The sequence below is a fragment of the Telluria sp. ZT3P39 genome, assembly GCF_059685935.1.
In genome coordinates this window covers 457,117-505,030 of the sequence record NZ_JCASIH010000001.1, presented here as the reverse complement: position 1 = coordinate 505,030, position 47,914 = coordinate 457,117, and the positions used below count along the sequence as shown (strand labels likewise).

The 47,914-nt window shown below is 64.8% G+C and carries 42 protein-coding genes (1 of these 42 cut by a window edge); 25 read left to right on the top strand and 17 right to left on the bottom strand.

Annotation, left to right across the window (positions count from 1 at the left end):
- Nucleotides 1-248 precede the first annotated feature (248 nt).
- From AC56LR_RS02135 to AC56LR_RS02125, 3 genes are read right to left on the bottom strand one after another with little or no spacing between them, the layout of a single operon-like run.
- The gene (locus AC56LR_RS02135; RefSeq protein WP_497126878.1) at nucleotides 249-836 is read right to left on the bottom strand and encodes a DUF2946 family protein; all 588 of its coding nucleotides are present in this window, start codon (nucleotides 834-836) and stop codon (nucleotides 249-251) included.
- 1 nt (nucleotide 837) lies between these two features.
- A complete protein-coding gene (locus AC56LR_RS02130; protein WP_497126876.1) occupies nucleotides 838-1,821 on the bottom strand; it encodes a YheT family hydrolase in 984 nt (327 codons plus the stop codon).
- A gap of 43 nt (nucleotides 1,822-1,864) precedes the next feature.
- Complete coding sequence (locus tag AC56LR_RS02125) at nucleotides 1,865-2,059, bottom strand: zinc-finger domain-containing protein (RefSeq protein ID WP_171087614.1); 195 nt, start codon at nucleotides 2,057-2,059, stop codon at nucleotides 1,865-1,867.
- A gap of 221 nt (nucleotides 2,060-2,280) precedes the next feature.
- Between AC56LR_RS02125 and AC56LR_RS02120 the strand changes: the two genes are divergently transcribed.
- The 11 genes from AC56LR_RS02120 to AC56LR_RS02070 all read left to right on the top strand — a co-directional run bounded on the left by AC56LR_RS02120 (nucleotide 2,281) and on the right by AC56LR_RS02070 (nucleotide 13,342).
- Nucleotides 2,281-3,015: an AzlC family ABC transporter permease gene (locus tag AC56LR_RS02120; protein ID WP_497126873.1), complete on the top strand. Its 735-nt coding sequence runs from the start codon at nucleotides 2,281-2,283 to the stop codon at nucleotides 3,013-3,015.
- On the top strand, nucleotides 3,008-3,352 hold the full coding sequence (locus AC56LR_RS02115) for an AzlD domain-containing protein (protein WP_497126871.1): 345 nt from the start codon (nucleotides 3,008-3,010) through the stop codon (nucleotides 3,350-3,352). The genes AC56LR_RS02120 and AC56LR_RS02115 overlap by 8 nt, the downstream gene beginning before the upstream one ends.
- A 42-nt stretch (nucleotides 3,353-3,394) precedes the next feature.
- Entirely contained in the window at nucleotides 3,395-4,600 is a 1,206-nt protein-coding gene (locus tag AC56LR_RS02110; protein WP_497126869.1) for a phosphoglycerate kinase, read from the top strand.
- A gap of 74 nt (nucleotides 4,601-4,674) precedes the next feature.
- Nucleotides 4,675-6,135, top strand: a complete 1,461-nt coding sequence (gene pyk / locus AC56LR_RS02105) for a pyruvate kinase (protein ID WP_497126905.1) — start codon at nucleotides 4,675-4,677, stop codon at nucleotides 6,133-6,135.
- 19 nt (nucleotides 6,136-6,154) lie between these two features.
- Nucleotides 6,155-7,219 (top strand): class II fructose-bisphosphate aldolase, encoded by a 1,065-nt coding sequence (gene fba / locus AC56LR_RS02100; protein WP_497126867.1) that lies wholly within the window; start codon nucleotides 6,155-6,157, stop codon nucleotides 7,217-7,219.
- Between the two features lie 148 nt (nucleotides 7,220-7,367).
- Nucleotides 7,368-8,264: a phosphoribosylaminoimidazolesuccinocarboxamide synthase gene (locus AC56LR_RS02095; RefSeq protein ID WP_497126865.1), complete on the top strand. Its 897-nt coding sequence runs from the start codon at nucleotides 7,368-7,370 to the stop codon at nucleotides 8,262-8,264.
- Between the two features lies 1 nt (nucleotide 8,265).
- Nucleotides 8,266-8,763, top strand: a complete 498-nt coding sequence (purE, locus tag AC56LR_RS02090) for a 5-(carboxyamino)imidazole ribonucleotide mutase (protein WP_497126863.1) — start codon at nucleotides 8,266-8,268, stop codon at nucleotides 8,761-8,763.
- 7 nt (nucleotides 8,764-8,770) lie between these two features.
- Nucleotides 8,771-9,955 (top strand): 5-(carboxyamino)imidazole ribonucleotide synthase, encoded by a 1,185-nt coding sequence (locus AC56LR_RS02085; protein ID WP_497126861.1) that lies wholly within the window; start codon nucleotides 8,771-8,773, stop codon nucleotides 9,953-9,955.
- Between the two features lie 2 nt (nucleotides 9,956-9,957).
- The gene (locus AC56LR_RS02080; protein ID WP_497126903.1) at nucleotides 9,958-10,983 is read left to right on the top strand and encodes an L-threonylcarbamoyladenylate synthase; all 1,026 of its coding nucleotides are present in this window, start codon (nucleotides 9,958-9,960) and stop codon (nucleotides 10,981-10,983) included.
- A 246-nt stretch (nucleotides 10,984-11,229) separates the two neighbouring features.
- Complete coding sequence (locus AC56LR_RS02075; RefSeq protein ID WP_497126859.1) at nucleotides 11,230-12,597, top strand: SGNH/GDSL hydrolase family protein; 1,368 nt, start codon at nucleotides 11,230-11,232, stop codon at nucleotides 12,595-12,597.
- A 61-nt stretch (nucleotides 12,598-12,658) separates the two neighbouring features.
- On the top strand, nucleotides 12,659-13,342 hold the full coding sequence (locus AC56LR_RS02070) for an OmpW/AlkL family protein (RefSeq protein ID WP_497126857.1): 684 nt from the start codon (nucleotides 12,659-12,661) through the stop codon (nucleotides 13,340-13,342).
- Nucleotides 13,343-13,464: 122 nt separating this feature from the next.
- Here the strand turns inward: AC56LR_RS02070 and AC56LR_RS02065 are convergent, their stop codons facing one another.
- From AC56LR_RS02065 to AC56LR_RS02055, 3 genes are all read right to left on the bottom strand, one after another.
- On the bottom strand, nucleotides 13,465-14,136 hold the full coding sequence (locus AC56LR_RS02065) for a hypothetical protein (protein WP_497126855.1): 672 nt from the start codon (nucleotides 14,134-14,136) through the stop codon (nucleotides 13,465-13,467).
- A 45-nt stretch (nucleotides 14,137-14,181) separates the two neighbouring features.
- Complete coding sequence (locus tag AC56LR_RS02060) at nucleotides 14,182-14,580, bottom strand: hypothetical protein (RefSeq protein ID WP_497126853.1); 399 nt, start codon at nucleotides 14,578-14,580, stop codon at nucleotides 14,182-14,184.
- A 134-nt stretch (nucleotides 14,581-14,714) separates the two neighbouring features.
- Entirely contained in the window at nucleotides 14,715-15,389 is a 675-nt protein-coding gene (locus tag AC56LR_RS02055; RefSeq protein WP_497126851.1) for a class I SAM-dependent methyltransferase, read from the bottom strand.
- A 99-nt stretch (nucleotides 15,390-15,488) separates the two neighbouring features.
- Here AC56LR_RS02055 and AC56LR_RS02050 point away from each other — a divergent pair, with 99 nt between their 5' ends.
- Nucleotides 15,489-16,376, top strand: a complete 888-nt coding sequence (locus tag AC56LR_RS02050) for a cupin-like domain-containing protein (protein ID WP_497126849.1) — start codon at nucleotides 15,489-15,491, stop codon at nucleotides 16,374-16,376.
- Here the strand turns inward: AC56LR_RS02050 and AC56LR_RS02045 are convergent.
- From AC56LR_RS02045 to AC56LR_RS02035, 3 genes are all read right to left on the bottom strand, one after another.
- The gene (locus tag AC56LR_RS02045) at nucleotides 16,373-18,472 is read right to left on the bottom strand and encodes a putative bifunctional diguanylate cyclase/phosphodiesterase (protein WP_497126847.1); all 2,100 of its coding nucleotides are present in this window, start codon (nucleotides 18,470-18,472) and stop codon (nucleotides 16,373-16,375) included. The two genes, AC56LR_RS02050 and AC56LR_RS02045, sit on opposite strands and share 4 nt — an antisense overlap.
- 189 nt (nucleotides 18,473-18,661) lie before the next feature.
- On the bottom strand, nucleotides 18,662-19,855 hold the full coding sequence (locus AC56LR_RS02040) for an acyl-CoA dehydrogenase (RefSeq protein ID WP_497126845.1): 1,194 nt from the start codon (nucleotides 19,853-19,855) through the stop codon (nucleotides 18,662-18,664).
- A gap of 155 nt (nucleotides 19,856-20,010) precedes the next feature.
- Entirely contained in the window at nucleotides 20,011-20,520 is a 510-nt protein-coding gene (locus AC56LR_RS02035; protein WP_497126843.1) for a flavin reductase family protein, read from the bottom strand.
- 130 nt (nucleotides 20,521-20,650) lie between these two features.
- Between AC56LR_RS02035 and msrA the strand changes: the two genes are divergently transcribed.
- The gene (msrA, locus tag AC56LR_RS02030) at nucleotides 20,651-21,190 is read left to right on the top strand and encodes a peptide-methionine (S)-S-oxide reductase MsrA (protein ID WP_497126841.1); all 540 of its coding nucleotides are present in this window, start codon (nucleotides 20,651-20,653) and stop codon (nucleotides 21,188-21,190) included.
- Between the two features lie 100 nt (nucleotides 21,191-21,290).
- Here msrA and AC56LR_RS02025 read toward each other — a convergent pair whose 3' ends face one another.
- On the bottom strand, nucleotides 21,291-22,541 hold the full coding sequence (locus AC56LR_RS02025) for a class I SAM-dependent methyltransferase (protein WP_497126839.1): 1,251 nt from the start codon (nucleotides 22,539-22,541) through the stop codon (nucleotides 21,291-21,293).
- Nucleotides 22,542-22,592: 51 nt separating this feature from the next.
- Complete coding sequence (gene pdxH / locus AC56LR_RS02020) at nucleotides 22,593-23,789, bottom strand: pyridoxamine 5'-phosphate oxidase (protein ID WP_497126837.1); 1,197 nt, start codon at nucleotides 23,787-23,789, stop codon at nucleotides 22,593-22,595.
- A gap of 88 nt (nucleotides 23,790-23,877) precedes the next feature.
- Here pdxH and tcdA point away from each other — a divergent pair, with 88 nt between their 5' ends.
- From tcdA to AC56LR_RS02000, 4 genes are all read left to right on the top strand, one after another.
- Nucleotides 23,878-24,756, top strand: a complete 879-nt coding sequence (tcdA, locus tag AC56LR_RS02015) for a tRNA cyclic N6-threonylcarbamoyladenosine(37) synthase TcdA (protein WP_497126835.1) — start codon at nucleotides 23,878-23,880, stop codon at nucleotides 24,754-24,756.
- Nucleotides 24,757-24,791: 35 nt separating this feature from the next.
- Nucleotides 24,792-25,316, top strand: a complete 525-nt coding sequence (locus AC56LR_RS02010; RefSeq protein WP_497126833.1) for an FKBP-type peptidyl-prolyl cis-trans isomerase — start codon at nucleotides 24,792-24,794, stop codon at nucleotides 25,314-25,316.
- 70 nt (nucleotides 25,317-25,386) lie between these two features.
- On the top strand, nucleotides 25,387-26,319 hold the full coding sequence (cysK, locus tag AC56LR_RS02005) for a cysteine synthase A (RefSeq protein WP_497126831.1): 933 nt from the start codon (nucleotides 25,387-25,389) through the stop codon (nucleotides 26,317-26,319).
- Between the two features lie 126 nt (nucleotides 26,320-26,445).
- The gene (locus AC56LR_RS02000; protein WP_497126829.1) at nucleotides 26,446-26,961 is read left to right on the top strand and encodes a pilus assembly FimT family protein; all 516 of its coding nucleotides are present in this window, start codon (nucleotides 26,446-26,448) and stop codon (nucleotides 26,959-26,961) included.
- Nucleotides 26,962-27,207: 246 nt separating this feature from the next.
- On the opposite strand, the gene AC56LR_RS01995 is transcribed toward AC56LR_RS02000, so the two are convergent.
- Together AC56LR_RS01995 and AC56LR_RS01990 are read right to left on the bottom strand one after the other, a co-directional pair.
- Nucleotides 27,208-28,191, bottom strand: coding sequence for a cation diffusion facilitator family transporter (locus tag AC56LR_RS01995; protein ID WP_497126827.1), 984 nt, complete (start codon nucleotides 28,189-28,191; stop codon nucleotides 27,208-27,210).
- A complete protein-coding gene (locus AC56LR_RS01990; protein ID WP_497126825.1) occupies nucleotides 28,188-28,514 on the bottom strand; it encodes an ArsR/SmtB family transcription factor in 327 nt (108 codons plus the stop codon). Before AC56LR_RS01990 ends, AC56LR_RS01995 begins: the two co-directional genes overlap by 4 nt.
- A 260-nt stretch (nucleotides 28,515-28,774) precedes the next feature.
- On the opposite strand from AC56LR_RS01990, the gene AC56LR_RS01985 reads away from it, so the two are divergent.
- Nucleotides 28,775-30,970, top strand: coding sequence for an AAA family ATPase (locus AC56LR_RS01985; RefSeq protein ID WP_497126823.1), 2,196 nt, complete (start codon nucleotides 28,775-28,777; stop codon nucleotides 30,968-30,970).
- Nucleotides 30,971-31,246: 276 nt separating this feature from the next.
- Here AC56LR_RS01985 and AC56LR_RS01980 read toward each other — a convergent pair whose 3' ends face one another.
- Genes AC56LR_RS01980 through AC56LR_RS01970 form a run of 3 tightly spaced genes read right to left on the bottom strand, consistent with a single transcriptional unit; the run spans nucleotide 31,247 to nucleotide 35,469 of the window.
- Nucleotides 31,247-34,045 carry a M16 family metallopeptidase gene (locus AC56LR_RS01980; RefSeq protein WP_497126821.1) on the bottom strand — a complete coding sequence of 933 codons (2,799 nt, stop codon included), beginning with the start codon at nucleotides 34,043-34,045 and terminating at the stop codon, nucleotides 31,247-31,249.
- A 33-nt stretch (nucleotides 34,046-34,078) separates the two neighbouring features.
- The gene (locus AC56LR_RS01975; protein WP_497126819.1) at nucleotides 34,079-34,975 is read right to left on the bottom strand and encodes a metallophosphoesterase family protein; all 897 of its coding nucleotides are present in this window, start codon (nucleotides 34,973-34,975) and stop codon (nucleotides 34,079-34,081) included.
- Nucleotides 34,976-34,986: 11 nt separating this feature from the next.
- Nucleotides 34,987-35,469 carry a CinA family protein gene (locus AC56LR_RS01970; RefSeq protein WP_497126817.1) on the bottom strand — a complete coding sequence of 161 codons (483 nt, stop codon included), beginning with the start codon at nucleotides 35,467-35,469 and terminating at the stop codon, nucleotides 34,987-34,989.
- 353 nt (nucleotides 35,470-35,822) lie between these two features.
- On the opposite strand from AC56LR_RS01970, the gene AC56LR_RS01965 reads away from it, so the two are divergent.
- Together AC56LR_RS01965 and AC56LR_RS01960 are read left to right on the top strand one after the other, a co-directional pair.
- Nucleotides 35,823-37,853, top strand: a complete 2,031-nt coding sequence (locus AC56LR_RS01965) for a sensor histidine kinase, YfiR-like protein-associated (RefSeq protein ID WP_497126815.1) — start codon at nucleotides 35,823-35,825, stop codon at nucleotides 37,851-37,853.
- Nucleotides 37,850-40,486, top strand: coding sequence for an EAL domain-containing protein (locus AC56LR_RS01960; protein WP_497126813.1), 2,637 nt, complete (start codon nucleotides 37,850-37,852; stop codon nucleotides 40,484-40,486). The genes AC56LR_RS01965 and AC56LR_RS01960 overlap by 4 nt, the downstream gene beginning before the upstream one ends.
- Nucleotides 40,487-40,515: 29 nt before the next feature.
- Here the strand turns inward: AC56LR_RS01960 and thiL are convergent, their stop codons facing one another.
- Complete coding sequence (gene thiL / locus AC56LR_RS01955) at nucleotides 40,516-41,478, bottom strand: thiamine-phosphate kinase (protein ID WP_497126811.1); 963 nt, start codon at nucleotides 41,476-41,478, stop codon at nucleotides 40,516-40,518.
- A 222-nt stretch (nucleotides 41,479-41,700) separates the two neighbouring features.
- Here thiL and AC56LR_RS01950 point away from each other — a divergent pair, with 222 nt between their 5' ends.
- The 5 genes from AC56LR_RS01950 to AC56LR_RS01930 form a co-directional block, all read left to right on the top strand.
- Nucleotides 41,701-44,013 carry an NADP-dependent malic enzyme gene (locus tag AC56LR_RS01950; RefSeq protein WP_497126809.1) on the top strand — a complete coding sequence of 771 codons (2,313 nt, stop codon included), beginning with the start codon at nucleotides 41,701-41,703 and terminating at the stop codon, nucleotides 44,011-44,013.
- Between the two features lie 306 nt (nucleotides 44,014-44,319).
- A complete protein-coding gene (gmd, locus tag AC56LR_RS01945) occupies nucleotides 44,320-45,363 on the top strand; it encodes a GDP-mannose 4,6-dehydratase (RefSeq protein WP_497126807.1) in 1,044 nt (347 codons plus the stop codon).
- Between the two features lies 1 nt (nucleotide 45,364).
- Nucleotides 45,365-46,306, top strand: a complete 942-nt coding sequence (locus AC56LR_RS01940) for a GDP-mannose 4,6-dehydratase (protein WP_497126805.1) — start codon at nucleotides 45,365-45,367, stop codon at nucleotides 46,304-46,306.
- A 35-nt stretch (nucleotides 46,307-46,341) separates the two neighbouring features.
- Nucleotides 46,342-47,442: a glycosyltransferase family 4 protein gene (locus AC56LR_RS01935; protein ID WP_497126803.1), complete on the top strand. Its 1,101-nt coding sequence runs from the start codon at nucleotides 46,342-46,344 to the stop codon at nucleotides 47,440-47,442.
- Between the two features lie 9 nt (nucleotides 47,443-47,451).
- Nucleotides 47,452-47,914, top strand: partial view of a glycosyltransferase family 4 protein gene (locus AC56LR_RS01930; protein WP_497126801.1) — the start only. Its footprint extends 707 nt past the window's final position; the window shows 463 of its 1,170 coding nt (coding positions 1-463); its start codon is at nucleotides 47,452-47,454; its stop codon lies off the right edge, out of view.

Sequence of the window (47,914 nt, the reverse complement as noted above, 5' to 3'; positions counted from 1 at the left end):
AGGGGTCAAGGCGGCGAAAAAAATGTCCGCTCAAAAGCGAGTTTGAAGTCCTGCGACACAAAAAACAGCGGACATTTCAACTTTGCCAGAATCGGACATTTTAACTTTGCCTTTACAGGGTGGGCAGGTTTCCTGCCCGCGCGTTCAACCAGCGGAGGAATTGTCGTGCGGCCGTTCATGCCCGGATTGAACGCGCGGGCGGCGTTCAATGCTCGGGCCAAGCCCAATCCCGGGTGTAGCCGCCCACCCTACGCCCCAGGCAGCTGCACGAAGCCGAAGCGGCGCGCGACAGCGTCCGCCGCCAGCCGCTCGACGCGCACACGCCCCTCGCCCAGCGCCAGTATCAGCGGCTCCGCATCATCCTCGAGCCAGGCCATGATCGCTTCGATCGACGCCGGCCGGCCATCGAGCTCCATCCGTCCCAGCACCTGTTCCACGTCGCGGTCGTCCAGCTGGGCGACGACCTCGCCCGCCTGCAGGATCAGCGCGCCGGCATCGGTCATGAACACGCCGTCCACTCCCGCCAGCGCCTGCCCGGTGTGCAATACAAACCCCTGCGCCGGATCGGTGCGCGCGATGAAAGGTGTCGCCTCGAGGTTCACGTACACGCGCTGCGGACCGTTCTGGAAATACCAGCGGCCCTTGTCGTCGTGCGCGTAATTGCGGTTGATGAAGCCGATGAGCGCGACGTGCGCCAGCTTGTCGCCTGGCCCGTTGGTGCGCTGCGCGGTCTCGTCGCGCATGCGCCAGTTGCCGCGCGCGTCCAGTGCCAGCCACCCGTAGCAGTGGGGCACGTTGGGCCACTTGGCCATTGCCTGTTTTACGATGTCGTCCATGTCACGAAGCTTCGCATAGTTCGTGCGCGCCGGTCGCGCAGTTCGGGGCTGCGGCGTCGAAGAAATGCAGGATCTTTTGCGGCAGCCAGTCGATGCGGCCCGGGAAGGGGCCGACCGAAAAGCCCACGTGGCCGCCTTCGTCCGGGTACTCGAGCGTCACCGCGTTCGATGCGGTGAGGGGCAGGTGCTCGCCCGGCAGGAAGGGGTCGTTGCGGGCGTTGAGCACCAGGGTCGGCACCGTGATCTCGTGCAGCACGTGGCGGGCGCTGGCGCGGTGCCAGTAGTCGTCGGTGTCGCGGTAGCCGTGCAGCGGCGCGGTGACGACGTTGTCGAAAGCGTAGAGGTCGCGCGCACCGAGCAGGGCGTCGCGGTCGAACAGGCCGGGAAAGCGTTCCAGCTTGGCCAGGCATTTGGGCTTGAGCGTCTGCAGGAACATGCGGGTGTACAGCATGTTGAAGCCGGAGCCCAGCGCCTTGCCGCCCTGCGCCAGGTCGAGCGGGGCGGAGACCGCGCAGCTCGCTGAGACGATGCCGGCGGCCTGGCCGGATTCGCCCAGCCAGCGCAGCAGCGCATTGCCGCCCAGGGACACGCCGGCGGCGAACAGCGGGCCGGGTGCACGCGCATGGAGTTTGCGCACGATCCAGTCGACTTCGTCGGCGTCGCCCGAGTGGTAGAAGCGCGGTTGCAGGTTCGGCTCGCCCGAGCAGCCGCGGAAGTGGGGCACGGCGCCCGACCAGCCACGCGCGTGCAGGGCCGCCATCAGGCTGCGCGCGTAATGGCTGTTCGAGGAACCTTCGAGCCCGTGGAACAGCACCACCAGCGGCTTGCCCGGCTGGCCGTCGACGAAATCGACATCGACGAAATCGCCGTCGGCGCTCGTCCAGCGCTCGCGCCGGTAGGCGACGGGCGGTCTGGCGATGCAGGTCGCCGGGTAGATGGTCTGGAGGTGGCCACCGGGGAGCCACGCGGGCGCACGGTAATGCATGGACGAGGCGGCGCGGGAATCAAGCGCGCCGATGGACAGCAGATTAGTGATGCTTGAGCACGGTGCCGGCCGCCAGGCGGTACTGGGTGCCGCAGTAGGGGCACTTGGCGTCGCCATGGTGGTCGAAATCGAGGAAGACGCGCGGGTGCGACGACCACAGCGGCATGGCCGGGTTCGGGCAATGTGCCGGCAAGTCCTTGGCCTCGAGCTCCACCACGGGCATCGTCTTTTGGTTCATCTGGTTTCTCCGTTGAGCGAATGTGGACAAAGACAGGATTCTACCGGATTCACCCTGCATACCGAAATGATCGGTAGAATAACAAACTGACTACAATCGAGCCCGGGCGCAGCTTGGCCACCCGGCGCCGCATCCTTGCACATCTTTTACATGCGTTTCATGCACCGTCGTTTCAAGACCGTCGCCGCAACTGCCCGTCATGGCCGTTGCGGGAAGACCACATGAGCCAGGCCCATCCTGTATCGAAGGAAGCGCACGACCCCGCCGCCTGGCGCGAAGGCTTCAAGACCGGCCTGCCGACCCTGTTCGGCATCGGCGCCTGGGGCCTGGTGGTCGGCATTGCGATGGTCAAGAGTGGTTTGAGCCCGGTGCAGGCAACCGGCATGACCCTGCTGGTGTTCGCCGGTTCCGCCCAACTCGCTTCGCTGCCCCTGATCGCGGCGGCCGCGCCGATCTGGGTCATCTTCGCCACCGCGCTGGTCGTCAACCTGCGCTTCGTCATTTTTTCCGCCCTGCTCGGGCCGCATTTCGCCCACCTGCCCTGGAAGCAGCGCTTCCTGCTCGGCTACGTTTCCGGCGACATGACCGTGGCGATGTTCCTGCAGCGCTATCCGACCGCCGAACGCGTGGCCGGCAAGCTGTCCTATCTGAAAGGGCTGATGTATCCGAACTGGTTCGCCTGGCAGATCGGTTCATTGACCGGCATCTTCCTGGGCCGCGCGATTCCGTCCGAATGGGGCCTGGGCTTCGCCGGCACGCTGGCGATCCTCTGCATCATGGTCCCCTTGATCATCAACAGCGCCGCGCTGTGCGGCGTGGTCGTGGCGGTGGCCATTTCGGTGCTGGCCTACGGCCTGCCCTATAAACTGGGCCTGCTGCTGGCGGTCGTGGTGGGCATGGTCACGGCGATGGTGGTCGAAGAAACCTTCGCCAAGCGAAAGGCGAAACATGTCTGACTGGGAAATCTGGGCCATCATCGGCGTGCTCTGCCTGGCCACCGCCGCCACCCGCAGCTCGTTCTGGCTGATCGGCCACCGCGTGACGATCCCGCCGCGGGTGCAGGAAATGCTGCGCTATGCGCCGGCCTGCGCGCTGGCCGCAATCGTCGGACCCGACATGCTGGTCGATACGGAGGGCGCCGCGCAACTGACGCTGGCCAACCCGAAACTGCTCGCCGGGCTCGCGGCACTGGCGTTTTACCTGTGGCGCCGCAGCATGATCCTGACCATCCTGTTTGGCATGGCGGTCTTCACACTGTTGCGTCTTCTACACGTTTTTGGCGCCTCGGCCTAATGTACAATGACGTTCTTTCATTATTCCACTGTTGACTAGCCAATGGACGACGTTCTCAGCTTCACCCGCCTGCAAGACCTGATCGATCGCGATGCGCTGAAAAACAAGCGCGTCTTCATCCGCGCCGACCTGAACGTGCCGCAGGATGACGCTGGCAATATCACCGAAGACACCCGCGTGCGCGCTTCCGTGCCGGCCATCCAGGCTGCACTCAAGGCTGGCGCCGCCGTCATGGTGACTTCGCACCTGGGCCGCCCGCTTGAAGGCGAATTCAAGCCGGAAGACAGCCTGGCGCCGGTCGCCGCGCGCCTGTCCGAGCTGCTCGGCCAGCCGGTGGAACTCAGGCAGAACTGGGTCGATGGCGTCGATGTCGCGCCGGGCCAGGTCGTGCTGCTCGAAAACTGCCGCGTCAACAAGGGTGAAAAGAAGAACGACGACGCGCTGGCCCAGAAAATGGCCAAGCTGTGCGACGTCTATGTGAACGACGCCTTCGGCACCGCGCACCGCGCGGAAGCCACCACCCACGGCATCGCGAAATTTGCGCCGGTCGTCGCTGCCGGCCCGCTGCTGGCCGCCGAACTCGACGCCCTGGGCAAGGCCCTGGGCCAGCCGAAGCGTCCGCTGCTGGCCATCGTGGCCGGCTCGAAAGTGTCAAGTAAGCTTTCCATTTTGCAGAGCCTGGCGGGCAAGGTAGACAACCTGATCGTCGGCGGCGGCATCGCCAATACCTTCATGAAGGCCGTCGGCCTGAACATCGGCAAGTCGCTGGTCGAGAACGACCTGGTCGCCGAGGCGAAACAGATCATCGACATGATGAGCGCGCGTGGCGCCTCGGTGCCGATTCCCGTGGACGTGGTCTGCGCGAAAGAGTTCTCGCCAACGGCTGCGGCCACCGTCAAGGATGTGGCCGACGTCGCGGACGACGACATGATCCTGGATATCGGCCCGAAGACGGCCGCCATGCTGGCCGAACAGGTGGCCAAGGCCGGCACCATCGTCTGGAACGGACCGGTAGGCGTGTTCGAGTTCGACCAGTTCGCCGAAGGCACCAGGACCCTGGCGCTGGCCATCGCCAAGTCGCAAGGCTTCTCGATTGCCGGCGGCGGCGACACCCTGGCGGCGATTGCCAAGTACGAGATCGGCGACCAGATCGGCTATATCTCGACCGGCGGCGGCGCCTTCCTGGAGTTCCTCGAAGGCAAAACCCTGCCGGCAGTCGACATCCTGCTCCAGCGAAATACGAAATAAGTCCGAGCGCAGCTTTGAAAGCTGCGCTTCTCTTTTCAGAATCAAGGATCCAACACATGCAACCTGCGCGCCCCCTGTACAACGCCACCAAGATCGTCGCCACCATCGGTCCGGCGTCGACCGACTTCGACATCCTGGTCAAAATGATCCGCGCCGGCGTCGACGTCGTGCGCCTGAATTTTTCGCACGGTAAGGCCCAGGACCATATCGACCGCGCCGCGCTGGTGCGCCGCGCCGCTGCCGAATGCGGCACCGAAGTGGCGATCATGGCCGACATGCAGGGTCCGAAGATCCGCGTCGGCAAGTTTGAAGAAGGCAAGATCTTCCTGAACAATGGCGACCGTTTCATCCTGGACGCCAAGTGGGGCGAGGACGGCGAGCTGGGCAACCAGGAGCGCGTGGGCCTGGACTACAAGGCGCTGCCGCGCGACGTCAAGCCGGGCGACAAGCTGCTGCTCAACGACGGCCTGATCGTGCTGATCGTCGACCGCGTCGTGGGCCACGAGATCTGCACCACGGTGAAAGTGGGCGGCGAGCTGTCGAACAACAAGGGCATCAACCGCCAGGGCGGCGGCCTGACCGCGCCGGCGCTGACCGCCAAGGACATGGAAGACATCAAGACCGCGATGAGCTTCCAGGCCGACTACCTGGCGATCTCGTTCCCGAAGAACGCCACCGACATGGAAATGGCGCGCCAGCTGGCCAATATCGCCGGCGAGCCCTACCACCACAAGCCGATGATGATCGCCAAGATCGAGCGCGCCGAAGCGATTCCGGTCCTGCAGGAAATCCTGGATGCGTCCGACGGCATCATGGTCGCCCGCGGCGACCTGGCGGTGGAAGTGGGCAACGCGGCCGTGCCGGCGCTGCAAAAGCGCATGATCCGCATGGCACGCGCGTCGAACAAGCTGGCCATTACCGCGACCCAGATGATGGAGTCGATGATCGTCAACGCCGTGCCGACCCGCGCCGAAGTGTCGGACGTGGCCAACGCCGTGCTGGACGGCACCGACGCCGTCATGACCTCGGCCGAGACCGCATCGGGCAAGTACCCGGTTGAAACGGTCGAGATGATGGCCGCGATCTGCCTGGAAGCGGAACAATCCGAATACAACAAGCTCGACGCCGATTTCCTGAACGTCCAGTTCACCCGCATCGACCAGTCGATCGCCTACGGCACGCTGTTCACCGCCCATCACCTGAAGGTGAAAGCCATCGTGGCCCTGACCGAGTCGGGCTCGACTGCGCTGTGGATGAGCCGTCACTCGATCGACACCCCGATCTTCGCCCTGACCCCGTCACAGACGACGCAACGCAAGGCGTCGCTGTACCGGAACGTGCGAGCATTCCACCTGCTGCAGGAAGGCGGCAGCCACGCCGTGCTGCGCAAGGCCGAAGAAGTGCTGATGCGCGAAGGCATGGTGTGCAAGGGCGACCTGATCGTGGTCACCTGGGGCTCGCCGATGGGACAGGCCGGTGGCACCAATGCGCTCAAGATCGTGCGCGTGGGCGAGCTGGACGAAAAAGTTTCTTAATTGTTTGGAGTAATCAACCATGGCACTCGTCTCGATGCGTCAACTGCTGGACCACGCCGCCGAACACGGCTACGGCCTGCCGGCATTTAACGTCAACAACCTGGAACAGGTGCAGGCCATCATGGCTGCCGCCGACGCCGTCAACGCGCCGGTGATCATGCAGGCCTCGGCCGGCGCCCGCAAATATGCAGGCGAAGCCTTCCTGCGCCACCTGATCGACGCCGCCGTCGAAGCCTATCCGCACATCCCGGTCGTCATGCACCAGGACCACGGCCAGTCGCCGGCGGTCTGCATGGCCGCGATCCGCTCGGGCTTCACCTCGGTGATGATGGACGGCTCGCTCGAAGCCGACGGCAAGTCGGTCGCTTCCTACGAGTACAACGTGGAAGTCTCGCGCGAAGTGGTCAAGTTCGCGCACTCGATCGGCGTGACCGTCGAAGCCGAACTGGGCGTGCTCGGTTCGCTGGAAACCATGATGGGCGACAAGGAAGACGGCCACGGCGCCGACGGCGCCATGACCCGCGAACAGCTGCTGACCGACGTGGCCCAGGCTGCCGACTTCGTGGCCAAGACCCAGTGCGACGCGCTGGCGATCGCCATCGGCACCTCGCACGGCGCGTATAAATTCACCCGCAAGCCGACCGGCGACATCCTGGCGATCGACCGCATCAAGGAAATCCACCTGCGCATCCCGAACACCCACCTGGTGATGCACGGTTCGTCGTCGGTGCCGCAAGAGCTGCTGGCGATCATCCGCGAATTCGGCGGCGACATGAAAGAGACCTATGGCGTGCCGGTCGAAGAGATCCAGGAAGGCATCAAGCATGGCGTGCGCAAGATCAACATCGACACCGACATCCGCCTGGCCATGACCGCTGCGATCCGCAAGTACATGTTCCAGAACCCAGGCAAGTTCGATCCGCGCGACTACCTCAAGCCAGCGCGCGAAGCCGCGACCGAGATCTGCAAGGCGCGCTACCTGTCGTTCGGCTGCGAAGGCATGGCTGCGAAGATCAAGCCTATGCCGCTGGACAAGATGGCCGAGCGCTACAAGGCGGGCGAGCTGTCGCAGATCGTGCAGTAAGCTTTACTTTGCATGCATGACCGTCCCGGCGCTTGCCGGGACGGCGCATGTGAATTGACGTAAAATCACGCATTGGCCCAGGCCACACCCGGCTTGCCCCACTCGACCGGCGACAACTTCCCGGTTCCGTTCCCCTGATATCCCATCTATGAACAGCCTCTACCAATCCTCTATCCAGTCCCTGCCATTGCTCGGTCACGGCAAGGTACGCGACAACTATGCCGTCGGCGACGACAAGATCCTGATCGTCACGACCGACCGCCTGTCGGCCTTCGACGTGGTCATGAACGAGCCGATTCCCGGCAAGGGCATGGTGCTGAACCAGATGAGCGACTTCTGGTTCGGGAAGCTCGGCCACATCGTGCCGAACCACTTGACCGGCGTGGCGCCCGAGAGCGTGGTGGCCCCAGGCGAAGTGGAGCAGGTGCGCGGCCGCGCCGTCGTGGCCAAGCGCCTGAAGCCGATCATGGTCGAAGCCGTCGTGCGCGGCTACATCATCGGTTCGGGCTGGAAGGATTACCAGGCCAGCGGCGCGATCTGCGGCATCCAGTTGCCCGCCGGCCTGCGCCAGGCCGACAAGCTGCCGGAACCGCTGTTCACGCCGGCCGCCAAGGCCGACCTGGGCGAGCATGACGAGAACATCTCGTTCGAAGACATGGAGCAGCGCATCGGCAAGGAACTCGCCGCCAGGATGCGCGACGTCAGCATCAAGCTCTACACGGCCGCTGCGGAATACGCCGCTACCCGCGGCATCATCATCGCCGACACCAAGTTCGAATTCGGCCTGGACGACAACGGCGTCATGCACCTGATGGACGAAGTGCTGACCGCCGACTCGTCGCGCTTCTGGCCGGCCGACTCGTACGCGCCGGGCATGTCGCCGCCATCCTTCGACAAGCAGTTCGTGCGCGACTACCTCGAAACGCTCACCGACTGGAACAAGACCGCGCCGGCCCCGAGCTTGCCGCAGGAGGTGATCGACAAGACCCAGGCCAAGTATTTCGAAGCCATCGAGCGCCTCACCGGCGAAAAGCTGAAGGCTTGAAATGACCGACCAAGCAAAGCCAGTTGTCGGCGTCATCATGGGTTCCTCGTCCGACTGGGACGTGATGCAGCATGCGGTCGCCATCCTGAAGCAGTTCAATGTGCCTTTCGAGGCGCAGGTGATCTCGGCGCACCGCATGCCGGACGAGATGTTCACGTACGCTGAAACCGCGCGCGCGCGCGGCCTGCGCGCGATCATCGCCGGGGCAGGGGGCGCCGCCCACCTGCCGGGCATGGTGGCCGCCAAGACCATCGTGCCGGTGCTGGGCGTGCCGGTGCCGTCGAAATACCTGCGCGGCGAGGATTCGCTGCTGTCGATCGTGCAGATGCCCAAGGGCGTGCCGGTGGCGACCTTCGCCATCGGCGAAGCCGGCGCCGCCAATGCCGCGCTGACCGCGGTGGCGATGCTGGCCGCCGGCGACGACGCGCTGGCCCAGGCCCTGCTGGCCTTCCGCCTCGAGCAGACCGCGGCCGCCCAGGCCATGGTTCTTCCGGTCTGATTGCAGCATGAGTAAACCGTTTCTCCCTAGCGCCCAACCGTCGGCCTGGCTCGGCGTGATGGGCGGCGGCCAGCTTGGCCGCATGTTCGCCCACGCCGCGCAAAGCTTGGGCTTCAAGGTCGCCGTGCTCGAACCGGGCCAGGATTGCCCGGCAGGGCAGGTCGCCGAACGCCTGATCCCGGGCGCCTACACCGACCCGGCGGCGCTGGCTGAACTGGCGCAGGCCTGCGTGGCCATCACCACCGAATTCGAGAACGTCCCGGCCGACAGCATGGCCTGGCTGGGCGAACGCAGCTTCGTCGCGCCCAACGCCGCCTGCGTGTCGATCGCCCAGGACCGCATCGCGGAAAAACGCTTTTTCGTGGATTGCGCGCCGACTTCCGGCGTGATGCCGGCGCCGCACAAGACCATCGCCTCGCATGCCGACATCGACGCCATTGGCGACGACCTGCTGCCGGGCATCCTGAAAACCGTGCGCATGGGCTATGACGGCAAGGGCCAGGTGCGGGTGCGTTCGCGCGAAGACGTGCGCGCCGCCTTCGACGCCATGCAGGGCGTGACCTGCCTGCTCGAGAAGATGCTGCCGCTGGCCTACGAAGTGTCGGTGCTCACCGCGCGCGGCGCGGACGGCGCCTCGGTGGTCTATCCGATCGCCGAGAACGTGCACCGCGACGGCATCCTGTTCACCACCACCGTGCCGGGACCGAACGTCTCGAGCGCCTGCGCGCAGCAGGCGCAGAACGCCGCACGCGCCATCGTGGCCCAGCTGGGCTATGTCGGCGTGCTGTGCATCGAGTTCTTCGTGCTCGAAGACGGCAGCCTGGTCGTCAACGAGATGGCGCCGCGCCCGCACAACAGCGGCCACTACACGATGGACGCCTGCATCACCAGCCAGTTCGCGCAGCAGGTGCGCGCGATGGCGCGCCTGCCGCTGGGCGAGGTGCGCCAGCATTCGCCCGCCGTGATGCTCAATATCCTGGGCGACGTCTGGTTCGACGGAGACAGCGCTACGGCCCGCGAGCCGGCCTGGGACCGCGTGCTGGCGCTGCCGGGCGCCAACCTGCACCTGTACGGCAAGGACGACCCGCGCCGGGCGCGCAAGATGGGCCACATTACCTTCGTCGCGCCGACACTGGCCGAGGCCCAGGCCAGCCTGCTCGATGCCTGCGCCATCCTCGGTATCGCGCCGTGACGATGGACGCCATCGACCACGCCGCCATCGAGCTTGCTGCGCGCGCGCTGGAGCAAGGTGAGCTCGTCGCCTTCCCGACCGAGACCGTGTACGGCCTCGGCGCCGATGCCGAGAACCCGGCGGCAGTCGCCGCCATCTACGCCGCCAAGGGCCGCCCGCAAGACCATCCGGTGATCGTGCACCTCGCGCCGGATGCGCCGCTCGACTACTGGGCCACCGAGATTCCCCAGGAAGCGCATGCGCTGGCCGAGGCCTTCTGGCCCGGCCCGCTGACGATGATCCTCAAGCGCGCGCCGGGCATCCCGGCTGCCGTCAGCGGCGGCCAGGATACCGTCGGCCTGCGCTGCCCCTCGCACCCGGTGGCGATCGCGCTGCTGCGCGCGTTCAAGGGCGGCAAAGGCGGCGTGGCGGCGCCCTCGGCCAACAAGTTCGGCGCGGTAAGCCCGACCCTGGCCCAGCACGTGCGTGACGAGTTCGGCCTGGATGGTTCGGTCGCGATGGTGCTCGATGGCGGCGCCTCGCAAGTGGGCATCGAATCGACCATCGTCGATTTGTCGCGCCTGGCCACGCATGGGCCGGTGCTGCTGCGTCCGGGCCACATCAGCGCCGACGCGATCGCCGCCGTGATCGACCGCGTGCCGGGCGCACCCGACCTTGCCGCGCCGCGCGCTTCCGGCACCCTGGAATCGCACTACGCGCCGCACACGCCGGTGGCGATGCAGGACGGCGCAACGCTGCGCCAGACGCTCGCGCAACTCGAGAAGGCAGGGCGCAAGGTCGCGCTGATCCATTATTCCGATATGCCTTCGACCCACGCGGCACTGCGCCTTCCGGCCACGCCCGACGGCTTCGCGCACGCGCTCTACGCCGCGCTGCGGGCGATGGACGGCCATGGCGCCGATGTCATCCTGGTCGAGGCGCCGCCGCAAGGTGGCGATTGGAATGGCGTCAACGACCGCCTGCGCCGGGCCGCGCACGGCTCGACCGGCATCGTGCACGGGCTGCTCAACCAGCATCCGGCTGCCTGACCGGCGCCTCGAGCAGAGCGCCCGTCGGTACGGGCATTCTGTTCCAACGCTGTGCCTAAAAAACTACTTCTTTCCGGCAACTTAGCAGGGCTATAATCGGCTCCCCTAGGCGTTCGCCGCTTGTCGTCAGGAACTGACGAAGAGGCAACAATTTCTATACAAGCAAGTTGAACGCTGGCATATTATTGACGATACGAATAGTACGGCCGTTCGTTTCAATAAAAACTTCCCTATCCAGGAGACACAATGCGTCAAACCAAACTCGCGCTCGCACTGTTGACGGCGGCCGTACTGGCTGCTTGCGGCGGAACCAGTCCAAGCGGCGGCGAACAAAAACAAAAGCTCACCTTCACCCAGCAGGTGTCGTTCGGCGACAGCCTGTCGGACGTGGGTACCTATGCCGTGGGCGCGGTCAAGACCGCCGGCGGCGGCAAGTTCACCATCAACGGCGACGGCACGGCCAAGAATCCTGAACTGACCGGCAAGATCTGGGTCGACTACCTGGCAGCGGAACTGAAACTGCCTGCGCCTTGCCCGGCCCAGACCGGCCTGATCGGCAATGCCGCCCAAGGCTTCTCGGTCCCGGTGGTCCAGAACCTCACCTGCTTCAACTATGCCCAGGGCGGTTCGCGCGTGACCAATCCGGTCGGCCCTGGCAACCCGGCCACCGGTTCGCCGATCGGCGAGACCACCGTGCCGCTGGTGACCCAGGTCGCCAACCACCTGTCCCGCAACGGCAACAAGTTCAGCGGCACCGAACTGGTCACCCTGCTGTCGGGCGGTAACGACGTGCTGATGCAGCTCGCGACCCTGTCGGCTTCCGCTACCGCTGCAGGCAACGCTGCCGGCGCGCAGACCTTCGCCACCTCGCTGACCATGCAGCTGGCTGCCGGCGCGACCAATCCGCAAAGCGCCGCCCAGGCGATCGGCGTGGCCATCGCCACCGAAAACGCACGTCCGGGCAAGACCGACCAGAGCGTCGTCCAGGCTGCCGTGATGGCCGCCGCGACCCAGCCGGGCAATGCCGCCGTGGGACAACCGGCCGTGTATGGCCCGATGGTTGCCAAGGCCCAGCTTGACGCCACTGCCGCCGGCACCAAGGCAGGTAACGATTATGCCGCCGCGAATGGTCCGAAACTCGTTGCCGAACTGGGCACTGCCGGCGCGCAGATGGCCGCACTGGTGAAAAACGAGATCCTGGCCAAGGGCGCCAAGTATGTCGTGGTCGCCAACCTGCCGGACGTGGCCAGCACCCCGGCCGCCAAGTCGAAGCCGGCCGACATCCAGGCACTGACTGCCGCCATGGTCAATGCCTTCAACACCCAGCTCAAGTCCGGCCTGGGCACCGATGACCGCATCCTGTATGTCGACCTCTACACCATCAGCAATGACCAGGTGAAGAACCCGGCGCCATATGGCCTGACCAACGTCACCACCCCGGCCTGCGGTCCGAATGTCCTGGGCACGACCTCGCTGGTCTGCACCAACGCCAACACCGTGGCGGGCGACGTCAGCCACTACATGTTTGCCGACGATATCCACCCGACCCCGTTCGAGAACAACCTGATCGCGCGCCTGATCCTCAAGGACATGGCCGTCAAGGGCTGGCTGTAAAGACTGCGCGGGCCCGTCCGGGGAGGGCGGGCCTCACCACCAGAATCAGGAGAAAACAAGAATGAACAAGCAATTCAACAGCGTCATCAAAGCGCTGGCAGTAGCGGCAGCGCTGGCCTGCGCCTCGACGGCATCGGCCCAGTCGGCCGGCCAGCTCACCGCGAAGTTCGGCATCAACCAGCTGACCCCGAAGGTCGAGAGCGGCGACGTCAGCGCACCGGCCCTGCCGGGCACCAAGGCTGATGTCGGCAGCGACATCCAGCCGGTGCTGAGCTTCACCTACGGCGTCACCGACAACATCTCGCTCGAGACTTGCCTGGGCACGCCGTACAAGCACAAGATCTACGGGGCCGGCGCGATTGCCGGCGTCGGCGAGCTGGGTACCGTGGAAGCCCTGCCGCCGACCCTGTTCGCGCAGTACCGCTTCTTTGCGCCGAACGCGACCTTCCGTCCCTTCGTGGGCATCGGCGCGACCTACGCCTACTTCATGAAGGAACGCGGTTCGGCCAAGATGACCGCCGTGACCAATCCGGGCCGCGGCGTGCCGACGACCTTCAGCATCGACAACAAGTTCACCTACACGATGCAGGTCGGCGTGGCGATGAACATCACCGAGCGCTGGTTCGCCGACGCCACCATCAACAAGAGCCACCTGCGCACGGACGTGAATTTCTCGACCGGACAGAAGCAGCACATGAAGCTCGATCCGGTGGCGGTGATGCTGGCGGTGGGTTACAAGTTCTAAGAGGCGTTTCGCTTCAATCGAAGGCCCGCCGCGTGCGGGCCTTTTTTTGCGCGTGCGATCCGGGCGACCAGGGTACGGCTGTAGCCTTTGGCCGGTTCCGGAAACGGTCTAGCCATGACGCCTCAGGCCGGTGGCTGGTGGGGCAGGCCCGGGATGACGCCCTGTGAACGCAAGTGCGCGCCCATCGCGCGTACAACCTCGGCGTGCTGCTGGCTGGCTTCCTCCATCACGCCTGCGATCTCGCGGCCGCTGCCGGCCGATGCGATGTCGAAGCGTTGATGGCGCACCATGAATTCTTCGTCGGGCGTGTCCCCGTGTTCACCGGCCCGTGGCTCGAACAGGAAGATGGTCCGTTCCAGGCGCTTGCCATCCGCCGATATCGATCCAGGAGAATAGTCCCGGCGGCACGCCTGGTACCAACTGCTTTTCGGGTGAAGATGGGCGCGCAATCCGGCTTGCAGGGCGGCGTCGGGGATACGGCAAGTCATGCCGCGTGCGATGTGCCAGAGCCGATCCAGCACAGCGAGATAGTCCCTGCGTAATGCGCACAAGGCGGCGTTTGCCAGCGCGACTTGCCCGGTATCGGGCGCTGTGCCAGTAATGGCGGACACCTCGCGGAAGGCCTGCGCGGCGCCCTGCATCGTGCCTGCCATCCTGTCGGCTTCGATGTATAACTGGTTAAAGCCTGGCCAATGCCAGTCGACCGTATCCGACTGTGTGAGCAACGCGAGAATGCGCTCGTCGACTTCGCGAACCTCGCGAAACAGTTCTCCAGCTTCAGTCAATTGGTTCACTTGTGTTCCATCAGGCTGAACTCATCGGTATCACCTTCACGGGTGTCAGTGGATAAACCAGGCTTTGCTCGGTTTGCCCGGGTCGATCCCGACCAGGCCTGCCTCGCGGAGAAGGGGAAGCACATAGGTGATGTTCATCTGCCCGCCCGAGGCCGCCCGTGCAGACCGGCACAGCGGTCCGGCTTTCGCGTACACCTTGTTGGAGGCGATGAGGCAGGGCGAATCCACGGTGTGCTCGTTGGCCATCAGGTAGGCAAGGGCACCCTCGAAATATGCTTTCTTGATTGTCAGTTTGCTGCTTTTCGTGGCAATGACAAGGCGGTCCCCGCTCACGCTTGCCAGGCGAAACGCGCTTGTTCCAGTCGGCGATGAAATCGCGGATGCCGCAGGGATGTCCCTGATGCGGTTCCACGCTCGCGTGATTGCTGTCTGGGCGGTGTCCATGCCTGTACTCTCCTGTTCTATTATTAAGAATGACGCTTCACCAATTGATCACGACGGACACAGCGCCTCGTCTTTTCAGTTTGCATACTATCTTATGGTCGTCAAGTGCCTACTTGGCGCGAATAAAATGGTGCCTAACCTGCCAGTTGCCCCACCAGGATCAGCGAAACCGGCTTGCCCGTCTGCGGATGCACCGGTTCGCGCAGCTCGCGCAGGCGCAATCCGTGGCGCTCGAACAGCGCGATCCAGCTCGAGAGCGTGCGGAAATACCAGGGCGGGGCATCCTGGAAGTCGCTGCTGAAGCCGGCCCAGCTGCCCGTGCGCCAGCCGTCGACATAGGGCGCCTCGCCGCATGCCAGCACCGGATGCACGGTCTGCACGACCATGATCCCGCCCGGACGCAGGTAAGTGGGCGCGGCCCGGAACAGGCCGTCGACCGCCTCGTTCCCGATCAGCGAGAAATTGCAGACGGCCAGGTCGGCATGCAAAGCCAGCTTGCCTTCGGCGATCTCTTCGTAGCTCAGGCAGCGGAAGTCGCCGCCGGCGTCCAGGGCGCGCGCCGCGTCGACCAGGCCGGCAATCGCATCGACGCCGACCATGGCGACTTCCGGCAGGGCGCGCACCAGCCAGCCCTCACCGCAGCCCAGGTCGACGGCAGTCTGCGGCGCATACGCCCGCACCGTGTCGACGATGGCTCCGTTGGTGACCAGTACCCGGGTTTCGATGTCGCCGTTGCGCACGGCGGCTACCCAGGGGTCGGTATTGCGGGACCAGGAGTCGATGATGCTGGTATCAAGTTGGCTGGACATGGGGCCTCGCGCGTTGCTGGTGGAAGGGGGTGTTTGGTCTGGCTGCCATCGCGACTATACTCTCGCCTGACAGATCCGATCGCAGAAAGCACAGCACCAATGGTAAGAGAAAAACGTCCCGCGCCGCTGCCGCCGCTGCCCCTGGCTGCGCCCGCGACGCCTGAGGAAGCCGCCGCCAGGAAGGCCGCGCGCGCGCAGAAGGATGCCCAGGTCCGCGGCGTCGCCTCGATCGACGCCATGCGCGAGGCGATCAGGCAGGCCGCCCGCAGCCTGCCGGTGCTGCGCGAAGTCCCGCGCGTGAAACGGCTGGACGCCGCGGCCTTCCGCGCGCGCGCCATGCAGGGCCTGCCCTTCATCATGACCGGGGTAGTGGACCGCTGGCCGCTGCTGGCGCTGACGCCCGCCGACCTGCGCGAACGCTACAGCCACTTGCCGGTGCGCGCCCGCGTGGGCGACTACATCAACACCGCCTTCCATCCCGACCGCGCGATGCAGGACATGTCGCTTGGCGAGTACCTCGACCTGAGCACTGCCCCCGGCGAACTCCCGCCCTATGTCGGCAACCTGGAATTGCGCGAGCTGAACCGCATGTGCCACTGGCCTGCCTACTTCGACAAGATGGGACCGCCGCGCTTCTGGATCGGGCCCGAGCGCACCATGACGCCGCTGCATTGCGACTACGACGACAACATCTTCGCGCAGATCTGGGGCAGCAAGCGCATCTTCCTGGCGCCACCGCACCATGACGCCTTCCTGTATCCGAGCGAAGCCAACGCCATCCTGTTCGGCTCCCCGGTCGACCCGGAGGCGCCGGATTACGAGCGCTTTCCGCTGGCGCGCCAGGCGGCGCTGGTCGAATGCATCATCGAGCCGGGCGAGATGCTCTACGTGCCGGCCGGCTGGTACCACCAGGTGCGGGCGCTTGAGTTTTCGCTGTCGTCGAACCGCTGGGCGCGGGGGCTGCCGCTGGCGCTGCTCGGCGCCTAGTGCACGTTGCGCGCGTACTGCGTGAAGAGCTCGGCGCTGATCGCATGCTGGTACAGGAAGCCCTGGTAGATGAAGCAGCCGGCGTCCGACAGGAATTGCCGCTGCCCCGGGGTCTCGACGCCTTCGGCGATTACCTGTAGTCCGAGGCTGTCGCCCAGCGCGATGATCGAGCGCACGATCGAGGCGTCGTTCTGGTCGGTGAGCACGTCACGCATGAAGGACTGGTCGATCTTGAGCTGGTCCAGCGGCAGCTTGCGCAGGTAGGCCAGCGAAGAATAGCCCGTGCCGAAGTCGTCGAGCGAGAAGCTGATGCCGCGCTGCTTGAGCATGCCCATCGTGTGCGCGGTCTGGGTGAAGTCGCTGACCACCAGGCTTTCGGTCAGCTCGATCTTGAGGCTGGAGGGCTGCACGCCGGTCTGCTCGAAGATCTCGGCCAGCATCGGCACGAAGTCAGGCTCGGTGAACTGACGGGCACTGACATTGACCGACAGGGTCAACCCGGCGGTATCGGGGAAGCGCTGCCAGCGCGCCAGCTCGGCGCAGGCGGTGCGCAGCACCCAGCGGCCGATCTCGATGATCATGCCGCTTTCCTCGGCAGCATGGATGAACTCCGCCGGGTACAGCAGGCGGCCGTCGGGCAGGCGCCAGCGCAGCAGCGCCTCTGCGCCGATCACGCGGCTGCTGCGGTCGAGCTGCGGCTGGTAGTGCAGCACGAATTCGTTGTCGCGCAGCGCGCGCCGCATGCCGTTTTCCAGCTCGGCGCGCGCCGACCATGCGGCCTGCACAGCGGGGTCGTGGAAACGGTAGGTGTTGCGCCCGCAGGCCTTGGCCTCATACATGGCGGCGTCGGCCTGGCGCAGCGTCGACTCCACCGTGTCCACGGTGCCGCACATGGTCGCCACGCCCACGCTGACCGACACCGAATACATCATCTCGGCCAGCTGGAAGGGCGCCGCCATCGCCGCGACCACCTTGGCGGCCACCGTCTCGGCCTGGGCCGCCGCGCCTTCGCGCGTGTCTTCGACCGGCTGGATCAGGATCACGAATTCGTCACCGCCCAGGCGCGCCACCATGTCGGCTTCGCGCACGCAGTGCTCGAGGCGGCGCGCCACCGCCTGCAGCAGCATGTCGCCGGCCGCGTGGCCCTGCGAATCGTTGAGGTATTTGAAGTTGTCGAGGTCGCAGAACATCAGGGCGCCGCACTTGCGCGTGCGCGCGCTGCCTAGCAGGGCGCGGCGCAGGTGGTCGAGCAGGCTGGCGCGGTTGGGCAGGTCGGTCAGCGGATCGAAGAAGGCAAGGCGGTAGATTTTCGCTTCGTTGTGCTTGCGTTCGCTGATGTCGGTGCTGATGACAAGGATCTTCTGCTGGGCCCCGAATGCCGCGTCGGCGCCCAGCAGCGTCCAGCGCGTGTCGGTCTCGATGCACACGCCGTCGCGCCGCATGTGGGAGAGTTCGCCCGACCAATCGCCCGTAGCAAGCGTTGTCTCGTAGGCGGCATGGTAGGCCGGCAGGTTCTCGCACAGCAGCTCGCTGAACTTCTTGCCGCGCGCTTCAGCGGCGCTCCAGCCGTACAGCCGCTCGGCGCCGCTGTTCCAGTAGGAGATGCGCGAATTCATGTCCATGGCAACGATGGCGTCACGCGCACGCTGCAGGAAAGACGCCTGTTCGTGCACCAGCATGTTGGCGTTGTGCAGTCGGGTGAAGTCAAACAACAAGCCTTCCAGCACGAGGCCCCGCTGCTGCGGCACGGCCGACCCCTGTTCGCATATCCACTTGAGATCGCCGTTAGCGCAGCGGATGCGGTAGGTCAGCTGAAATTCGCCTCCATCTTGTATGGCAACTGCGATGCCGCGTTCCACGCCATGGCGGTCTTCGGGAAGGATGATGTTGGCGTAGGAGAGACCGGGGCGAGCCAGGAAGGCAGCAGCGGGGTAACCGGTGAGTCGTTCGATGCCATCGCTGACGAATTCCATCGTCCAGTCACTGTCGTTCAGGCAACGGTAGGCCGCACCTGGCAGATTGCGCAGCAGCAGCTCGAGCGATAGCGCAGGTGCGTCGTCCATGCCGTGCGAAAGCGGTGCATCGAGAGCGCTCATCTGGCCTCGCGAAGTGGTCGTTGAAACGTCTAGTTATGTGAAGCTGGTAACTATCGTACCGCAAATAAGAGCAGTATTGACAGCGCTCGATTGAAAACCGTAAATAACTTGTTGTAATGAAGTCAGGATGACCGGATGTGGCAACGCTGCCGGCTATTGCCGGCAGCGCAGGGCATCACGATGTGGAAATCAGAACGCGGCGATGCCGGTCTGGGCACGGCCGAGGATCAGCGCGTGGATGTCGTGGGTGCCTTCGTAGGTGTTGACCACTTCGAGGTTGACCATGTGGCGCACGATGCCGAATTCGTCCGAAATGCCGTTGCCGCCGAGCATGTCGCGGGCGACGCGGGCGATGTCGAGCGACTTGCCGCAAGAATTGCGCTTCATGATCGAGGTGATCTCGACGGCGGCCGTGCCTTCGTCCTTCATGCGGCCCAGGCGCAGGCAGCCCTGCAGGCCGAGGGTGATCTCGGTCTGCATGTCGGCCAGTTTCTTCTGCACCAGCTGGTTGGCGGCGAGCGGCTTGCCGAACTGGTGGCGGTCGAGCACGTACTGGCGCGCGGTGTGCCAGCAGTCTTCGGCCGCGCCCAGCGCACCCCAGGCGATGCCGTAGCGTGCCGAGTTCAGGCAGGTGAACGGACCCTTCAGGCCGCGCACGTCCGGGAAGGCGTTTTCTTCGGGGCAGAACACGTTGTCCATCACGATTTCGCCGGTGATCGAGGCGCGCAGGCCGAACTTGCCATGGATGGCCGGGGCGCTCAAGCCCTGCATGCCCTTGTCGAGCACGAAGCCGCGGATCGCGCCTTCGTCGTCCTTGGCCCAGACCACGAATACGTCGGCGACCGGCGAGTTGGTGATCCACATCTTGGAACCGGTCAGGCTGTAGCCGCCGTCCACTTTACGGGCGCGGGTGACCATCGAACCCGGGTCGGAGCCGTGGTTCGGCTCGGTCAGGCCGAAGCAGCCGATCCATTCGCCGGTGGCCAGTTTCGGCAGGTATTTCTGCTTCGTGGCTTCGTTGCCGAACTCGAAGATCGGGACCATCACCAGCGAGGACTGCACGCTCATCATCGAGCGGTAGCCGGAATCGACGCGCTCGACTTCGCGCGCGATCAGGCCGTAGGCGACGTAGTTCATGCCCGGGCCGCCGTACTGCTCGGGGATCGTCGGACCGAGCAGGCCGAGTTCGCCCATTTCGCGGAAGATCGAGGTGTCCATGCGCTCGTGGCGGAAGGCCTCGAGGATGCGCGGCTTGAGCTTGTCCTGGCAATAGGCGGCGGCAGCGTCGCGCACCATGCGTTCTTCGTCGGTCAGCTGGCTGTTCAGCAGCAGCGGGTCATCCCAGTGGAAGGCGGCTTTGCGGGGCGAATCGGAGCGGTTCATGGGTCATCCTGTCTCGGTAAGTTCTTGTACATGAGGCGCGAGCGAGCACGGGCCCAGACTGCGCACAGTCTGGCCATTATAGGGAAGGAGGAGGCGCCACATCTTTTGAAATGGCGACAACGATTTTCATTTTTGGCCGCGGGGCCGGCGGGGAATCAGCGCTGCGGCGTGGTGCCGAAGCGTCCGCCGTGGAACAGCAGGGCCGGCTGGGGATGGACGGCGCACTGCTCGACTTCGCCGACGAAGATGACGTGGTCGCCCTCGGGATAGCGGCTGCGGTTATGGCATTCGAACCAGGCCGAGACGCCCTTCAGGATCGGCTGGCCGGTGCGCGACAGTTCGTAGTCGACGCCCTCGAAGGGGTTGTCGGTGCGGCGCGAAAAGCGCATCGCCAGTTCTTCTTGCCCGGCGGCCAGGATGTTGATGACGTAGTGCGAATTGCCGCTGAAGATGGGCAGGCTGTTGGCGCCGGCGCCCAGGCTCCACAGGACCAGCGGCGGCTCGAGCGAGACCGAGTTGAAGGAACTGGCGGTCAGGCCACGGAATGTACCGTCGGCAAGGCGCGTGGTGATGACGGTGACACCGGTGGCGAACTGCGACAGCGCATGGCGGAAATGCGCCGAATCGAAACCGCGCGACGCGGCGTGGGGGGCACGTGTATTCATTGGAACCTTGAAGGATGCGCCATTATGCCATTGTCGGGCGCCATGCCGGTTCCGTATCCCTGCTGCACTGCAGAGGGAGCGGGTTTGCGTTACATTAAGCGCTATCAAAATTGACGAACCAAGGTGTGCGATGAGCGAGCAAACAGCAACCGAAGTGGCCATCCTGGGCGGCGGGTGCTTCTGGTGCCTGGAGGCGGTGTACCTGGAGGCGCGCGGCGTGACCCGGGTCGAATCGGGCTATATGGGCGGGCATGTGGTCAACCCGACCTACGAGCAGGTGTGCGCCGCCACCACCGGCCATGCCGAGGTGGTGCGGGTGGAATTCGACCCCGGCGTGATCTCGTACCGCGATATCCTCGAGGTGTTCTTCACCATCCACGACCCGACCACCCAGGACCGCCAGGGCAATGACGTGGGGCCGCAGTACCGCTCGGTGATCTTTACCACCTCGCCCGAGCAGGACGCCACCGCGCGCAAGGTGATGGCCGAGATGGCCTCGGTGTGGGACGCGCCGATCGTCACCCAGTTGCTGCCGCAGGAGACCTGGTACAAGGCCGAGGACTACCACCAGAATTATTTCGCGCAGCACCCCTTGCAGGGGTATTGCGCGTTCGTGGTGGCGCCTAAAGTCGCAAAATTCCGTAAGACGTTTACGGAGCGTTTGAAGTAGGGTGGGCGGGTCCTCCCGCCCGCGCGTTCAAACCGGGGTGATGTTGCCCGTGCGGCGGTTCATGCCTCGGTTGAACGCGCGGCCGGCGAAGCCGGCCAACCTACGGGTACATATACTTCCGCGACCACGGGATCTGCTGCGGATCCCCACCCGCCTTCCCGCACACGATCTGGTACAGGCTGATCCGGTCGTGCGCGAACGCATACGCGCAGCCGGCCAGGTACAAATGCCAGATCCGGAAACGCTTCTCGTCGGTGAGCGTGCGGATATGCTCGGCATTGTTCTCGAAATTGTCGGTCCAGAGCGCGCAGGTCTTCGCGTAGTGGCGCCGCAAATTTTCCACATCGCGTACTTCCAGCCCGCCTTCCTGCATGGCCTGCACCACGGTGGACAGGTGCGCCAGTTCGCCGTCCGGGAACACGTATTCGTCGATGAAATCGCCCCCGCCGTAGGGCGTGGCGCCGTTGTCGGTGTTGGTGGTGGTGATCCCGTGGTTCATCACGACGCCGCCCGGCGCCAATAATTTGTCCACTTGTAAAAAATAGGCGGCCAGCTGCGCCACGCCGACGTGCTCGAACATGCCGACGCTGGTGATGCGGTCGAACTGTCCGGCCACGTCGCGGTAGTCTTGCAGGCGGATCTCGACCTGGTCCTGCAGCCCGGCCTGCGCCACCCGTTCGCGCGCCAGCGCCGCCTGGTTTTCCGACAGCGTGACGCCCACGCAGCGCGCCCCGAACTGCTGGGCCGCGCGCAGCACCAGCGCGCCCCAGCCGCAGCCGATGTCGAGTAATAGCTGGCCCGGCTGCAGGTCGATCTTGCGCAGGATGTGGTCGATCTTCTTTTGCTGTGCCGTGGCCAGGTCTTCCGTGCCGTTTTCGAAATAGGCGCAGGAATACACCATGCCGGGATCGAGCCAGGCGCTGTAGAAATCGTTGGAGACGTCGTAGTGGTAGCGGATCGCTTCGGCGTCTTTTTCGCGCGTGTGCGGGGCGATGCGGCGCAGGACGTCGGCGAAGCGGTTGCTCGATCCGGCCAGGTTGGCGGCCAGCGTGTTGCCGACGCTGATGATGTCGGCGGCGCGCCCCTTGATCTCGATGGCGCCTTCGACATAGGCGCGCCCCAGGCTGTAGAGCGAGGGCGAGCGCAGATAGCGCAGGGCGGAGCGGTCGGGCACGCGGATGGTCACGCGCGGAGCGGCGGCTCCCGGCGTGGCGGCTCCCGGCGTGGCGACGCCCGGCCCCTCGGAAGAAAACTCGAGTTGCCGGCCGTCCCACAGCTCCACCCGCAAGGGCAGGGACAGCTTGTTACGCAGGCCTGTACTCCAGGCCGACAACATCATCTGTTCGAACACGATCACCTCCGGCGTTGACAGCCGGGGTGCAGTGTTGCGCTGCGCCCGGGCTTACGGTTGCAAACGCAGTCGCGTCCAGCTGCCGTCTTCCTGCCGCTCGTAGACGATGCGGTCGTGGAAGCGGGAGCGGCGTCCCTGCCAGAACTCCAGACGCTCGGGCACGAGGCGGAAACCGCCCCAGTTGTCCGGGCGTGCCGGATCCTCGCCAGCCTGCCGCGCGGTGGCTTCGTAGTTGGCTTCGAGCTCGGCGCGGCTGCCGATGGGAGCGCTCTGTTGCGAGGCGATGGCCGACAGGCGGCTTTTTAACGGCCGGCTGCGGAAATACCGGTCGCTTTCCTCGGTGGACGTGCGCTCCACGCGTCCTTCAATGCGAACCTGGCGTTCGAGTTCACTCCAGAAGAATAGCAAGGCCGCATGTGGATTATTTTGCAACTCCTCAGACTTTCGGCTGTTATAGTTTGTATACCAGGTGAAGCCGCGCTCATCGAATTGCTTGACCAACACAATGCGCGAGCTCGGCCGGCCGTCGAGCCCCACCGTGGCCACCGACATCGCGTTCGGCTCGTTCACTTCGGCACGCAAGGTCTGCTCGAACCACTGCGTAAACTGCAGCATCGGGTCGTCCATCACCTCGGTTTCGTTCAGGCTGGCCTGGCCGTAATCCTTGCGCAGGTCGGCCACCGCCTGGCCGACGGCTGGGGAGGCAGCCTGCACTTCGCCGATGCCGCGGCGCGCCTGCATCGACTTGCCCAGTTGCGCCATCTGGTCAGGGCTGAACAGGCGCATCGCCATCGGCGCCATCGTACTTTCCTCGCGGTCCATGTGCGATGAATAGCGCTGGCTGAAGCGTTGCACCGCGCTGGCCGACAGCACGCTCGACCTGCCTTCGGCAATCGCCACCAGCTGCTCGTGCAAGTCCTGCCACAGCGCGTCCATGTCCTTGTGGTCCTGCAGGATCACCGGCGCCAGCGCCTGCAGCGTGGCGGCATCCTCGCCCTGGGCTACGGCGCGCAGCATCGGGATCAGGTCCTGTTCTTCGTCCTCGTGGTGCAGGTGGGCCGCCTTGTCGAAATATTTCAGCACCGCCGCTGCCGCCTGGCGCGCCTGTTCGTCGGCGCCGAATTCGGGCAGGTGGGCCAGCAGCTTGTCGAGGGTCGCAAGCTGCTTGCGGATGCGTCCGTGGCAATGCTTGAGGACGGCGATCGGCTGGTCGAAATCGGGCGCGGTTTCGTGGAGGAGTGAGGTCATGGGGCGTTTTGTTAACAGGCGAAAATATTTGATTGACGAGAAGTTATTTTAGTGCAGATGCAAAACGATCGTCCGTTAAAATGGCGGGATGACCCTGACAGACACCCCCGTTTTCGCAGCCACGCTCAACGATGAAGTCGACTTCGCGCGCCGCTTCGGCGGGATTGCGCGCCTCTATGGCGAGCGTGCTCTCGAACGCTTCCGTGCGGCGCACGTTTGCGTGATCGGCGTCGGCGGCGTCGGCTCCTGGATCGTCGAAGCATTGGCGCGCAGCGCGGTCGGCCACCTTACGCTGATCGACCTCGATAACGTGGCCGAGTCGAACATCAACCGCCAGCTGCAGGCGCTGACGTCCACCATCGGCATGGCGAAGATCGAGGCCTTGAAAGAGCGCATCTTGCAGATCAACCCGTTCTGCAAGGTCACGCTGGTCGAGGATTTCATCGACCCGGGCAATATCGAGGCGATGGTGGCCGGCAAGGGCTTCGACTACGTTGTGGATGCCATCGACGGCGTGAAATCCAAGGCGGCCCTGATCGCCTGGTGCAGCGCCAACGCGATGCCCCTGATCGTCATCGGCGGCGCTGGCGGCCAGATCGATCCGACCAAGATCGAAGTGCGCGACCTGGGACGCACCGAGCAGGAGCCGCTGCTGAAAAAGGTGCGCAAGCTGCTGCGTTCGCAGTACGGCTTCGCCCGCGGCGAAAAGAACAAGTACCACATCGACGCCGTGTTCTCGATGGAGCCGCTGCGCTATCCGGACAGCGGCGACGCCTGCGCGGTCGACCCCAACGGCGTCACCGGCCTGAATTGCGCGGGCTTCGGTTCGAGCATGGTGGTCACGGCGACCTTCGGGATGGTGGCTGCCGGGCACTTGCTGCGCAAGCTGGCCGACGCGGCCAATACCGAGCCGCTCGAGGGCGCTCAACCGGAAACTGTGCAAGCGGAAGAGGCCTTGCTATCATAGGATCAGTTAATGATCTTTTGATTGGAAGAGCCACCATGATTCGTCGCACCCTCTTGTCCGCCCTGATGCTGGTGGCCACCGCCGCCAGCGCCCAGGACACCACCGCCCAGGACGCCTCCAAGCCGACCACCCAGCCGGCGCCCGAGCAGCAAGCCGTGCCGCAGGCTACCCAGCCGCAGGCTGCGCCAACCCTGCCGCCGCTGCCGACCCCGCAGGTCGAGATCGTCGACCGCGTCGTCGGCAAGGGCAAGGAAGCGACGCTGGGCAGCAATGTCGTCGTCCACTACACCGGCTGGTTCCACAAGCCGCTGGCGCCGAAGCAGCGCGGCCGCAAGTTCGATTCCTCGCTCGACGCCGGCCGCGAGCCGCTCGAGTTCCAGCTGGGCGCGGGCCGCGTCATCAAGGGCTGGGAGCAGGGCGTGGCGGGCATGAAGGTGGGCGGCAAGCGCACCCTGATCATCCCGAGCGCACTGGCCTACGGCAAGCGCGGCGCCGGCGGCGGCGAGATTCCGCCGGACGCGGACCTGATCTTCGACGTGGAACTGCTGAACGTAAAGTAAGTCAAACCACACCATGAGCTCGTGAAAAAAATCCATGGAGAATTTTTCACTGGCTCCAAGGGAGAATGGCATGCGAATCGCAAACGATGTCACTGAGCTGATCGGCAACACCCCCCTGGTCCGGATCCGCAGGCTGGCGCAGGGCGCCGGCGCGGACATCGTGGGCAAGCTCGAATACCATAATCCCGCCCACAGCGTGAAAGACCGCATCGGCCTGGCCATGATCGAGGCCGCCGAGCAGGCCGGGCTGATCAAGCCCGATACCGTCATCGTCGAACCCACCAGCGGCAACACCGGCATCGCGCTCGCGATGGTGTGCGCCGCGCGCGGCTACCGCTGCAAGCTGGTGATGCCAGAAACCATGAGCAGCGAGCGGCGCATGCTGCTGCGCGCCTATGGCGCCGAACTGGTGCTCACGCCCGGCAGCGAAGGCATGCTGGGCGCGATCCGCCGTGCCGAAGAGCTGGTGGCGTCCGACCCCAGGTACTTCATGCCGCAGCAGTTCAACAATCCGGCCAACCCGCAGATCCACCGCAAGACCACCGCCGAGGAAATCTGGCGTGACACCGACGGCAAGGTCGATATCCTGGTGGCGGGCGTGGGCACCGGCGGCACCATCACCGGCGTGAGCGAGATCATCAAGTCACGCAAACCCGGCTTCCAGGCCATCGCCGTCGAGCCCGAGGCCTCGCCCATGCTCTCGAAGGGCAGCAAGGGCCCGCACCCGATCCAGGGCATCGGCGCCGGCTTCGTGCCGCAGGTGCTCAATACCCACGCCTACGACGAAGTCATCACCGTCAAGAACGAGGATGCCTTCGAGACGGCGCGCGCCGCCGCGCGCGAAGAAGGCCTGCTGGTGGGGATTTCGTCGGGCGCAGCCCTGTGGGCGGCGATCCAGGTGGCGCGCCGGCCCGAGAACGCGGGCAAGCTGATCGTGACGATCATTCCCTCGTTCGGCGAGCGCTACCTCAGTACGGCGCTCTACGCGAACCTCGCTGGCTGAACTTGCACGTTTATTTCCAGTGGGACACAAAAGTTGCTGTAGCTCAGAGCTGAGGATCGCAGGCGCCGTATGCTGTCTTCAGCGGTGACGGAACGAGTCGCCGGCAACTTTCCCATGGAGCAAGCTGTGGCCACTACACATTTCAAGGCGGGCGGGCAGGGCGGTTTTACCCTGATCGAACTGATCGCCGTCATCGTGATCCTCGGCATCCTGGCCGCCACCGCGCTGCCGCGATTTTCCAACCTGGCAGGCGACGCCAGGGCAGCCAACCTGAAGGCGGCCAAGGGCGCGCTGGTATCGACGGCGTCGATGGTGCGAGCCAAGGCCATGGTCAGCAACAACATGACGACCGGCTCCCTCACCTTCGAAGGCCAGTCCGTCCTGCTCTACAACGGTTACCCGGCGGCCGGCGACATCGGGCAGGTGCGCATGTTTGCCGCCGCCGCGGGCCTGGGCATGGGCACGGGCCTCAACGACGACTACAACATCACCTACGAAAACGGCGGCCTGACGGTGTCGCCGAAAAACGTGAGCGCCGCCAACAGGCTGACCTGCGCGGTGACCTATCTCCAGGCGGCTACCCCGGATACGCCGCCGACCTATATCGAACACTCCAGCGGCGGCAAGTTCATCTGCGACTGAACGCCCCGGGCGACCTGCAGCAGGGCCGTGCGCGGCCCGCCGCAGCACTAGGGTCTGTCTGACTAAGTCTAGAGACACCACGACATCATGCCGGCCATGACACGTGTAGGGTGGTCGGCTCTGCCGACCGCGCGTTCAACCAGATCGCGCGTCGCCACAGTGCATGCCAGAGTTGAACGCGCGGTCGGGGAACCCGACCACCCTACAAAAGTTCAGCGTCCCATCTATGGCCTTAGTCAGATAGACCTAGTGCGCGTGGGCGTGTCCGGCATGCTCGTGCCCGCCCAGCGCGCAATCATGCCGGGTCGTGCCTTCTTCCACCTGCAGCGTGCAATGGTGGATCCCGAAGTCGTGCCGTAAGTTGGCCACCATCTCGTCGAGCACCCGGTCGCCCGGATACCCGCCGGGCATCACCACGTGCGCGGTCAGCGCGTTCTCGGTGGTGCTGATGGCCCAGATGTGCAGGTCGTGCACTTCCTTCACGCCCGGCTGGGCGGCCAGGTAGCCGCGCACCGCGCCCGCGTCCACGCCGGGCGGCACGGCGGCCATCGACAGCTGCACCGATTCGCGCAGCAGCGACCAGGTGCCCAGCACGATCACCACCACGATCACCAGGCTCACCGCCGGGTCGATCCAGGTCCAGTTGGTAGCGAGGATGACCAGGCCCGAGATCACCACGCCCAGCGACAGCGCCGCGTCGGCCGCCATGTGCAGGTAGGCCCCGCGCAGGTTCAGGTCGCCCTTGCTGCCGGCCAGGAACAGCCAGGCCGAGAAGCCGTTGATGAGGACCCCGATCGCCGCCACCACGGTGACCGTCATGCCCTCGACCGGCGCCGGGCTGGCGAAGCGCTGCACGGCTTCCCAGGCGATGGCGCCGCAGGCCACCATCAGCAGCAGGCCATTGCCCAGCGCCGCCAGGATCGACGAGCCGCGCAGGCCGTAGGTGTAGCGGCGGGTCGGGGCGCTTTTTGCCAGCGCGGCCGCGCCCCAGGCCAGCACCAGGCCCAGCACGTCCGACAGGTTGTGGCCGGCGTCCGCCATCAGGGCGGTGGAGTGGGCGATGAAGCCGTAGACGAATTCGATGACCACGAACAGCGCATTGACGCCGATCGCCAGCGCAAAGGCGCGCCCGTTGCCGGCCGGGTCGGGCATGTGGTGATGGTGGTGTCCGACGCCGTGCGAATGGCCGTGGCCGTGGTCGTGGTGATCGTGGTGTTTGTGGTCGCTCATGCGTCGATTCCGGTGGCTGGTTCGGCGATATGCTCGAACATGTTGGCGAGCAGGCTGCTGATGTGGGCATCGGCAGCCGAATAGAAGACCTGCTTGCCCTGGCGCTCGGCCTTGACGATGCGGGCCGCGCGCAGCAGGCGCAGGTGGTGGCTGACCAGGGAACTGGACAGCTCGAGCGAGGCGGCGATCTCGCCCACCGCGGTCGGCTGGGCCAGGCAGGCCAGCACGATGCGCAGGCGGGTGGCGTCGCCGAGCAGGTGGAACAGGTCCGCCAGCTCTTCGACGGCGCCGGCCCCCAGTTCGAATTCAGGGTGGTAGGTCACGGTGAAATTTGTTTAACATGTGAAGAATTGTTCACATGTTAGGTCAAATTGTTAAGCGCGGCAAGTAGTGTTATTACGTGCGGGAAAATCTTAAAAGCGCATTGAAATTTTGAAAACCCTCATGGCATTGAAGTAATAGATCGTTATGGCATATCGTAGTCATACACAATTTATTTTGCCCATGAGAAACCGCATGCCTGTTCCTCTGTACATGTTACTATTGGTAAATTAAATGCACTTACTACAATCTGAAGACAGCGATGATCGAATCTATTGAGCTTGCCAATGCCGCAACTTACGCCCCTGTGCCCGAGACACTTGGCGCGTTGAAGAAAATGAACTTTATCTTCGGCACGAACGGCGTGGGCAAGACGACTATTGGCCGCGTTATCCAAAACCCCACCGCATTCGGCTCATGCAAGGTGAATTGGTTGCGAGGTGTGGAACTGGAAACTTTGGTCTACAACCGTGACTTCGTGACAAAAAACTTCACTGCCTCTGCACGAGTCAAGGGCATCTTCACATTAGGCGAGAAGGACGCGGACAACGAACGTGCAATAGAAGAAAAAAAGCGGGCGGTTGAGGCGCTCGGGGCTGAGATCGCCAAGCTATCCGATACTTTGCACGGCCCTGACAGGATTTCAGGAAAATATGGGGAGCTTGCCGCGCTTGAGGTTGTGCTAGTGGAGGCTTGTTGGAGACAGAAGATCGCGCACGACGCTACTTTTAAAACGGCGTTCGATGGAGTGCGTGCTGCAAAGGATAGTTTTAAGGACAAAGTACTCGCTCAGCAAAAATCGAATACCGCTGACGTGGTCACTTTGGAAGATTTGACCACAAGAGCAAAGATCATCTATGGACGCCAGCCGACGTTAGAAATCGCCGCCCCAAGCATCAGCGCCACTGCGCTGTTTGAATTAGAAGGGGCGGCAATTCTAGAGAAGAAAATCTTGGGTAAACAGGATGTAGATATCGCCGCGATGATTAAGCGCCTGGGAAACAGCGACTGGATCAAACAAGGCTTGCCATTCTACGCTGTGAACAACTCTCACTGCCCTTTTTGTCAGCAGAAGGTCTTGATGGGATTTGAGGAAAGTATCAAGGAATACTTTGACGAATCGTTCATCAATGACACCGCGGCGATCGCGAAATTGGTTACCGATTACTCTTCGGAATCTCGCCGCCTGCAGACGCAACTGGAAGCCATTGGATCCAGCCCTTGTAAGTTCTTAGACAAGGAGAAATTAGCGATCGTGCGGGTGGCTATCGACGCCAAGCTGTCGGCCAACGCGTTGCTGCTTGAACGCAAAAAATCCGAGCCCAGTCAAAACATCGAACTGCAATTCATACGAGAGCTCGTAGAGGAAGTCGCGCGACTCGTTGTGGAGGCGAATGCGGAGGTGGATAAGCACAACGCGCTGGTCAGCAATTTTGCGCAGGAAAAGCAAAAGCTGACCGCAGAAATTTGGAAATATATCGTCGAAGTCGCTCTTAAAGATGATCTAGCGGAGTATGCAGGCAAAAGTGCTGGTGTTAAACGCGCGATTGAGAGTTTGACTGAGCAGGTGAAAAAAAAGAAAGACGATAAAGATCAAGGCGAAAATGAGCTCAAAGTGCTCGAAAAAAGTGCGACCAGCATCCTGCCGACCATTGCCGCAATCAACGCGTTGCTCAAGTCCTTTGGATTTTATTCCTTTACTCTGGCTCAGGCCGAGGGGAATCACTATAAACTCGTGCGAGGCAATGGCGACAACGCACACGATACCTTGAGCGAGGGTGAAAAGTCCTTTGTTACATTCCTTTATTTTTATCAGCTACTCAAAGGCAGCGAATCAGAAAGCGGCATTTCCTCTGACCGCGTGGTGGTTTTCGACGATCCAGTTTCCAGCTTAGATGCCGACATTCTGTTCATCGTAAGCAGCCTGATCAAAGCAGTTTTCGACGAGGTCCGTGCGAGTGGCCAAATTAAACAAGTTTTCGTGTTGACGCACAACGTCTATTTTCACAAGGAGGTGACGTTCAATCCCGATCGAAAAGGAAAGGCAATGAACGAGGAGACCTTTTGGGTAGTGCGAAAAACTCCTGAAGGTTCGCGTTTGGAGTCACAGCCGGACAACCCCATCAAAACTTCTTACGAGCTTCTCTGGGCCGAACTGCGTCGGGAATCAAAAAACAGTCTTACCATCCAGAACACGCTACGACGGATCGTGGAGAACTACTTCAAAATCTTCGGAGGCATTGATCCGAAAACCATCTGCGGAAAATTTGAAGGCCGAGAGCGACTAATTTGCAACTCTCTTTTTTCCTGGGTCAATGATGGCTCGCACTTCGTTATGGATGATTTATTCGTTTCGCTTGAGCCTGGCGCGATCGATGCTCATTTGGCGGTGTTTGAGCAAGTATTTGTCAAGATGGGACACAAGCCACACTACGAGATGATGATGGGACGAGCTTAAAGCCAGTCTCTACAAACAGCCTACGAAATTGACTTCGATGCCGAGGATGTGGGTGATCACGCGCATCCTCTACCAAACAACGCTGCCAGCTTGACTGCTCATGTTTGAACTCTTCTGAAAATAACTATTTTGTGTCACGTGATAGCGTCGATAGGTGTATAGACTCGAGAGAGACCATACCTATCAAGAGTGTCTGCCCTGATGAGGGAACATCAGTCTTGAGTTTTGTTAGCATGACGATGAGGACTCTTGTCTGACTTAACAGTCGCAACTAACTCAGGGGCGAATCATTTGCCCGTCGCTGTCGCGCAGCTCGGCCGCGCCCAGGCCAAGGGGCTGCAGCTGCGGCAGGATGCGCTTGCGGTCGCCCACGGCCACCACGATCATCCGCGCCGGATCCAGGTGCTTGCGCGCGGCTTCCTGCACCTGCGCGGCCGTCACCGCAGCCAGCTGGGCGGGCAGGCGGCTGTAGTAGTCGAGCGGCAGCCCGTACAGGAAACTCTCGGCCAGGCTGGCGCCGATGTCGGCATTGGTTTCGAACTGGCCCGGCAGCGACAGCAGTTGCGCGTCGCGTGCGGCGGCGAGTTCCGCCGGAGGCAGCGCGGCTTCGCGCATGGCGGCGACTTCGCGGAAGATCTCGCGCACCGAGGCGCCGGTGGCGCTTTGCTTGACGCTGCCGGCGATCACGAACGGCCCCGGCGTGCGGTCGTAGCGGAACTCCGAGAATACGCCATAGCTGTAGCCTTTGGTCTCGCGCAGGTTGTTGTTCAGGCGGCTGGAGAACATGCCGCCCAGCGCGCCGTTCATGACCTGCAGCGCCGGGTAGTCCGGGGTGTCGCGGGCGACGCCGATGCTGGTCACGCGCAAAGCGGTCTGGCCGGCGTCCGGGTGGTCCACCACGACCAGGCGCGCGGCGGTAGTCGCGGGAGCGCCCGCGTTGCCGCCGGGCGCATCCGCGCCGGCCCAGGCGCCGAAGCGCGCTTCCGCCAGGGCTTTCAGTTCCGCGCGGGTGACATCGCCCGTCACCACCAGCGCCGCGTTTTCCGGCACGTAGTGACGTCGCCAGAAGCCGGCCAGGTCGTCGCGGGTGGCGCTGCGGATGGCCGGCTCGGTGCCGAGCTGGCCGTAGCCCTTGGCGTGCTTGCTGCCGTACAGGGCGCCGGCGGCGGCCACCGAGGCCACGCTTTCGGGGTCGTCGCGCTGCTGGATCAGTTCACCGATGCGGTCGGCGCGCTGGCGCTCGACTTCGGCGGTGGGGAAGGCCGGGCGCTGCACGATATCGGCCAGCACGTCCAGCGCCGGGGCGAAGGTCGAGCGTAGCGACAGCAGCGAGACGATGGAGGCGTCCGCGCCCGTGCCGGTGCCAAGGAAAGCGCCGAGCTGCGCGATCTCGTCGGCGATCTGCGGCGCGCTGCGGGTGGCCGTGCCTTCTTCCAGCATCTGGGCGGTGAAACCGGCCAGGCCAGGCAGCGCGCTTGGGGCGGCGGCGCTGCCGCTGCGTACCACCAGCTGGGTCGAGACCAGCGGCAGCGCCGGGTTGTGGTGGTGGATCACGGTCAGGCCATTGGCCAGCTTGAAAGACTCGCCCTGGGGCAGCGTGAACTGCGGCGCCGGGCCGGGCTTGGGTGCTTGTGCGCGCCAAGGCTCGGGCGCATTGATGCCTGCGCTGTCGCCGCTGCCCGCCTTGGGCGGCTTGGGCGCGCGCGGATCGTTCACTACCTGCTTGCCGGGCAGGCCGGTGACGACGGCGCGCGCCTGCCGGCCCAGGAAACTGCGCACGGCGCGCTGCACGTCGGCCGGGGTCACGCGGCGCAGGCGCTCCAGGTCTTTCGCCAGGTAGCCCGGATCGCCCGTGTACTGGTTGTAGTGGTTGAGCTGGTCGGCCAGGCCGTCGCCGCCCAGCTTTTCGATGGAGCTCAGCAGGGCGGTCTCGAGGCTGTTGCGGGCGCGTTCCACTTCGCGCGCGCTCGGCCCTTGCTCGCGCAGCAGCGCCAGTTCGGCATCGACCGCCGCCTCGAGCTCGCGCGCCTCCACCCCGCTGCGGGCGGTGACGTCGATGACGAAGGTCGAGGTCAAGCCATATGAATTTTGCGAGGCGCCGACTTCCTGGGCGATCTGGCGTTCGTACACCAGCTTCTTGTACAGGCGGCTGGCCTTGCCGCCGCCGAGGATCTCGGCCGCCAGCGCCAGCTCGGCGTCGCCGGCATGGTAGGCGGGCGGCGTGAGCCAGCCCATGAACACGCGCGGCAGCTCGACCCGGTCGCGCACCACCACGCGCCGTTCGCTGGTGATCGGCGGCGTGGCGATTGACGGGCGCGCCACCGGCGCGCTGCGGCGCAGGCTGCCGAAATACTTCTCGACCAGCGCGCGCGTTTTCGCCTTGTCGATGTCGCCGGCGATCACCAGGCTGGCGTTGTTCGGGCCGTAGTAGCGCTCGAAGAACTGGCGCACGTCGGCCAGGCGCGCATTCTGGATGTCGGCGTGCGAACCGATGATCGAGGCGTGGTAGGGATGGTTCTTCGGGAACAGGGCATGCGCCAGCGCTTCCTCGACCACGCCATAGGGCTCGTCCTCGACCGTCTGGCGGCGTTCGTTGCGCACCACGTCCTGCTGGTTGGTGAGGGCCTTCTGGTCCAGCACGTCGAGCAGATAGCCCATGCGGTCGGCGTGCACCCACAGCGCCAGCTCGAGCTGGTTCGACGGCACGGTGTCGTAATAGCTGGTGCTGTCGTAGCCGGTGCCGCCATTGCTGTCGGTGGCGCCGGCCCCTTCGAGCAGGCGGTCGGCTATGCCGCGCGGGACGTGGCGGGTGGCGTTGAACATCATGTGTTCGAACAGGTGGGCGAAGCCCGCCAGTCCCGGGGTCTCGTTGGCCGGGCCGACGTGGTACCAGAGGTTGACGGCCACGATCGGCAGGCGCTTGTCTTCGACCAGGATCAGCTGCAGCCCGTTGGGCAGGACGGTTTTTTCGAAAGCGATGGTCGGGAGCGGCGTGGCGGCAGGCTTGGCCTGGGGAATTGCGGTCATGAGGGTGATGGTCAGGATGAAACGAGCAAAAAATAATAGGGTAGGCATGCCGGACTCCGGTCGGTGGCAGCTCAAGGGGTCTTAGTGGCAGGCACTGCGCCCGTGGTCGAGCCGCGCGCCGGCCGGCACCTTGCCCGGGTCGGCGGGCAGGAAGCGCCACTCGTAGGCGCCGTCCAGCAGGCGCAGCGCGAGCACGCCATCATAACTGGCTTCGCGCACTTCGCTGTTCGGGGCGAAGAACACGAAGGGCGTGGCGTAGGCCCCGCCGGTGCCGACCACGAACTGGCGCAGGCCGCGCGCGGGCGCCAGCCGGCCGTCGGCATCCTGCGGCGCGAAGCGCTCGTAGTCGTGGTCGTGGCCCGACAGCACCAGCTCGGCGCCGGCCGCGTGCAGCAGGGCGAAGGCGTCGCGCATCCGGCCCGGCGGCGGATGCCCGCCCGAACTGTACAGGGGATGGTGCCAGAAGGCGAGGGTGCAGGCGGCCGGCTGTTGTTTCAGTTCGGCGCGCAGCCAGTCGATCTGGGCCGCGTGCGCCGTGCCCTTCAGGTTGCTGTCGAGCGAAATCACCAGCCAGCTGCCGAGCCGCAGGCTGTAGTAACCGCGGCCTGCTCGCGCGCCGAAATAATCGAAATAGGGTTTGGCCCCCAGCGTCGCGTATTCGTGGTTGCCGGGCGTGGGCCAGGTGCGCTCGCGAAAGCGCCCCCAGGTCGGGGCATAGCAGTCCCTGAATTCGGCTTTGGTACCGCGCGGATAGGTATGGTCGCCCAGGCTCAGCACCGCCGACTGCGGATCGGCGCGCAGCAAGCCTTCGACCAGGGTGGCGGTGGCGGCCGCGCCCGACCAGCGCGGGTCGGGGTGCTTGCAGCGCGCGATGTCTCCGGCAGCAAAGACGGTGTATGCGCTCGTATAGGCGGCAGCCAGCGCGGCGCCGGCGAGCAGCGCCAGGGCCCCCAGCACGCGGCAGGCCAGCCGGGACATCGGCCCCGGCTTTATTCGATGAAGCGCAGCAGGCCGCGCAGCGCATGCGCCACGGTCTGCTCGCGCACGGACTGGCGGTCGCCCTGGAACACCAGGCGTTCGGTAAAGGTGGTGTCGCCGCGCGACCAGCCGAAGCACACCGTGCCCACCGGTTTGCCCGGCACCGCGCCGGTCGGGCCGGCGATGCCGGTGGTGGACAGCGCGACGTCGGCCGTGCTGCTGGCCAGCGCGCCTTCGGCCATCTTGCCCGCGACTTCTTCGCTGACCGAGCCGAACTGCGCGATGAGTGCGGCCGGGACGTCGAGCAGCTCGCTCTTGGAGGCATTGGAATAGGTAACGAAGCCGCAGTCGAACCAGCCGGTGGAACCTGCGATTTCGGTGATGGCATGGGAGACGCCGCCGCCGGTGCAAGACTCGGCGGTGGCCAGGACCAGGCGCTTGGCCTCGAGTGCGCGGCCAACTTTGCTAGCTAGATCGAGAATATCGTTCGTCACGTGAGGCTCCTTTGAGTGCTGGTCGTGGTCGCTGCAGTCTGGCGCACCCGAGTGCGCGCAAGCTCATTCTAGCGCGCTCCGCCCCGTCCTGGCACGGGTTGGATCGACAAAAACCTACCCTGCTCGCATAGACCCACGGAGCAACCGCGACAATGTGAAACGTGAAAGGTTCCGTGCGACATGTCACACAGCGGTAGGCTATGCTGGTCACGCCCCGCCGTTCGACCTGGCCGGGCCACTTTTCCTGTTTTCGTAGGACCCTCGATGCCGCTCGAACGAATTGCGCATGACCGGATGGGGCCGGCGCATACTTGCGGCACGGTCCCCCATGCCTGGCCCGCGCCGGAGGCCGCATGACCCCGCTGCACTCGATCCGCACCAAGCTGGTGGCGGCGGTGATGGCCACGACCCTGGCGGCGCTGCTGGTGTCGGTCGCGATCATCATCGGCTACGACCTGCGCAGCTATCACCGCACCCTCACCAACGACATGGCGACCCAGGCCGAGCTGGTCGGGCACATGACCTCGGCCGCGCTGACCTTCGACGACCCGCGCCTGGCCAACGAGAACCTGGCGCTGCTGCGCACCCGCCCGCAGGTGCGCGCCGCCGCGATCTACGACGCCGGCGGCGAATTGTTCGCGTCCTACCAGGCCGCCGGCGAAGGGCGCGCCTTGCCGCGCCGGCTGGCGGGCGCACCCGGCACCGAGGGCAACGATCTCGTGATCCACCACCGCATCGCCGAGAACGGCGACACCCTCGGCACGGTCTACCTGCGCGCCGAGAACCAGCTGATGGAACGCACCCTGAGCTACCTGAGCATCGCCGCCGGCGTGACCATGCTGGCAATGGGCATAGCCTACCTGCTGGTGCGCCGCATGGGGCATGTGGTGACGGCGCCGATCGTGGCCATTACCGAGATCGCGCGCGACGTCGTCGCCACCCGCGACTATTCGCGCCGGGCGCCGCGCATCAGCGACGACGAAGCCGGCGAGCTGGTCGATTCCTTCAATGCGATGCTGACCGAGATCGAGGGCCGCACGCGCGAGCTGGAAACCTCCAGCGCCGAGATCGCGCACGAGGTGCAGGAGCGCTCGCGCGCCCAGCAGGAAGTGATGCGCCTGAACGAGCAGCTCGAGCACCGCGTGGACGAGCGCACCCTGCAGCTGGCGCTGGCCAATGCCGAACTGGCCAATGCCATCGAGGAAGCGAGGCGCGCCAACCAGGCCAAGTCGGCCTTCCTGTCGTCGATGAGCCACGAGCTGCGCACGCCGCTCAATGCGATCCTGGGCTTTGCCCAGATCCTCACGTCCGACAGCTTGCCCTCGACGCTCGAACAGAAAAAGGAATTCGCCAACCACATCCTGAAATCCGGCCGCCACCTGCTCACGCTCATCAACGAAATCCTCGACCTGGCCAAGGTGGAATCGGGCACGGTGACGCTGTCGATGGAGCCGGTGGCCCTCGCCGACACGCTGCTCGAATGCCGCGCCATGGTGGCGCCGATAGCTGCCGCGCGCGGCGTGCGCGTGCTGTTCCCGGAAGCGCCCGGCGCGGTGGTGCTGGCCGACCGCACCCGCCTGAAGCAGGTGCTGCTCAATTTGCTGTCGAATGCGGTGAAATACAACCGCGAGGACGGCGCCGTGGTCCTCACCTGCGAGCAGGTGGCCCCGAACCGGCTGCGCATGGCGGTGCAGGACACCGGCGTCGGCCTGGATGCCGAACAGGTGGCGAGCCTGTTCCAGCCCTTTAACCGGCTCGGCCAGGAAGGCGGCAACCAGGAGGGCACCGGCATCGGCCTGGTGGTCACCAAGCGCCTGGTCGAACTGATGGGCGGGGACATCGGCGTGACCAGCAGCCCCGGCGTGGGCAGCGTGTTCTGGATCGAGCTGGCCACTACGGCCCCCCTGGTCGTCCCGGTGCACGAGGGCGCGCAGGCGCTGCCGGCGCTGCCGACCCTGCCGCGCGACGGCGAGCCGCATGTGATTTTGTACGTCGAGGACAACCCGGCCAACCTGCGCCTGGTGGAAGAAATCGTGCGCTTCCGCGACGACCTGCGCCTGCTGTCGGCGCCCGACGGGCATGTCGGCCTGTCGCTGGCGCGCTGCTACCATCCCGAGATCATCCTGATGGACCTGAACCTGCCCGGCATGAGCGGCATCGACGTGCTCAGGCAGCTGCGTTCCGATCCGCTGACGGCCGCCATTCCCGTGATCGCCCTCACCGCCAACGCCATGCCGCGCGATATTGAACGCGGCCAGGCGGCGGGCTTCAACCGTTACCTGACCAAACCGATCGACATCGACAAGTTCACCGAAGCGATCAACAGTACGCTGGCGGTACTCCATCCCGTGGGAGCGCTGCCGGCCGAAAGGAAGGCCGAATGATTTCATTGTCCGACATCCGCCACGCGCGCATCCTCGTGGTGGACGACGAACCCGTCAACGTCCAGCTGCTGGAATACCTCCTCAAGACCACCGGCTACGAAAACGTCCTGAGCACGAACGACCCGCGCCAGGTGGTGTCCCTGCACCTGAAGCACCGCTTCGACCTGATCATCCTCGACCTGCACATGCCCGGCATGGACGGCTTCGACGTGATGGAAGCGCTCAAGCCGCTCGAGAGCGATTCCTGGCTGCCGGTGCTGGCGGTGACGGCCGAGCCGGACAAGAAGCTGGCCGCGCTGGAAGCCGGCGCGCGCGACTTCATCGGCAAGCCTTTCGACACGGTCGAGGTCATGACGCGCATCCGCAACCTGCTGGAAGTGCGGCTGCTGCACCGCGAATCGCAGGATTACGGCGTGGGGCTGGAACGCGAGGTGCGCGAACGCACCGCTGAACTGGCGCGCTTTCGCGGCGCGATGGACGCCACGCCCGATGCGATCTTCCTGATCGACACCGCCAGCATGGCGATGGTGGACGTGTCCGACGGCGCCTGCCGCATGCTGGGTTTCTCGCGCGAGGCGCTGCTGCGGATCGACCCGGTGGCGCTGGGCCTGGGCACGCGCGAGCTGCTCGAGCGCCACCTGGCGGCCGACGCGCCTGCCGCCAGGGCATTTGCCGGCGGCGAAGGCGACAAAGCCGAGCCGGCGCCGCGCTTCGACGCCATGCCGGGCGATATCGTCGAAACCGAATTGCTGCGCGCCGGCGGGCAGGGCGCGGTGCCGGTGGAGATCAGCTGGAAGCTGCAGGATCTGGGAAAGAACCGCATGCTGATCGCGGTGGCGCGCGACATCAGCGAACGCCTGCATGCCCAGCAGCGCATGCTCCACCTGAAGCATTACGACGCGCTCACCGGGCTGCCGAACCGTACGCTGTTCTTCGAGAACCTGAACGATGCGATCGAACTGGCGCGCGACAAGAACTGGCGCGTGGCGGTGCTGTGCATCACGCTCGACCGCTTCAAGATCATCAACGATTCGCTCGGCACCGAGCTCGGCGACGAGCTGCTGGGCCAGTTCAGCAACCGCCTGGTCCGCGTGGTGCGCCTGCGCGAATCGGTGGGCCGCCTGGGCGGCGACGAGTTCGCGCTGTTCCTGACCATGACGCGCGACCAGCAGGAAGCCGTCAACATGGCCAACGAAGTGCGCGACGCGCTGCGCGCGCCCTTCGACCTGCACGGCCAGCAGGCGGCCCTCACGGCCAGCATCGGCATCGCCATGTATCCGGAAGACGCGCTCGATCCGGGCACCCTGGTGAAATACGCCGATGCCGCCATGGTGCGCGCCAAGGAAGCGGGGCGCGACGGCTACCGCTTCTTCACCGCCGGCATGAACGTGCAGGTGCTGGCGCGCCTGGACCTGGAGCTGGCCCTGCGCGGCGCGCTCGAGGATAAGCAGTTCGTGCTGTACTACCAGCCCAAGCTCGAGCTCAACACCGGGCGCGTCTCGGGCATGGAAGCGCTGCTGCGCTGGAACCGGCCGGACTTCGGGCTGGTCTATCCGGCCGAATTCGTGCCGATCATGGAAGAGACCGGGCTGGTGGTGCGGGTCGGCGACTGGATCGTCGACGAGGCCTGCCGCCAGATCGCCGCCTGGAACAAGGAAGGCGTGCGCGACGTGCGCGTGGCGGTGAACGTGTCGAGCCGCCAGTTCGTCGAGGGCGACCTGGAGGGCGTGATCCGCGCCGCGCTCGAACGGCATGGGGTGGAGCCGGCCTTGCTGGAACTGGAGCTGACCGAGAGCGCGCTGATGTCCAATGCCGAGCACACCATCGAGGTGCTGGGGCGCCTGCGCGAGCTGGGCATCCGCATCGCGATCGACGACTTCGGCACCGGGTACTCGAGCCTGGCCTACCTCAAGCGCTTCCCGATCGACAAGCTCAAGATCGACATCGCGTTCGTGCGCGACATCGTGACCAATCCGGACGACGCGGCCATCGCGCTGGCCATCATCAGCATGGCGCACAGCCTGCACATGCAGGTGATCGCCGAAGGCGTGGAAACGCGGGCCCAGATGGCGTATTTGCGGCGCAACCGCTGCGACGAGATCCAGGGCTTCCATTTTTCGCGCGCACTGCCGGCGGCGGACGCGGCGCGCCTGGTGCAGGGCAACCGCGCCCAGCCCGACACCCCGCCTTCGCACGACGACAAGGTGCAGACCCTGCTGATCGTCGACGACGACGTCAACGTGCTCACCTCCCTGCACCGCCTGTTCAGGCGCGACAACTACCGCGTGCTGACGGCATCGTCACCGGCCGAGGGCTTCGACCTGCTGGCGCTGTACCGCGTGCAGGTGATCCTGTGCGACCAGCGCATGCCGGTCATGAGCGGCACCGAATTCCTCAGCAAGGTCAAGGAGATGTATCCAGAGACGATCCGCATCATCCTGTCGGGCTACACGGGCGTGGAAACGGTGCTCGATTCGATCAACCGCGGGGCGATCTACCGGTTCTATACCAAGCCCTGGCATGACCTGCAGCTGAGGGAAAATATCCGGCTGGCGTTCCGGCATTACTGGCTGACGTATGGGCCGTATGATGATCGGAAGGAGCCGCGGGAGGAGGATTCGAATGCCGCCTGACTGCGTGGGCAAGTTTCTTGCCCACGCGCTCAACCGAAGTGATCCCACCCGCTCAGCTTGAGATCAAGCGGCGCACCATCCGCATCGACGAGCTTCAACCCGGCCTGCGCCTCGATCCGCCCAACGCGCGTCACCGCCGTCCCACTCGCACGCCCCGCCTCCAGCACCGCCTCGCGATTGCTGACGGGGGCCGTAAAGCACAACTCGTAATCATCCCCGCCCGCCAGCGTGAACCGCCGCCGCAGGCCCGACGCCTGCCGCGCCAGCACGGGGCCTGCCGGCAGCGCATCGACGTCCAGCGTCGCACCCACCCGCGAAGCCGCGAGGATATGCCCCAGGTCCCCCACCAGCCCATCCGAGATGTCGAGCGCGGCATGCGCGATTGGCTGTGCAGCCAGCGCCAGCCCGAGCGCCACCCGCGGCGTCGGCATGTGCATGCGCTGCGCCGCCTGCGTGTGATCTTCCGCGCCCAGCGTCACTTCCTTCCACGCCACGCCCAAGGCCAGGCGTGCATCGCCCAGCGTCCCGGAAATCCAGATATCGTCGCCCACCCGCGCCGCATCGCGCCGCAGCGCGTGGCCCGGCGTGATCTCGCCGAACACGGTGATGCAGATGTTCAGCGGCCCCTTGGTGGTGTCGCCCCCCACCAGTTCGCAGCCATGCGCATCGGCCAGTTCGAACAGTCCGCGCGAGAAGCCTTCCAGCCAGACGGGATCTGCGGCCGGCAGCGCCAAGGCCAGCGTGAAGGCGACGGGGCGTGCGCCCATCGCCGCCAGGTCCGACAGGTTCACGGCCAGGCTTTTATGCCCGAGCATGAAGGGATCGGCGCCGGCGAAGAAATGCCGGTCCTCGACCAGCATGTCGGATGAAATGGCCAGCTGGCGTCCCGGGGTGGGCGTGAGCAGGGCGCAGTCGTCGCCGATGCCCAGAATGGCGCGGCCGGGTCGCTCGCGTTTGAAAAACTGCCTGATGAGGTCGAATTCGGAAAGCATGGACGGATTGTACTGCCCGCGCCGGCTTGGTACTGCGATAACAATATCGACATGGATGGCGGCGCTATGGTGATCGCACTATTAGTTCGGCAACTAAATCGGCTCGATATATTTGCTCAGCTTCTAAATCGGTGGGTCCCCTGTTGAAAATACGTAGCCTTTGATAAGTGCCCGTCTGATAAAATTGGAGGTTCCCCTCTAGTATCAGGAAGGCTGCCCAGCATGGATTCGTCATCGGACAAAAAAGAAGAATTGCGTCAACAACTGCGTGCTGCAGCGCTCGAGTATCACCAGATTCCCCGCCCCGGCAAGATCAGCGTCACCCCGACCAAGGGCCTGCTGAACCAGCGCGATCTCGCGCTGGCCTATTCGCCGGGCGTGGCCGCGCCGTGCGAAGAAATCGTCAAGGACCCGGCCAATTCGTTCAAGTACACCGCGCGCGGCAACCTGGTCGCCGTGATCACCAACGGCACCGCCGTCCTTGGCCTGGGCAATATCGGCCCGCTGGCCTCCAAGCCGGTCATGGAAGGCAAGGGCGTGCTGTTCAAGAAATTCGCGGGCATCGACGTCTTCGACATCGAGATCAACGAGAACGACCCGGACAAGCTGGTCGACATCATCGCCTCGCTCGAACCGACTTTCGGCGGCATCAACCTCGAAGACATCAAGGCGCCCGAGTGCTTCTACATCGAGCGCCAGCTGCGCGAGCGCATGAAGATCCCGGTCTTCCACGATGACCAGCACGGCACCGCGATCATCGTCGGCGCGGCCATCCTGAACGGCCTGAAGGTCGTGAACAAGGACCTGAAAAACTGCAAGCTGGTGGTCTCCGGCGCCGGCGCGGCGGCGCTGGCCTGCCTCGACCTGATCGTCGACCTCGGCTTCCCGATCGAGAACATTTTCGTCACCGACCTGGCCGGCGTGGTCTACAAGGGCCGCGCAGAGCTGATGGACCCGGACAAGGAACGCTTCGCGCAAGATACGCCACACCGTTCCCTTAGCGAAGTCATTCCCGGCGCCGACATCTTCCTCGGCCTGTCGGCCGGCGGCGTCCTGAAGCAGGACATGGTCGCCGCGATGGCGCCGAACCCGCTGATCCTGGCGCTGGCCAACCCGAATCCGGAAATCCTGCCGGAAGACGTGAAAGCCGTGCGCAGCGACGCGATCATCGCCACCGGCCGTTCGGACTATCCGAACCAGGTCAACAACGTGCTCTGCTTCCCGTACATGTTCCGCGGCGCCCTCGATTGCGGCGCCACGACCATTACGCGCGAAATGGAAATCGCGGTGGTGCATGCGATCGCCGACCTGGCCCACGCCGAGCAGTCGGACATCGTGGCTTCGGCCTACGGCATCACCAACCTGTCCTTCGGCCCGGAATACCTGATCCCGATGCCCTTCGATCCGCGCCTGCTGACCCATATCGCCCCGGCGGTGGCCAGGGCCGCGCAGGAAGGCGGCGTGGCCACGCGCCCGATCGCCGACATGGATGCCTACGCCGAGACCCTGCAGCAGTTCGTCTACCGCAGCGGCACCTTCATGAAGCCGCTGTTCTCGGTGGCCAAGGCGGCCCAGGCCGAGATCAAGCGCATCGTCTACGCCGAGGGCGAGGACGAGCGCGTGCTGCGCGCGGTGCAGGTGGTGGTGGACGAGAGGCTGGCGCGCCCGATCCTGGTGGGCCGCCCGGCGGTCCTGGAACAGCGCATCGAGAAATTCGGCCTGCGCCTGAAGCTTGGCGAGCACTTCGACGTCATCAACCCGGACTTCGACGAGCGTTACCGCGACTACTGGCAGACCTACCACCAGATGGTAATGCGCAAGGGCGTGACCGCGGACATGGCCAAGCTGGCCATGCGCCGCCGCCATACCCTGATCGGCGCGATGATGATCCACAAGGGCGACGCCGACGGCATGATCTGCGGCACCTACGGCACCACCTGGACCCACCTGGAATTCATCGACAAGGTGCTGGGCAAGCGGGCAGGCACCAACGTGTACGCGGCGATGAACATCGTCATCACGCCGGAGCGCCAGCTGGCGATCCTCGACACCCACGTCAACGAGAACCCGAACGCCGAGGAAATCGCCGAGATGACGATCATGGCGGCCGAGGAGCTCGAGCGCTTCGGCATCACGCCGCGCGTGGCGCTGCTGTCGCACTCCAACTTCGGCACCTCGAACGGCGAGTCGGCCGTGAAGATGCGCGCCGCGCTGGCGCTGGTGCAGCAAAGGGCTCCCGGCCTGGAGATCGACGGCGAGATGCACGGCGATGCCGCGCTCGATTCGAAGATGCGCGCCAAGATCATGCCGCAGTCGACGCTCAAGGGCGACGCCAACATGCTGGTGATGCCGAATATCGACGCCGCCAACATCTCCTACAACCTGCTCAAGACGGCGGCCGGCAACGGCATCGCCGTCGGCCCGGTGCTGCTGGGCTGCGCGCGTCCGGTGCACATCCTGACCCCGTCGGCGACGGTGCGCCGCATCGTCAACATGACCGCGCTGTGCGTGGTCGACGCGGTGTCGCAGCGTTAAGCAGCAATCGTCACCTTGGGGCGGCACCGGGCGTGGTCCCGGTGCCACGTCCGCGCGCGGCCGATTTTGGGCTGCGCCAGACGGGAATGTCGGAAAACTTCACCATTTGTCTTCGCACAAATACAACGGTAACAAACCGTAAGCGGGCGACGTACCCCAGCCGTTTCAAGGCATAATGGCTGAATATCCGTTGCTTTTCTTGCACGACTTTCTAACGTGCAAGGGTGTGAGTTTCCCCTCTCTGTTACAATCCCGGCTCGTCATTTGTCTGGCGGCCTGCGAGACCATCTTCTAGAATCCAAGAACATGCAAACAACAAAAAGAGCCCTGATCACTGGCATCACCGGCCAGGATGGCGCCTACCTGGCGCAGATCCTCCTGGAAAAAGGTTACCACGTGACCGGCACCTATCGCCGCTCCAGCTCCGTGAACTTCTGGCGTATCGAAGAACTTGGTATCGAGAAGCACCCGAATTTGTCCCTGGTCGAATACGACCTGACCGACCTGTCCTCGAGCATCCGCCTGGTCGACAAGGCGCAGCCACACGAAGTCTACAACCTCGCGGCGCAGAGTTTTGTCGGCGTGTCCTTCGAGCAGCCGGTGGCCACCGCCTCGATCACCGGCATCGGCGCGGTCAACCTGCTGGAAGCCATCCGCATCGTCAACCCGAAGATCCGCTTCTACCAGGCGTCCACCTCCGAAATGTTCGGCAAGGTGCAGGCCGTCCCGCAAATCGAAGACACCCCGTTCTATCCGCGCAGCCCGTATGGCGTGGCCAAGCTGTACGCGCACTGGATGACCATCAACTACCGCGAGTCCTACGACATCTTCGGTTCCTCGGGCATCCTGTTCAACCACGAGTCGCCGCTGCGCGGCCGCGAGTTCGTCACCCGCAAGATCACCGATTCGGTCGCCAAGATCGTCCTGAACAAGCTCGACGTGCTCGAGCTGGGCAACCTCGACGCCAAGCGCGACTGGGGCTATGCCAAGGAATACGTCGAAGGCATGTGGCGCATCCTGCAGGCCGACCAGCCGGATACCTTCGTGCTGGCCACCAACCGTACCGAGACCGTGCGCGACTTCGTCACCATGGCCTTCAAGGGCGCCAACATCGACCTGGAATTCACCGGCGCCGGCGAAGACGAAACCGGCCACTGCGCCCGTACCGGGAAGACGCTGGTGCGCGTCTCGCCCAAGTTCTACCGCCCGGCCGAAGTCGAGCTGCTCATCGGCGACCCGGCCAAGGCGAAAAAGGTGCTCGGCTGGGAGCCGAAGACCACGCTCGAAGAGTTGTGCCAGATGATGGTCGACGCCGACCTGCGCCGCAACGAAATCGGCTTCTCGTTCTGATATGGAGCGCGTGGCCACGGGTGACATCCCGGCATTCATCGGCGGACGGGAAGGCGAGGGGCGCCGCGCGCTCATTACGGGCCTGCGCGGCTTCACCGGCCATTACCTGGCGCAGGAGCTTACCGCCGCCGGCTACCGTGTCTACGGCACCGTCATGCCGGGCGAAGAACTCGGCCCGGACATATTTGCGCTCGACCTGTGCGACCGCGAAGCCGTCGCCCGCATGGTCGACGAAGTCCAGCCCGATGTCGTCGCCCACCTGGCCGGCATCGCCTTCGTGGCGCATACCAACTCCGAACTGATCTACCGCGTCAACGTGGTCGGCACGCGCAACCTGCTCGAGGCGCTGGCTGCTGGCCAGCACCGCCCGACCAGCGTGCTGCTGGCTTCGTCGGCGAATATCTACGGCAACGCCGACGTCCCCCTCATCGACGAGAACGTGGCGCCGGCGCCGGCCAACGACTACGCCGTCAGCAAGCTGGCCATGGAATACATGGCGCGGCTGTGGATGGACAAGCTGCCGATCACCATCGCGCGGCCATTCAACTACACAGGCGTCGGCCAGGCGGAGAACTTCCTGCTCCCCAAGATCGTCTCGCACTTCCGCCGCGAAGAACGCCGCATCGAGCTGGGCAACCTGGCGATCGCGCGCGACTTCTCCGATGTGCGCATGGTCTCGCGCGCCTACCGCCGCCTGCTGGCCGTGGCGCCGAGCGGCGAAGCCTTCAACGTCTGCTCCGGGTCTTCGCACTCGCTGGCCAACCTGATCGACATGATGAGCGAAATCGCCGGCTACCACATCGAGGTGCACGTCAACCCGGCCTTTGTCCGCGCCAACGACGTGCTCACGCTGGCCGGCAGCAACAGCAAGCTGACCGCCGTCATCGGCCAGCTCGAACCGACGCCGCTGTCCGAGACGCTGCGCTGGATGTACCTGGCGTGAGTGGCGGCGGTCTCACCGTCGGACTCGGGACGACCATGATCGAACCGGGCCTGACCGGCGGCCGCCTCGACGGCATCGGCGTGTACACCCACGCCCTGATGCGCCACCTCCCACGTACCGGCTGCACGGTGCTGCCCTATTCCTGGCCGCGCCTGCGCGGCGGCAGTGACGGCATCAGCATTGGCCGGCCGCTGCCGCAATCCTTCGAAGCCGCTTCGCTGATCGACCTGGCGACCCCGAGCGCCCATCGCGTGCACATGCCGGCCGACCTGTTCCACGTCACCGACTACCGCATCGTGCGCATGGACTGCCCGGTGGTGGCGACCCTGCACGACGCGCTGCCGATCAAGTATCCGGAGTGGTGCAACCCGCGCCTGCGCAGCGTCAAGAACTGGCTGCAGCGCAAGGCCACCGCCAAGGCCGACCACGTGATCGCGCTTTCGCATTTCGCCATCGACGAGCTGGTGGAGTGCTTCGGCGTGAACCCGAACCGGGTCTCGGTGGTGTATTGCGGCGTGGACGACGAATGGCTCGAGCCCCCGATCGAGGCCGACGTGGCCGCGACCCTGGCCAAATACAAGCTCATGCCCGGCTACTTCCTCACGGTCGGCACCCTGCAGCCGCGCAAGAACGTCGGCCGCCTGCTCGACGCCTGGCTGATGCTGCCGAAAGCGCTGCGCGAGGAGCGCGCGCTGGTGGTGGTGGGCGCGCGCGGCTGGCGCTGCGAAGAGCTGGTGTCCAGGCTCGAGCAGGCGCGCGCCGATGGCGAGAACATCGTCTGGCTCGACAAGCTCACCGACCAGGCAGAGCTGCGCCACCTGTTCCTGGGCGCCGGCGTATTCGCCTTCCCGTCGCTGTACGAAGGCTTCGGCATCCCGGTGGTGGAAGCCTTCGCCTCGCGCGTGCCGGTGGTGGCCTCGAACGCCAGCTCGCTGCCGGAAGTCACGCAAGGCGCGGCGCTCGAGGTCGATCCGCTCGACGTGGGCGAACTGGCCGCCGCCCTGCAGACCCTGGCCCTTGATGGCGCCGAGCGCGCGCGCTGTATCGCGGCCGGGCGCGCGCGCGCCGAACAACTCACCTGGCACGCCACCGCACGGCAGACCGCCGCGGTGTACCGAACCGTTCTTTCGCAGTAAGCTTCCAACATGCGTGTCCTTCATTTCTACAAGACGTACTATCCGGACTCGGTGGGCGGCATCGAACAGGTGATCCGCCAGCTGTGCGTCGGCACGACGCGCCTGGGCGTGACCAATACCGTGCTGTCGCTCTCGCGCCAGAAAGACCTCGCGCCGATCCAGTTCGACGGCCACACCGTGCACCGCGTGCCGCTCAATTTCGAGATCGCCTCGAATGCCTGCTCGGTACAGGCGCTGGGCGCGCTGGCGCGCATGGCCAATGAGGCCGATGTCGTGCACTACCACTTCCCCTGGCCCTTCATGGACATGGCGCACTTCATCTCGCGCGTGAAGAAGCCGACGGTGGTCAGCTACCACTCCGACATCGTGCGCCAGAAGCACCTGCTGCGCCTGTACCAGCCGCTCAAGCACCGCTTCCTGCGCAGCGTCGACAGCATCGTCGCGGCCTCGCCGAACTACCTGGCCTCGTCGC

What these genes read in the sequence shown, in the direction of transcription:
- AC56LR_RS01950 (WP_497126809.1), top strand. Translation starts at nt 41,701, where the DNA reads ATGGATTCGTCATCGGACAAAAAAGAAGAATTGCGTCAACAACTGCGT.
- AC56LR_RS02120 (WP_497126873.1), top strand. Translation starts at nt 2,281, where the DNA reads ATGAGCCAGGCCCATCCTGTATCGAAGGAAGCGCACGACCCCGCCGCC.
- AC56LR_RS02075 (WP_497126859.1), top strand. Translation starts at nt 11,230, where the DNA reads ATGCGTCAAACCAAACTCGCGCTCGCACTGTTGACGGCGGCCGTACTG.
- AC56LR_RS02040 (WP_497126845.1), bottom strand. Translation starts at nt 19,855, where the DNA reads ATGAACCGCTCCGATTCGCCCCGCAAAGCCGCCTTCCACTGGGATGAC.
- AC56LR_RS01985 (WP_497126823.1), top strand. Translation starts at nt 28,775, where the DNA reads ATGATCGAATCTATTGAGCTTGCCAATGCCGCAACTTACGCCCCTGTG.
- thiL (WP_497126811.1), bottom strand. Translation starts at nt 41,478, where the DNA reads ATGCTTTCCGAATTCGACCTCATCAGGCAGTTTTTCAAACGCGAGCGA.
- AC56LR_RS02070 (WP_497126857.1), top strand. Translation starts at nt 12,659, where the DNA reads ATGAACAAGCAATTCAACAGCGTCATCAAAGCGCTGGCAGTAGCGGCA.
- AC56LR_RS02055 (WP_497126851.1), bottom strand. Translation starts at nt 15,389, where the DNA reads ATGTCCAGCCAACTTGATACCAGCATCATCGACTCCTGGTCCCGCAAT.
- AC56LR_RS01975 (WP_497126819.1), bottom strand. Translation starts at nt 34,975, where the DNA reads ATGTCCCGGCTGGCCTGCCGCGTGCTGGGGGCCCTGGCGCTGCTCGCC.
- AC56LR_RS01940 (WP_497126805.1), top strand. Translation starts at nt 45,365, where the DNA reads ATGGAGCGCGTGGCCACGGGTGACATCCCGGCATTCATCGGCGGACGG.
- purE (WP_497126863.1), top strand. Translation starts at nt 8,266, where the DNA reads ATGACCGACCAAGCAAAGCCAGTTGTCGGCGTCATCATGGGTTCCTCG.
- AC56LR_RS02095 (WP_497126865.1), top strand. Translation starts at nt 7,368, where the DNA reads ATGAACAGCCTCTACCAATCCTCTATCCAGTCCCTGCCATTGCTCGGT.
- AC56LR_RS02085 (WP_497126861.1), top strand. Translation starts at nt 8,771, where the DNA reads ATGAGTAAACCGTTTCTCCCTAGCGCCCAACCGTCGGCCTGGCTCGGC.
- msrA (WP_497126841.1), top strand. Translation starts at nt 20,651, where the DNA reads ATGAGCGAGCAAACAGCAACCGAAGTGGCCATCCTGGGCGGCGGGTGC.
- AC56LR_RS01980 (WP_497126821.1), bottom strand. Translation starts at nt 34,045, where the DNA reads ATGCCTACCCTATTATTTTTTGCTCGTTTCATCCTGACCATCACCCTC.
- AC56LR_RS01960 (WP_497126813.1), top strand. Translation starts at nt 37,850, where the DNA reads ATGATTTCATTGTCCGACATCCGCCACGCGCGCATCCTCGTGGTGGAC.
- cysK (WP_497126831.1), top strand. Translation starts at nt 25,387, where the DNA reads ATGCGAATCGCAAACGATGTCACTGAGCTGATCGGCAACACCCCCCTG.
- AC56LR_RS02010 (WP_497126833.1), top strand. Translation starts at nt 24,792, where the DNA reads ATGATTCGTCGCACCCTCTTGTCCGCCCTGATGCTGGTGGCCACCGCC.
- gmd (WP_497126807.1), top strand. Translation starts at nt 44,320, where the DNA reads ATGCAAACAACAAAAAGAGCCCTGATCACTGGCATCACCGGCCAGGAT.
- AC56LR_RS02135 (WP_497126878.1), bottom strand. Translation starts at nt 836, where the DNA reads ATGGACGACATCGTAAAACAGGCAATGGCCAAGTGGCCCAACGTGCCC.
- AC56LR_RS02050 (WP_497126849.1), top strand. Translation starts at nt 15,489, where the DNA reads ATGGTAAGAGAAAAACGTCCCGCGCCGCTGCCGCCGCTGCCCCTGGCT.
- AC56LR_RS01935 (WP_497126803.1), top strand. Translation starts at nt 46,342, where the DNA reads ATGATCGAACCGGGCCTGACCGGCGGCCGCCTCGACGGCATCGGCGTG.
- AC56LR_RS02110 (WP_497126869.1), top strand. Translation starts at nt 3,395, where the DNA reads ATGGACGACGTTCTCAGCTTCACCCGCCTGCAAGACCTGATCGATCGC.
- AC56LR_RS02060 (WP_497126853.1), bottom strand. Translation starts at nt 14,580, where the DNA reads ATGGACACCGCCCAGACAGCAATCACGCGAGCGTGGAACCGCATCAGG.
- fba (WP_497126867.1), top strand. Translation starts at nt 6,155, where the DNA reads ATGGCACTCGTCTCGATGCGTCAACTGCTGGACCACGCCGCCGAACAC.
- AC56LR_RS02045 (WP_497126847.1), bottom strand. Translation starts at nt 18,472, where the DNA reads ATGAGCGCTCTCGATGCACCGCTTTCGCACGGCATGGACGACGCACCT.
- AC56LR_RS02080 (WP_497126903.1), top strand. Translation starts at nt 9,958, where the DNA reads ATGGACGCCATCGACCACGCCGCCATCGAGCTTGCTGCGCGCGCGCTG.
- AC56LR_RS02035 (WP_497126843.1), bottom strand. Translation starts at nt 20,520, where the DNA reads ATGAATACACGTGCCCCCCACGCCGCGTCGCGCGGTTTCGATTCGGCG.
- AC56LR_RS01995 (WP_497126827.1), bottom strand. Translation starts at nt 28,191, where the DNA reads ATGAGCGACCACAAACACCACGATCACCACGACCACGGCCACGGCCAT.
- tcdA (WP_497126835.1), top strand. Translation starts at nt 23,878, where the DNA reads ATGACCCTGACAGACACCCCCGTTTTCGCAGCCACGCTCAACGATGAA.
- pdxH (WP_497126837.1), bottom strand. Translation starts at nt 23,789, where the DNA reads ATGACCTCACTCCTCCACGAAACCGCGCCCGATTTCGACCAGCCGATC.
- AC56LR_RS02125 (WP_171087614.1), bottom strand. Translation starts at nt 2,059, where the DNA reads ATGAACCAAAAGACGATGCCCGTGGTGGAGCTCGAGGCCAAGGACTTG.
- AC56LR_RS02130 (WP_497126876.1), bottom strand. Translation starts at nt 1,821, where the DNA reads ATGCATTACCGTGCGCCCGCGTGGCTCCCCGGTGGCCACCTCCAGACC.
- AC56LR_RS02115 (WP_497126871.1), top strand. Translation starts at nt 3,008, where the DNA reads ATGTCTGACTGGGAAATCTGGGCCATCATCGGCGTGCTCTGCCTGGCC.
- AC56LR_RS01965 (WP_497126815.1), top strand. Translation starts at nt 35,823, where the DNA reads ATGACCCCGCTGCACTCGATCCGCACCAAGCTGGTGGCGGCGGTGATG.